Origin of the sequence: Lacinutrix algicola, assembly GCF_001418085.1 — a bacterium.
GTDB lineage: Bacteria > Bacteroidota > Bacteroidia > Flavobacteriales > Flavobacteriaceae > Lacinutrix > Lacinutrix algicola.
The window spans coordinates 1-57,671 of sequence record NZ_LIQH01000032.1 but is presented as its reverse complement, the minus strand read 5'-3'; the positions used below and the strand labels follow the sequence as shown (position 1 = coordinate 57,671).

Below are 57,671 nucleotides of genomic sequence, written 5' to 3'. Positions count from 1 at the left end.
TAAAACCAAATCCATACGGTAACAATAAAAAGAACATTAATAAACCTAGAAATACAAAAAAGAGCAACGATTAAGTTGCTCTTTTTTTGCTTAAAATAGATAGTACTATACCATACTAATCTTTACAGGAATTTTATAAGTTTTTGTTGTAGAAACTAGTCCTTCTTTTAATTTAGAATAGTTTAATCTGGTTTTAATATAACTTTCAAGCTGTTCACTTTCTGTATCTACACTTATTACAACTATCTCATTATTTTTATTGAGCATAAAAGTTACGTTTGCTTTTAAATCTTCAGCAACTTGAAATTCAGGTTTTTTTAATAATGCTGTAATTTCATTTGCTAATACATTTGGCTCTAAACCATCTGGGTTTGTTGTTGCGCTTAAAGCACCAGTAAAAGTAATTGCTAATACTAGTAATACCATTTTAATTGATTTCATAATTTTTGTTTTAATTGTTTTATAGCTTATAGACTCAAGTAATCAAGAAAAGTAACATTGAAAAACGTGGTTTAACTAATGCTTAACACAATTTTTAGTTCTTGTTAAGAAACTAATCTCTAGTATGTTAAAATATTAAGACAAAAAAAAGAGCAACCATATAGGTTGCTCTTAATAAATATATTTAAAAAGTACTATGCTAATACAGCTTGTACTTTATCTGCTGCTTCTTGGAATTCTGTAGCACTCATTACATCTAATCCAGAATCGTCAATTAATTTTTTAGCGATATCTGCATTAGTACCTTGTAAACGTACAATAATTGGCACACTAATGTTACCCATGTTTTTGTAAGCATCAATTACACCTTGAGCAACACGATCGCAACGAACGATACCACCAAAAATGTTAATTAAAATAGCTTTTACAGCTGGATCTCTTAAAATAAGTTCGAAAGCAATCTCTACTCTTGCAGCATCTGCAGTACCACCAACATCTAAAAAGTTAGCTGGCTCACCACCTGCTTGCTTAATTAAATCCATAGTAGCCATTGCTAAACCAGCACCATTTACCATACAACCAACGTTTCCGTCAAGGTCTACATAGTTAAGTCCTTGCTCACCTGCTTCAACTTCAATTGCGTTTTCTTCACGTAAATCGCGCATTGCTGCTAAATCTTTATGCCTGTATAATGCACTAGCATCTAAAGTTACCTTAGCATCTACAGCCATTATTTTATCATCACTAGTTTTTAAAACAGGATTGATTTCAAATAAAGCAGAATCAGATTTTACGTAAGCTGTATATAAAGACGTTACAAATTTTGTCATGTCTTTAAAAGCTGCTCCAGATAAACCTAAGTTAAAAGCAATTTTACGTGCTTGAAAAGGTAAAATTCCTGTTGCAGGATCTATTTCTTCATTAAAAATTAAATGTGGAGTCTCTTCTGCAACTGTTTCAATATCCATTCCACCTTCTGTAGAATACATAATCATGTTACGTCCAGTTCCTCTGTTTAATAAAACAGACATGTAATATTCTTCTGGCTCAGAATCTCCAGGATAATATACATCTTCACATACTAAAACTTGGTGCACACGCTTTCCTTCAGCAGAAGTTTGAGGTGTTACCAAATCCATTCCTATAATATCTCCAGCAATAGATTTAACTTCGTCTAAGTTTTTAGCCAACTTAACACCACCACCTTTACCACGACCACCTGCGTGAACCTGTGCTTTAATAACGTGCCAACCTGTTCCAGTATCTTCCGTTAATTGTTTTGCTGCTACTACTGCTTCGTCAGCATTTTGAGCAACAATACCACGTTGAATACGTACGCCAAAGCTGCTTAATAATTCTTTTCCTTGATATTCGTGTAAATTCATCTTTATTAATGGATTTATTTTAATTTCCGCGTATGCGAAAGTCTATAAAATTTTAGAGTTACAAAAGTAAATAATCACAATAACTTACCCTAATATTTAATTATGAAAATACAATATGAAGAAGTATTCTTAATTTCTATTTGTTAAATAGTTAACAAACTGTTTAAATATGTAATATTTTGACGTAAATATTTATTAATTTAACCAAACAAATATCTTTGATGAAAAAATAAATTCATGACCAATACACAATTACTTAAAATAGCAAAAGACTTTGAAAGTCCTGTTTATGTATATAATTCTGAAATTATTACACAACAATATAAACGTTTAACATCTGCTTTTAATAAAGTAAAAAAGGTAAAAGTTAATTATGCTGTTAAGGCACTTTCTAATATTTCTATTTTAAAGTTAATGAAAACTCTTGGTGCAGGATTGGATACAGTCTCCATTCAAGAGGTGCAATTAGGCATCGCCGCTGGTTATAAAGCTGAGCAAATTATCTTTACTCCTAATGGCGTATCGCTAGAAGAAATAGAAAATGCAGCAAAATTAGGTTGTCAAATTAATATCGATAATCTTTCCATATTAGAACAATTTGGCACAAAACATCCTAACATTCCCGTGTGTATTCGTATAAATCCACATGTTATGGCCGGTGGTAATACTAATATTTCAGTAGGACACATAGACAGTAAATTTGGTATTTCAATACATCAAATTCCGCATATTCTGCGTATTGTAGAAAATACAAATATGAATATTAACGGAATACACATGCATACTGGAAGTGATATTTTAGATATTGATGTTTTTCTTTATGCTAGTGAAATATTATTTGAAACTGCAAAAAACTTTAAAAATTTAGATTTTATAGATTTTGGATCTGGATTTAAAGTACCATATAAGCCTGGAGATATTGAAACTAATATTGAAGAGTTTGGAGAAAAATTATCTGTTCGTTTTAATGAGTTTTGTAAAGATTATGGCAAAGAATTAATCTTAGCTTTCGAACCTGGAAAGTTTTTAGTAAGCGAAGCAGGACAGTTTTTAGCCAAAGTTAATGTTGTAAAACAAACCACTTCTACCGTTTTTGCACAAATAGATTCTGGTTTTAACCATTTAATTAGACCTATGCTATACGGTTCTCAACATGAAATTGAAAATATTTCGAACCCTAAAGGAAGAGAACGTTTTTATAGTGTGGTTGGTTATATTTGCGAGACAGATACATTCGCAAATAACAGACGTATTTCTGAAATTAATGAAGGTGATATTTTAACCTTTAAAAATGCGGGTGCATATTGCTACTCTATGGCTAGTAACTATAATTCTAGATATCGTCCTGCAGAAGTACTATGGCATAACGGCGAAGCGCACTTAATTAGAAAACGAGAAACTTTTGATGATATACTGAATAATCAAATTCAAATAGATTTAGAACCAAAAAAAGTGAAAGCTTAATTTATTTATAAGACAAAAACATAAATAGAGATTCAATAAAACAATCTTAAAAAAACAAAAAAGCCACTTCTATTTAAGGTGGCTTTTTTATGATATACTTTAATTGAGCTTTTTTTAAAGCTTACAACAACAGAATAAAACACAATAATCTGTAGGGCAAAACCTTCTTTAAGACACTTAAAAAACATTTAAACGTATTTTTTAGCTGTTTAATCGTTATTTTTAGTAAATTTGACTTCATATAAGTATATGTTTTTTTTGTTAACTATTTTAGTTACAGAAATCCCCAAATCTTTTCTTTTATGTTTAATATTACATCTAACACAATCCTTTCCGAAGAAATTCATGACAAAATTTTTTTGAATACAATTGAAAACTCTTTAGCCATAGGATACTGGGAACTAGACATTAAATCTAATATTTTAAAATGGAGTTCTGTTACAAGAAAAATTCACGAAGTAGAAGAAAGTTATATTCCTAATGTAGATACAGCTATTAATTTTTATAAAGCAGGAGCCAACAGAGATTTAATTAATAAACATTTTACAGAATGTTTAACCAATGGAAAAAGTTTTGATAACGAATTCATATTAGTCACAGGAAAGGGAAATGAAAAATGGGTAAGATCTATTGGTCACCCAAAACTAGAAGAAGGAATATGCGTTGCCATAAGAGGTGTGTTTCAAGATATTACAGAAAAAACAATAGAGGCTAAAAACACTGCACTTAAGGAAAAGCAATTTAGGTCTATCTTTGAATCCTCTTTAATAGGAATGGCAATTGTTAGTTTAACTGGTAAATGGTTAAATGTTAATGATAGTACTTGCAATATGTTAGGCTATACTCAAAAAGAGTTTTTAAAGCTAGAGTTTGAAAGCTTTACGCATCCTAAGGATAAGCATATTGGAAAAAAAGAAATTAAACTTATGCTGTCTGGAAAAATAGATAACTTCCGTACAGAGAAAAGGTACATTCATAAAAATGGTTCTTGTGTTTATTGTATTTTGTCTTCTACCATAGTAAGAGATAGCAATGGAATACCGCAACATTTTGTTGCTAGTATTAGTGATGTTACCGAAATAAAACTTGCAAAAAATGAAATAACAAATTTACTAACAGTAAGCTCTAAACAGAATGATAGATTATTAAATTTTGCGCATATTGTTTCTCATAATTTAAGATCTCATGGTGGGAATTTAGAAATGCTTTTAAAATTAAATAAAGATGAAAATCCCGAAATTGCTAACGATGAATATTTTCCTTTATATGAAAAAGCAGTAGATAATTTAAATGAAACTATTCTTAACTTAAATGAAATTGCTATTCATAATTCTTTAGATATTGAAAATTTAGAATCATTAAATCTTTTACAGTATACAAATAATGCAATTAGTAATATTTATGGTTTAACACTATCTAATACTGTAGATATAGAAGTTTTAATTGAAAATCAAATTACCATTAAAGGTGTACCTGCTTATATTGATAGTATAATTATTAACTTTTTAACGAATGCTATTAAATATAAAAGGCCCGATGTTAAAACAAAAATTATACTTGAAGCTAAACAAAATAATGATAATGTTATCCTATCTATTTCTGATAATGGTCTTGGAATAGATTTAGAAAAACATGGAGACAAGCTATTCGGTATGTATAATGTGTTTCACAAAAATAAAGATGCGAGAGGTCTTGGATTATTTATTGTAAAAAACCAAATAGATGCTATTGGTGCAAAAATAGAAGTTGAGAGCACAGTTGGAAAAGGCACTAATTTTAAGATTTATTTTGATTACAAATAATAATTAACTGAAGGATTCAATATTTAAATCCACCTATAAAACAATTTATTTAATTTCTTACCTCCCTACTTTTCCAGAAAAATGATTAATCTTCGAGTTTATTGGATTTCCTGTAATACGCCTGTATGTTGCTAACTGCCCACAGTGCCAAATAGAATCACTAATTGGTCCGTTTATGTTATTCCAATACGGAATTTCTTTTGTCCCAAAAATAATTTTGTATTGAGAAATATCATCACTTGCTCTTAAAATATCTGCTGCTTGTTTTAAGTTTAATAATGTTTGTGCTCTTAATTTAGTATGAGACATTTCTTCTTTCTCGTTTATATTTTCCTTTTTTAAAGTTGAATTTAAAATAATTAAAGATAAACTGTAAATATGCTCTATTGTTTCTAAAGACGTCCTTACAGAGTCACTTGGTTTATATGCTAAATCTTTCTCTGTTAAACTCTCACTTGCCCAATAAAATCTAAAACCCAAAGCATCTACTTGTCTTGCTGCTACAGTACCTGCTGTATATTTATTTGACGCTTCTGGAAGTTCGTAATATGGAAGCTCTATTTCGTTTTCTTGAGCAGAAAGTATTGTTGTCATTAATAATATAAAAGTTAGGATTGCGCTTTTCATTTATTTGTAATTTTAATATCGTCTTCAGTGTTAAGGATACCATCTTTTCCTTTTGATATTAAGGAATAACTTAACCCTTTATTAAAGGTTTTATATAGGAAATTATTTTTCCAATGGTCTACTGTTATATTTTTAAGAGTTGGGTTGTTTCTAATAATAACAGAAAGAGAGTCTGGATACCTATTAAAAGCTTTTTTTTCGTCTTTTAATAGCGATTCAATTTTAGATATTTTATTTACTGTTTCCTTTTGCGCTGTATTTAGGAAAAACAAATAATTAAAAAATATGAATAGAGGTATTATCAGTAATATTAAAATCATGTATCTTTTATTAGAAGGATTTACCATTTCTTGTTTTGGTAATCCGTTCTTTTTTTCAAAATTTCTTCTTGCTCTCTTCTTTTTCCAAAATTTTAAATCATCGAAAAGCATTAGTAGTTCTGCAAGAAGCTCTGCAAAATGCATATTAGTTCTTTATCTCTTTTACATCGCTAATAGTAACTGTTCCATATTTATCGAAAAGATAAATTAAGCTAGTCATAGTTGCAGCACCAAGTTCTAATTCTCTTTTATTAACAGCATCAAACGTATCGTTAGCTGCATGATGATGATCGAAATAACGCTGAGAATCTGGACGTAATCCGGCTAAAACGATATTATCGTTTTTTAATGGTCCAATGTCTGCTCCACTATATCCTTTTTCGAAATAATGAATTAAATAAGGCTTAAACAATGGCTCCCAGCTTAATACTTTATTAAGGTTAGCATCGCTACAATCGAAACTAAAACCTCTTGGAGTAAATCCGCCAGAGTCACTTTCTAACGCAAACACATGATTTTCGTTTTTACGCTTCGCTTCTTCCGCGTATTTTTTTCCGCCTCTTAATCCATTTTCTTCATTCATAAAAAGAACAACACGAATAGTCCTTTTTGGTTTAATACCGCTTTCTTTTAATAAACGTACTACCTCCATGGATTGCACTACTCCTGCTCCATCATCGTGAGAACCATCACCAAGATCCCAAGAATCTAAATGCCCACCAACTATCATATATTCGTCTGGAAATTCGTTTCCTGTTATTTCTCCTATTACATTATAAGATAAAACATCTTCGAATTGTTTACAGCTTTGCTTGAAATAGAACTCTAAATTTTTATCTTTTTTTAAAGCTTCTGAAAGCAAATTAGAATCATTTGTACTTATTGCAGCAGATGGTATGCGCTGGTTATTAGGTAAATCTAAATATCCCATACTTCCTGTGTGTGGCAAATTATCTTGACGTAAATTTAAAGAACGTACAATTACACCAACTGCTCCTAGTTTACCTGCTTCGTATGCACCTGCATAACGTTGTTTTGAGCAACCACCATAAGCTTCGAATGTGTGTATTAATTCGGGATTTAGAGCTCCATTAAAAAACACTATTCTCCCTTTTACTTTTGTACCGAGTGCTTCTAATTCTTCGAAACTTTTAACCTCGATAACTTGAGCTTTTAATCCTGCCGCTGGTGTTGCTATAGAACCTCCAAGCGCACAGATATTTACATTTAATTTTTCTCCTGAAGTTTCAAAATAACCAACTTCTTTTTCGCCTCGTTCCCATTTTGGAACCATTACTTCTTGCAACCACACTTTATCTAAACCTAGTTTCTCTAGTTCTAATTTTGTGTATCGCACCGCTTTTTCTGCGCTTACAGAACCCGATAATCTACCTCCTATTTGGTTTGATAAATAATCTAACCATTGGTAAGATTGCCCATTGGTTAGCGATTGGCTGTAAATGGTTTTCACCGTTTCTTTATCGTTTTGTGCAAATACATTTGCTGATAATAGAAGTGTTGCAATTATGATTTTTAGTTTCATGGTTGGTGCGTTAGCGATTGAAATGGCATCCTTTTTTTGCTGCCATATATGGCAAAAAAAGATATAATGGAAAGCGCGCCCCTTGCGGTAACGCCCTAATTACTATTAATTTTGAGGTTCCTATATAAGTATATATTGGTTACTCATTATTTAATTGTTCTTTATATAAATGCAAATTAGCTTTTGTTTTATCGTCTAATTCTGGTTCTTTAATGTCTCCGTATTTTTTTAAAGTATTGTACAAAATTGTTGCTACTGCTAATCGTGCTGCTGGTTTATTGTCTGCTGGAATATTAAACCATGGTGCGTGTGTTTTACTAGTTCTATTGATGGCGTCTTGATAACAATCCATATAATTATCCCAAAGTTTACGCTCTTTTAAATCGCCTGCAGAAAATTTCCAATTTTTATGTTTTAATTCCAAACGACGTAATAATCTGTGTTTTTGCTCTTCTTTTGAGAGGTTCATGAAGAACTTAAAGATTATTGTTCCGTTGTCTGCAAGATGTTTTTCGAAATTATTAATCTGATTGAAACGCGTGTTCCAAAACTCTTCGTTTACATCTTCTACGGTATTTACATTTGGTAGTTTTTCTCCTAAAATGTAATTAGGATGTACGCGAGTTACCAATACGTTTTCGTAGTGTGTTCTGTTATGAACGCCAAACTTACCTCTTGCTGGCAAGGCTAAATAATGTCTCCATAAATAGTCGTGCTTTAGCTCTAACTCGGTTGGCACTTTAAAGCTCATAACCTCAACACCACGTGCGTTGAAATCTTTAAAAACTTCACGTATTAAACTGTCCTTCCCAGAGGTATCCATACCTTGTAAACAAACCAGAACGGAGTACTTGCCGTGGGCATAAAGCGTGTCCTGAAGTTTACCTAATTTTCTTCTTACCTTTTCTAACTCATCTTTTACTTCGTCATCAGTTTCATCTAAATCTAAGTGAGACGGTAAGTTAGACAACTTAATTGGTGATGTTATTTGATGGTCTTCTATCTTTATTTCTTTCATTGAAAATTATGTTTTCATTTCCGCGAAAGCGGTAATTTTACTTATTTACTTGCAAACAATTTAACATCTTTTTCGCTTACTTCTACTCCTCCAAGAATTAATAATCTTTCGATTACATTACGTAATTCTCTAATGTTTCCTGTCCAATCGTACTCTTGTAGTAACTTAATGGCTTTAGTAGTAAAGCTTTTTTCTGCTGTGCCTTGCTCGTTAGAAATTTTCTTTGCAAAATGTTTTATTAATAAAGGAATATCGTCTCTTCTATCGTTAAGTGCTGGAACTTTAACTAAGATTACTGCTAATCTATGGTATAAATCTTCACGAAATCTACCGTCTGCAATTTCCTTTTTTAGATTTTTATTTGTTGCTGCTACAATACGAACATCTACTTTTATATCCTTATCGCTACCAACACGTTGTATACGGCTTTCTTGTAATGCTCTTAATACTTTTGCTTGCGCAGATAGGCTCATGTCTCCAATTTCATCTAAAAAAATGGTTCCGCCATTAGCAGCTTCAAATTTACCTGCTCTATCTTTTGCTGCACTTGTAAAAGCACCTTTTACGTGACCGAATAATTCGCTTTCAATAAGCTCGCTTGGTATTGCTGCGCAGTTAACTTCTATCATTGGTCCTTTTGCACGTGCACTTTTTTCGTGTAACCAATGTGCTACTAGTTCTTTTCCTGTTCCGTTTGGACCAGTAATTAGAACACGAGCATCTGTTGGTGCTACTTTGTCTATTATATCTTTAATTTGAGAAATAGCCTCGCTTTCTCCAATCATTTCGTACTTTTTACTAACCTTTCTTTTAAGAATTTTGTTTTCGATAACCAATTCTTTTCGGTCTAGTGCATTACGTACTGTATTTAATAAACGGTTTAAATCTGGCGGCTTAGATATATAATCGAATGCCCCTAAGCGCATTGTATTTACTGCTGTATCTAAATCTCCATGTCCAGAGATCATTACCATTGGTATTTCTGGTTTTATTTTTTTTGCAGCCTCAAGCACTTCTACACCATCCATTTTAGGCATTTTAATATCGCAAAGTACAAGATCGAAATCTTCTTTTTTAATTCTTTCTATTCCTGCCAAACCGTCTTCTGCTTCGAAGACTTCGTATTTATCATTTTCTTCAGAAAGAATTTTTATTAAAACTCTTCTAATTGCTGCTTCGTCTTCTATTACTAATATTTTTGGCATTATATTTTAAATTTAAATCCTGTTCTTAAATAAAATGTATTTACGTTGTCTAGTTTATAGACTTCATCTCTATTTTCATCGCGTAATTTGTTACTCATACTTATGGTGTAGCCTGAATATGCGTACCATACTAAGTGATCTGTAAAACAATACTCATATCCCAAACCTGACAGAATAACCGATAAAGAAATATTATCGACTTCTTTTCCTCCAATGGCAATAGAATCTTGAACGTTGGCAGAATATCCATCGATACCTACAAATGTTTGTATAATACTTTGTTCATTAAAAAAATATTTAACATTTGTTTTTGGTACTCCTAAATTAAAAGACCACTTCTCATTTACACGTCTATAATAACTTACAAATGGTAATGGCAATGGTATACCTGTAGTACTATTATAGGTTAGACCTAAAATTAAACGGTATGGTTTATTTTTAGACTCGTCTTTTGTTCTATCGTTTATTGCATAAACACCTCCATTTAAAAAGAAGTCGTCTCCGGATAACTTGTGTGTTAATGTAGATGCTATTCTTGGAGAAATTTTAGCTCCTAAACGCCAACCGCTTTTTAGCTTAAAAGTATATGCTACATTAAAATCCATTACATGTAAGCGCCTTAAATTAGAGGTGCTAAACGGATAATTATCTTCTATATTAAGTGCTATTCTGCTATACTCGCCTCCAATTACTAAATAGCAATCTTCTTTAGTTTTTATAGGGTAATTAACTAAACCTCTAAATCTAGTAAAGCTATCTTCTGAATTACCTTTAGGTATATAAGAATACTCTAAACGTGCTAAATCCGTGAGCTGAGCAAACGTAATTTGAAACGCCATAATAAAAAAAGCGACTATAATAAATTTAACCGTTTGGTTTTTCATAAATTTTATTAATATTATTGTTTTGAGTTCATTTTTAATTTAATATTTTCTTCGCCATTTTGAATAACATGAACATCGCGTTGTGGAAATGGGATGCTAATATTATGCTCATTAAATAATTTATATATAGCAAAGCGCACTTCACTTTTTGGTATTCTAGCATTAAAGCTATCTTCTATTGTAAAAGCAATTCTAAAATCTAAAGAGCTTTCTCCAAAGTCCATAAAAGTAACACCTGGCGGAGGATTTTTAAAGACTAATTTTGAAGATTTAGCGGCTTCTAGCAACAACTTTTTAACTAATTCTACATCACTACCATAAGCTACTCCAATATCTACAGACTCTCTGGTGGAAGATCCATTTTGTGTCCAGTTGTATAAACTGTTAGCTAAGTATAAATGATTTGGTATTATTAATACTTTATTGTCTATAGTAACTGCTCTAGTAGTACGAAGTTTAATCTCTTCAACACGGCCTACTTTTCCTTCAATTTCTATAATATCTCCAACATGAACAGATTGATCTACCAATATAAAAACTCCAGAAATTATATCTTGAAATAAGGTTTGTAAAGCTAAACCAATACCAATAAGTAATGCTGCTGATGCTGCAAAAACAGCAGTAATATCAATACCTAAAGAGCTTATTGATACCAAAAAGACAATCATATAAATTATCCATCTACCAAAAGAAAATACTGTTACAAACTTAGCTTTATCTGCTTCTGGCATATGTTGTGTTAGCAACACTCTAACCCAACGTAAAACATAAGTGGTTAAAAATAATACAGCTATTAAAATTAAGACATATTTTACTTTTAATATACCTGTACTTTCTCCTGCAGCATCTGTAAATGTATATATCTTAATATTCAAAAAGTTAATAAAACTTTCCCAAATAGAACTTTTGGTAATAGCATCGCTTACCTCTTCTACAGTCCCTTCTATTTTATCTGAAACTTTTTCTTGCATCGTTAATATTTAATCCATTTTAAAAGTTCTTTGTAGGTTGGTTTTTTACCATACATTAATATACCAACTCTATATATTTTTGAAGCCATCCAAATGGTAAACATAAATGTACCAATTAATATTAACAAAGAAAGCACTTGTTGCCAAATTGGTACTCCAAAAGGAATACGCATAAGCATTACAACAGGAGATGTAAATGGTATAAAAGAAAACACTGTTGCAACCGTTCCATGCGGTTCTTCTATAACCGTAAATCCACCAACATATACTGCCAAAATTAAAGGCATAATTATAGGTAGCATAAACTGTTGCGTATCTGTCTCATTATCTACAGCAGCACCAATAGCGGCGTATAACGAACTATATAATAGATAACCACTAACAAAAAATAAGATAAAAGCTATTATTAAATTTGCCAATGGCATATTAAAAAAGGCATTTATAAATATTTGGATATCAGCATTTGTTTCTGGATTTTGCATTGCCTGAGTCATAAGCTCTTGTTGTGGTGTATTAACTTGAGAAAAATCAATATCGAAAATTAAGGATGCAACAACCATAAGAACACTTCCTAGAATTAGCCAAATGCCAAACTGTGTAATCCCTGCAAGTGTAGTACCAATAATTTTTCCCAACATTAGTTGTATTGGTTTAACCGAAGAGATAATAACCTCAATTATTCTACTCGTTTTTTCTTCGATTACAGAGCGCATAATCATGTTTCCATAAATTATTATAAACATAAAAAGTAAGTAACCTGCTGCTCCACCAAAAATAAGCTTTACAACACTACCTTCTTTAGATGTTTTCTCTCCAGTAAAATTCTCTTGATTTATATTTATATCGACTTCAGCATTTTTTATAGTAGCTTGGTTAACTCCTTTGTCCTGAAGATTCATCTCTTTAAGACGGTCTTCTACCTTAGTTTCTAATCCAGAAATAATACTTAGCGAAGGTGTTTCAGAAGAATAAAACTCTACATCTACATTCCTTTTTTTAACCTCATCTATTGCACCTGTATTGATTTTAAAGTCTGAAATATAAAGCAACCCATAACTCTCTTGTTCCTCTACTATAACCTTAGCATTCTCTAAAGTTACACCTTTTAAAACAGTGTATTTTACTGTTTCTTTGTCTGTAAAAACAGATTCTATCTGTCCAGATTCGTCTAAAACAGTAATATTTTTTTGTTTTGTATTATTTAATTGTGATAAATACGCAACTAAAGAAAAGAGAGCAATCATAATTAATGGACTCATAAAAGTCATAATTATAAAAGCTTTATTTCTCACTTTAGTAATGTACTCTCTCTTTATTATAAGTGGTAAATGGTTCATAGTTTTTTAATTATTCTTTACTGCTTGAATAAAAATATCGCTAGCACTTGGTATTACTTCTAAAAAATGAGAAACCTCTCCTTTTGTTGTTAGATAATTTAATAATTGATTTGCTGATTCTTTTTCTGAAAGCTTAACATTAAGTTTCAACTCGTTATTTAACGTCTTAAATTCTGCTGGAGATACTATAAATTTTTCTGAAAGCGAACGTTGTAATTCTGAAGCATTATCGGTAGTAATACCAACTTCGAAAGTATTAGACTTATACTGTCTCTTTATAGCGTTAAGATTGCCATCTAAAATTTTATTAGATTTATGTATTAATGCAATATGATCGCACAACTCTTCTACAGATTCCATTCTATGTGTAGAAAAAATAACCGTTGCGCCGTCCTCTCTAAGTCTTAGGATTTCGTTTTTTATAATATCAGCATTAATAGGATCGAAGCCTGAAAAAGGCTCATCGAAAATTAATAGTTTTGGTTGGTGCAATACCGTAACTACAAATTGAATTTTTTGAGCCATCCCTTTAGACAACTCTTGAATTTTTTTATTCCACCAATCTCCAATTTCTAATCTCTCGAACCATTCGTGTAAACGCTTTTTAGCTTCAGCTTTATCCAAGCCTTTAAGTTGTGCTAAATACAAAGCTTGCTCACCAACTTTCATTGTTTTATACAAACCACGCTCCTCTGGTAAATAGCCAATGTTTTGTATATGATGCCTTTGTAAAGGTTCTCCATCCAGAAGCACTTGCCCTTTGTCTGGCATTGTGATTTGATTTATAATACGAATTAAAGTGGTTTTTCCTGCTCCGTTTGGACCAAGTAATCCAAATATACTTCCTTTTTCTACCGAAATAGAAACATTGTTTAATGCTGTAAAGTCGCCAAAGTTTTTAGAAACCGATTGTGCTTCTAATAAGTTACTCATAAAGATAAAGTTGTTAGTTGTGTAAATATAAAAAATGTAAGTTGGTATGCTTTATTGTTTAAAATTATTTTAACGCTGTAAGGAATAAAATAAATTGCAGACTACAACTTTATTACATTTTGTTTTAAGATAAGAAATATTTAAAAGATATACTTGCTAAAAAACAAAACCCACCCTTTACGCAAATAAAGGATGGGAAAAAATTGCTATGAAAAAGAAAAATTACCATTGGCGCAAACCAATGATATACCAAATATACTATTTTTTGTTCAACAATCCCTTTTTAGATTAAATAAGTTCGTTTATTAACAAAAAAATCTGCAATAGTATTGCAGATTTTTTTTTAATATATATGTTTTTCTTTTATGAGAACATATCTTTTACCTTTTCAAAAAACGATTTATCGCTTCCTTCTGGTTTAGGTGAAAAATGTTCGTCGTCTTTCATCTTCTCGAAAAAAGCAGACTGCTCTTTATTTAACGTTTTTGGTGTCCATACATTTACATGTACTAACAAGTCTCCTTTACCATAACCGTTAATACTTGGAATCCCTTTTCCGCGTAAGCGTAAAATTTTTCCAGACTGTAAACCTGCTTCTACTTTAATACGTACTTTTCCTGTAACAGTATCAATTTCTTTAGAAGCACCTAAAATTGCATCTGGTAAACTTACATATAAATCGTAATGTAAATTATCGCCTTCACGTTGTAATGTTTCGTGATCTTGCTCTTCTATTGCTACTAATAAATCTCCTGCAATACCGTTTCCTGGCGCATCGTTTCCTTTACCAGATACTTTAAGTTGCATACCGTCTACAACTCCTGCTGGAATTTTAACAGAGATTGTTTCTTCTTTTACAATTAAACCTTGAGCATCTGCTCCTGCTGGTTTTTTGTCTATAGTTTGTCCTGCTCCTCCACAAGTAGGGCATGGACTTGCAGTTTGCATACGTCCTAAAATGGTATTTGTAACTCTGGTAACTTGACCAGCTCCATTACAAGTTCCACAGGTTTGGTATGTAGTACCTTCTGCTTGAATTTTACGTTTTACTTTTATTTTTTTCTCAACACCATTAGCTATTTCTTCTAGTGTTAATTTAACGCGAATACGTAGGTTACTTCCTTTTACGCGACGTTGTTGACCTCCGCCAAAACCGCCACCTCCAAAACCAGAGAAGCCTCCGCCACCTCCACCAAAGATATCTCCAAATTGGCTAAATATGTCATCCATATTCATGCCGCCTCTTCCGCCGCCTCCAAAACCACCGCCACCTTCGAAGGCTTGGTGACCATATTGGTCGTAACGTGCTTTTTTATTCTCGTCACTTAAAACCTCGTATGCTTCTGCAGCTTCTTTAAATTTAGCTTCGGCAGTTGCATCATCCGGATTTTTATCTGGATGAAATTCTATAGCTTTTTTTCTATAACCCTTTTTTATCTCGGCAGCTGTAGCACCTTTACTAATGCCTAATGTTTCGTAATAATCTTTCTTTGCCATATCTTAAATTTGACTTCTAGCTATTTGCTGTTGCCTTTTAATTAAAAATTATTTTATTATTGTCCGATAACTACTTTTGGAAAACGAATTACTGTTTCACCAAGTGTGTATCCTTTTTCAACAACATCTATAATTTTTCCTTTTAAATTCTTACTTGGTGCTGGTACCTGTGTAATAGCTTGATGAATTTCAGAATCGAAAACATCTCCTTTTTTCACTTCCATTGCAGCTAAACCTTTTTGATTTAAAGTATTTAACAGTTTTTGATATATTAACACCACACCTTTTCTTAATTCTTCGGCTTCTTTATCGTCTTCGATATGCAATAAAGCACGTTCGAAATCGTCTAAAACTGGTAACATTGAAACCATGACATCTTTACCTGCTGTTTTAAATAACTCAACACGTTCTTTAGATGTTCTTTTTTTATAATTTTCGAATTCAGCAAACAATCTTAAAAACTTGTCTTTTTCCTGACCTAGTTCCTTATTAAGCCTGTCTTCAGTAGATAATTCTTCAACCTCAACAGTTTCCTCGTTTGTTGTTCCTTCTACTTGCTCTTCGATTATATCTTCTTTTATATCTTTTGCTTTGCTCATTTCTGTATTTATTTTAATACCAATTAAGATTGGCAAAAGTACTGCCATTATTATAAAAATGCCAAAATGTCATTATCTTTTTTTTACACGGTATAAAAGCTTAAAAATTGCCTATATGTCTGCTAGCTATAATCAATTTAAACCAAATTTTGACACTATAACAAACTTCAAGATTTATGAGAAAATTAAGTATATTCCATGGAATGTTTTTTATTTTTGCTAGATAACCAATAATAACATTTAAAATGAAAAAACAAGTACTAAATATTTTTACAGTTTTAGCTTTAGGTCTAGCTGTTGTGGGATGTAAAAAAGGAACGGAAGCAAATACAAGTGAAGCAAAAGAAGCAGCAACTAGCGAAAGTAGCTCTTCAAAATATGCTGTAAACACATCTGAATCTACTATTGAGTGGAAAGGTTTTAAACCTGCAGGATCTCATAATGGGACTATAAATATAGATAGTGGTACTTTTTCTGTAACAGATAACACATTAGAAAGTGGAACATTTATTATAGATATGACTTCTATTAACACTACCGATTTAGAAGGTGATCAAAAAGCAAATCTTGATGCACATTTAAAAGGTACTGTTGAAGGTAAAGAAGGTGACTTTTTTAACGTTGCAAAATTTCCAAACGCTGCTTTTGAAATTACTGGAACTACTGTTGAGAATGGAAAAACTATGGTTTCTGGTAATTTAGCATTAAAAGGTACTAAAAACAATATCACTTTTCCTGCTACTATTACTAATACAGGCGATGTAATGACAATTACTAGTGATGCATTTACTATCGATAGAACAAAATGGTCTATAAACTATGGTTCTAAAAGTATTTTTGATAATCTTGGAGACAAGTTTATTAATGATGATATGGAGTTAAAAATTTCTATTACTGCTAAAAAATCTTAATTAGATTTTTATAAATTATTAAAAAGCTACATCGAAAGATGTAGCTTTTTTTTTTATTCAATAGCAATTTTGATTTGTAAATTAGCAACCTAAAACGATTAAGTTCTAAAAAAGTATTTTAATGAGAAGACACAAGGTCATTAGGTTTTTTTTGATTAAAATAATATTGATAATTCAAATTATATTGTTAGTTATAACTATCAAAGAAAAGTATGAGACAAATAGTTTTATTACAATAGTTTCACTAATTATAATCTCCTTAATAATGTTTTACGGTTACAGATATCTTAACCTACATCATGAAGAATATGCCTACGAAAAAACATCTGTAGCTTTATGGGTTCCTATAGGTGCTTTAATTTGTTATTCATTAAATGTCTATAGTGGATTAGGAAGTATTTTAGCTGCAGGAATTACTGGAACTATTGCTTCTTTTATACCATTAATAAACAAACAATCTTCGTATTTAAAAAAGTTACCTGCAGCTATTTATTGTGGTGCATTTGTAGGTATGTCTAGTACAGAAATATCTCCGTCAATAGAATTTGCACTTGCGGCAGGATTTATAACTGGTATACTTTATATGTTATCGAAAAACCTCTTTCTAGGTTTAGGCGGAAAACTAGGAACCATAGCATTTATTGGAGTTGCAGTTGTTTACTTAATAAATTCTTTCTATTAATGGATTTACTAATTATTATAATAACAAGCATTTTAGGTACAACATTAACCTTTTATGTAAGCCACGAACTAAAACAAGGCGCAGTAAGAGCATCGGCCATATTATCGTTATGTGTTGGATTGTTTTTTTACTTTTTCCCTGAAGTATTTAATGCTTACTTAACAAAAAATATTCAAATAGTATTTATAGGATCTTCCTTTATAGGAATGGTTTCTCCTAAAGTAAAAAGCAGTTACATTCGCCTATCTATAGCTTCCATCCTATTTAGCATTATCTATATTAACAAAGGAGATTTTTTTAATGGTTATGGAGGACTACTAGGTGCTTTAGCTTTTATATCTCTACTCACAACTTTAGCTTTTTATGATGCAATAGCTAAAAATGCAAAAACAAAAAAAATGCTTTTTGCTCTAAAAAAATATTTAATAAAAAAAAGTAATGTACTCTAACCACAAACTATCTAGGCCTAAATTAATTCTTTTAAAGCTGAATTTAAATTAAGATATTCAAACTTAAAACCTGTATCCTCAATCTTTTTAGAACTTACACGTTGGCTTTCGAATAAAAGAATATGCATATCGCCAAGCATTAATTTCATTAGAAACTTTGGAATATTTGGCAAAAACAATGGCATCTTTAATTGCTTTGCAATCGCTTTTGTAATGGCTTTATTTGTTGCTGGATTTGGAGCAACGCCATTATAAACACCTTCCAACTTATTTTCTAAAACGTGTAGAAAAATGTTTGTTAAATCGTCTAAATGAATCCAAGACATCCATTGCTTCCCATTTCCCATTGCAGCACCAGCTCCATACCTAATTGGCATAGCTAATTGTGGAAAAGCGCCACCTTTATCTGAAAACACAATACCAATTCTTACTTTGGAAACGGTAATATTTAAGGTGTTAAAAGTATCTACTACTTGTTCCCATTCTTGCACCACTTTGCCTAGAAAAGAATCATTGATTTGTTTTTCTTCTTCAGTATAATAATTAGTTAAAGAATCTGGATAGTACCCAATAGCACTTGCTGAGATAATTTGTTTTATGTTGTTAGGATTATTTTTAACCGTTTCATGTAACAAAGCTGTAGTTTCCAACCTACTACTTAGCATAACTTGCTTGTTAGCTTCTGTCCAACGTTTAGAAATACTAGATCCTACTAAATGAATAATAACATCTACATCTTTTACGCAATTAACATCTATTTCAGCTTTACTAGGATTCCAATAAAAACCTTGATAATTAGAAGTGTTTTCTATTTTAGATTTGCTTGTTGTTAAGTAATTAACCGCAATGCCATTATTATTACATTTTTTCACAATTTCAGTTCCAATTAAACCTGTTGCTCCTGTTATAAGTACACGCATCTCTTTTTTATAAAAATACAATTTTAGTTTGTAGTGATAAGCACCTAAACCACTAATGTTTCGTTAAATATTAAGGTGTTAAAAATTATGTTTTCGAATGAAAGCACTCTTTAAACTAAACCAAAATAACAACTATAACTTAACGGCTCTTAACATGTGCCGTTTTCCTGGAGGCCCTTTTACTTTTTCTACAGTAAAACCAACCGAAATCATAGCACGTCTAGCATGACCTTGAGCGCAATAAGTAACCAATACACCATTTGGTTTCATGGCTTCGTACATGTTTTTAAAAATAGCCTCTGTCCATAACTCTGGTTGTACTCTTGGCCCAAAAGCATCAAAATAAATAACATCGAACTTGTTTTTATCTGTTATTTCAGAAAATTGCTTCTGTTGTTTTTTAAGACTGAAATTTTTAGAAACTGCACACTCTTTTTCCCAATCGCAATCATGAATAGCATCAAAAACAACATCGTCTTTTAATGCTTCAGAATAGTTCAAAGCTTTTAGTTCTTCTTTAGAAATAGGAAAACCTTCCACTCCAACATAATTACAATTTAAGTTTAATGCTTCGGCCTTAATTGCTGTTAAAAAAGCATTTAATCCTGTACCAAAACCTATTTCTAAAATAGAGATTTCAGAGTCTTTAGCATAACCTTCCGAAGTACAAAAAAAGGCTAAGCCATGTTCTAAATAAACATGCTCAGCCTCTTGTATTGCTCCGTGTGTAGAATGATATTGCTCGTTCCACTCTGGTATGTGGATGGTTGTAGAACCATCGTCTGTTATTATTATTTTGCGTTCCAAATAAACTATTTAATTAGTAGTTTTTTAATTCTTGGTATTGGTCCTGTACATTCTGTTTGGTGACAAGAAATACAAACACCAACGGCATTATTAAATCGTTCCTCTACCGGCAAACTAGACTCGGTATTAAAAACTTCTTTTTCTGCTTGAATGTATATATTTGAAAAAGCTTCAAATTTTGCATTTCTTTTTTTGAAATCTGAAAGCTCAGCTGTATGAATTTCTAAAAATGCTGAAGGAAACTCTTCCAAAGTATTTCCTGCTAGAATGTCTGCTTTAATTTTTGCATTTATAGCATACATTTCGTTCATAAGATTCGCCATTTCAGACGGCTCATACATATCGTAAACTTTCTTTTCAGATGTCTCTTCTTGTTTAACATTTTCTTTAAGCTTAGAATTACAATTTAAAACAAAAGCAAAACTTATAATGCAAAGTAGGTATTTCATTTCTATTTTTCAACTAATAAAACACCATCAGCCTCAAAAGAATATGTTTTTTTAGACTCTTTAATTAATGCAATTTCTTCGGTAGATTTACCTGCATCTTCAGCATAATGACGTAACTCTTCTACAGGCACTTCATTTACGTAAGCTTTACCATTTATAATCACTTCTTGTCCTGAAATATTTTTAGGCATAAAGAATCCGTAGTCTTTAAACTTGACCATAACCTGCTCTCCATTATCTAAATCTAATTTCATCCAACACCCTTTAGCTTGGCATACCTCATCCACTTTTGCAATCATTTTAGTGTTTATACTATCACCAACTTTCATTGCTTTATAATGTTCTGCCATAGATTTTGCTGCAATAGCATCGTCTGCAATAATTTCTTCTCCAAACGACTTGTAATTAACAGCCATTTCTTTAGCCACCTCAACAGCTTCTTCTTTTTTCGCTTCCTTACATGCTACAATACTAAAAACAACAGCTAGTGCCAATACTACTTTTCTCATATTACTATATTTTATTAAATTGGTTTTTACTACTTCAAAGATAGTATTTTAAGATGAAAAACTCGATTTCTTAATTCTTAATTCTGTACTTTTGCAATAGTAAAGACACACAATATTTTCATGGAAAACATAACTAAAGATCAAGTAGAAATTACAAAAGCTAAAAACTCTAAAATTGATAGTATCGATTTTAATAATCTTGCTTTTGGTCAAGTATTTTCAGATCACATGCTAACATGCGATTATAAGGATGGTAAATGGCAACAACCAAAAATCGAGCCTTTTGCACCTATTACATTAATGCCTTCTGCTAAGATTTTTCATTACGGACAATCTATTTTTGAAGGTATGAAAGCCTATAAAGATGCTAATGACGATGTACTTTTATTTCGCCCAACGGATAACGTAAAACGTTTAAACATTTCGGCAAAACGTTTATGTATTCCAGAAATTCCTGAAAACTATTTTATGGAAGGTTTAAAAGCGCTTTTAGATTTAGAAAAAGATTGGATTCCTACAAAAGAAGGAAGCTCTTTATATCTTAGACCTTTTATTTTTGCAACTGGAGAAGGTTTCCACGCGTCTCCTGCAGACGAGTATAAATTTATTATTGCTTGTGCGCCTTCTGGACCTTATTTTTCTGGAAAAGTAAAAGTTTTAATCGAAGAAACGTATTCACGTTCTGCAAATGGTGGTGTTGGTTTTGCTAAAGCTGGTGGTAATTACGCCGGACAGTTTTACCCGACACAATTAGCTAAAGACAAAGGTTACCAGCAAGTAATCTGGACAGACGATACATCTCACGAATATATTGAAGAAGCTGGTGCAATGAATGTTTTTGTACGTATTAACGATACATTAATTACTTCTCCTGTAAGTGATAGAATTCTTGATGGAATTACTAGAAAAAGTATTTTAGATATCGCTAAAGCGGAAGGCATAAACACCGAAGTAAGGAAAATAAAAGTTAGCGAGCTTGTTGAAGCCGCTAAAGACGGTAGTTTAAAAGAAATTTTTGGTGCTGGAACAGCAGCTGTAATTTCTCCTATTTCTGGTTTTGGTTTTAGAGATTCAGATTTCGATTTACCAGAATTAGAAAATACTTACGCTAGTAAATTAAAAGCACGTATTGTAGCAATACAAACTAATAAAACTGAAGATCCTTTTGGATGGAGAGTTAAAATCTAGTCAATAAGCAATACTTATTAGAACATAAATAACAAAAAAAGCAGCCAATTGGCTGCTTTTTTAATATAACTAAACCATAGAAATTACTTATCCAAAATAGCCTTAATGTTTGGCTTGAAATAGTTTGGGCCTTTTAAAACCTTACCATCTTCTCTGTAAATAGGTTCACCGTCTTCACCCAATTTACTCATATTACTACGTTGTATCTCGTTAAAGACTTCTTCAATTTTATGTTGCATACCATGCTCTATAATAGTACCACATAAAATGTAAAGCATATCTCCTAAAGCATCTGCAACCTCAACTAAATCATTATTATTTGCTGCTTCTAAATACTCTTCGTTTTCTTCTTTCATTAAATCGAAACGCAACTTATTTTTAGCGTTTCCTAAATCGGCTTTTGGAGCTTCTAAATGACCAATTTTAAATGCGGTATGAAATGCCTTTACAGCTTCTATTTTATTTTTCATTGAAATGATTTTTTACTACTTCTATTCGTTATTTTTGCATAAAAATAACGATATGTTTAGTACAGGACAATTAATCTTTGCCATTTGTTTTGCTGTTGTATTTATTGCAGCCTTAGTTTATACCTACAGAAAGGACTTAAAATTACATAAACAACACTACAAAGGTACTATTTGGGTATTGGTCGCCTTTATCTCTTTTATTGGACTTATTGCAGCTATAAAGTTTGTTTTTAAGTAGTTTTTGGTTACATTCTTCTATAAACAACTAATTATTCTACAAATTTTGTAAATTTAATTTTTTACTAAAAGCCACAAAACCATTTATGAAAGCCATAAAATACATTTTCTTTCTTGTTCTTATTGCTATTATTGCTTTAGCCATATATATTGCTGTACAACCAAATGAGTATTCTGTAACAAGAACACGTACAATTAATGCACCGGCAGCTGTAATTTACAAGAATGTTAATGATTTTAAAAATTGGAAATCATGGTCTTCTTGGGTAGAAAAAAATCCAGATATAAAAATTACTTTATCAGAAACAACTCAAGGCGAAGGCTCTATTTATACTTGGGAAGATAAAGATGGTATTGGTACCATGAAAACTATAGAAACCAATACTAATAAATCTATTAGTCAAGTTATGCAATATGGAGATTTTCCATCGTCTAACGTATTTTGGAAATTTAAACCAAATGCAGATGGCTCTACCGATGTAACATGGAACATAGAAGGAAAAGATTTGCCTTTTGCTTTTAAAGCTTTTTCTGCTTTTATGGGAGGCATGGAAAAACAGATAGGTCCAGAATACGAGCGTAGTCTTGAAAAACTAGACAATCTTATTCTTATAGACATGAAAAAACACAGTATTGTTGTCGATAACGAAACGACACAACATAGCGGAGGCTACTATATTTATAATACAGCAGCTACAACTTTAGAGGATTTTAAAAGCAAAATGGCTACAATGTTACCTGCTGTAATAACGTATGCACAGAAAAACAATATTACAATGGCAGGAGCTCCTTATATATTATATCATAAATATGACGAAGAGAATAACGCTGTTATGTTTTCATGTTGTGTACCAACAACTGCTCGTGTAATTACTACTGGAGGCGAAATACTAACAGGTCAATTAGCTCCTTTTAAAGCTGTAAGAACAACACTAAATGGTGATTATAGCAACCTTGAAGAAGCTTGGAAAAAAGCTATGGCTGCCATTACAAAAAGTGGTCTAGAACAAGAAGAGAATGGACCAAATTTAGAAGCTTATCTAAACAATCCATCTAGCACGCCAAATCCAGCAGATTTAAAAACTGAAATTTATATAGCAGTAAAATAACAATGAAAAATATTTTACTCGTATTCGTTGGTGGTGGTTTTGGTAGTGTCTTACGCTACCTGCTAGGAAAGTATTTAAACAATACCGAAAACGGAATCCCTTACGGTACGTTTGCTGCCAATATTTTAGGAAGTTTACTTATTGGTATTATATTAGGTTTAGCGCTTAAAAACAATACACTTTCACAAAATCACACATTATTATTAGCAACAGGATTTTGTGGTGGTTTTACCACATTTTCAAGCTTTGCTTACGAAAACCATGTGTTTTTAAAAGCCGGAGATTTTACAAGTTTTGCTATCTATACTATTGCAAGTTTTGTAATTGGTTTTTTAGCCGTTTTTGGCGGCATGTATTTAGCTAAAAGCTTTTAGTGCTTTGCATAAGCTTTAACTCCTGCTTTAATCTCTTCATCTATATAATTTACTCTTGGTACAATTGGGCAAGAATACTTTGCGTTGTAAGCACAAAACGGATTGTAAGCTTTATTAAAATCTATAATTATTTCATCACCTTCAGGTATACGCAGTTCGATATAACGTCCGCCGCCATAACTAGTTTCGCCATTGGTGTTATCTAAAAAAGGAAGGAATAAATAATCCTCAAAACCTTCTTTCGTCATTAAATCTTCACCTTGATAAACATTTAATTGATACTCTTTTTTATTCAATTTAAAAGATAAAACCCCAAAAACACGTTCTTTAGACAGGCGGTTAGTAGTCGTTTTCATTTTAAACCATTTAGAACCTGGTGTTCTTTTTAATGTAGCTACTACAGTGTAAGTCGAATCAAATTCAAAAAAATCTAGAGCCCTAAATGTCTTTCTGTCTTTATCTTTTAATGGCGATTCTGAAGCGTCTTTAAAATCTGAATTCATTTTGCGTTGCCATTCTGTATCTCCTAAAAGTGGCTCTTTTTTTTGTGCACAACTTAAAGCTGAAACGAATAAAATAAAAAGTAATATATTTTTTGTCATTGGTACTTATATTATAATGCTATTAATTATTTGGATTGAAAGATGTAATTAAACTTAAAATTATACTAAATAGAGAAGCTTGTGTAAAGCCTAAAACCCTAGTGGTAAATAACATGATTTTTCATCTTTAATTATATTTATCTTTTCAAAAATACGACATATAAAAAATTTGCGTAGCTTTGAAGCATCAAAATATAGAAAATGAATTTAGTCATTACATATTATATAAAACAAACCTCTTGTAGAGATACAGATTGGGCTTGCTATATTTTGTAATGATATAAATATCAATTAATACAATATTAAAAGTCCAACTTCGTAGTTGGACTTTTTTACTTTAGGTCTATTACGAATTAAACTTTTTGTAAATGAAATAAACCAAAAACCAACCAAACCAATGAAAAAAATTTACGCAAATTACATCGACTCTTTTAGCGGTCTCTCTAAAGAAATCTGGTGGCTCGCACTTATTACTTTAATAAATCGAGCAGGCACAATGGTAATTCCTTTTCTTTCGATTTACTTAACCGAAGATTTAGATATTTCTATTGGTAATGTAGGCTGGATAATGACCTGTTTTGGACTTGGATCCCTAATAGGCATTTGGGTTGGCGGCAAATTAACTGATGTTATTGGTTATTACAAAATAATGGTATTTAGTCTTCTTGCTACTGGTTTTCTATTTATTGGTCTACAATATTTAACAACGTTTAAAACACTCTGTTTAGGCATATTTTTAACCATGTGTGTGGCAGATATGTTCAGACCTGCGTCTTTTGTTGCCATGAGTGCATACAGTAAACCTGAAAACAAAACAAGAAGTGTAACACTTATTCGCTTAGCAATAAACTTAGGTTTTTCAGCTGGATGAAAGATTGGTGGACTAATAATTACACACCTTAACTACTCCGGGTTATTTTGGGTAGATGGTATTACTTGTATTCTGGCAACTCTTGTTTTATTTATTGTTTTAAATCCGAAAAAGGCAAAAATACAAGACGATTTTAAAAATGAAAGTCCGCAATCAGCTTATAAGGACACACCATTTTTAATCTTTTTTGTCGCTATGGTACTATTTGCCATTGTGTTTTTTCAGTATTTCTCAGCAATGCCTATTTACTACAGAGAAACACACCATTTAAGCGAATTACAAGTTGGTTTAATTTTAGGGGCTAATGGTTTATTTATATTCCTCTTTGAAATGCCATTAATAAAATGGTTAGAAAAAACACAAAATACCAAAATTGGATTAATATTATTTGGATGCTTTTTAACAGGATTAAGCTTAATCGTCTTAAATATTACAAGCTGGTCTGGAATTTTAATTATCGGTATGTTTTTAATGACGGCTGGAGAAATGATAGCATTTCCTTTTGCTAATGGTTTTGCATTAGACCGTGCAAGAAATGGTAATCAAGGCGAATATATGGCAATGTATGCTATGGCTTTTTCTGTAGGAAGTATATTTGGTCATAATACAGGTCTGCATCTTATAGAAGGCTTAGGCTTTAATAATACTTGGTATATTATGACGGCACTTGCCATGCTAGGTGTTTTATTATTATTTATTTTAAAACTAAATGTGAAAAAAAATAATTAAAATGAACTTAAACCAAGTCACCATAAGCTCTAACAGAACAAATGCTTTAGTCTCTTTTTACAAAAAACTAGGTCTTAAGTTAATAGTAGATGCGTTGCCTCGTTATGCGCGTTTGGAATGTCCGGACGGTGAAGCGACGTTATCTATTCATTTTACAGAAACTATTTCAATTTGTAAAAAAAGCAATTTTATGAGTGAATGTAATGTAGAGAAACTCTCTTATATCACTATTACTAATTAATTATTTAGTATCAACAATCAAGCGACTATCAATATCTAAATCTGCGACCTTAATTACTTTTAGTTTAGCAAAATCTTTATGCTTCGGATTTATTAAAATATTACTTGCCATTGGCAAAATAGCACAAGGTACTTTTAATGCTAATTTTTTATTAGCCTTTAAAAATGCAGTTCCAAGATTTGTAGTGATACTTTTTGGCGGATTGTCTCTCCAATTATCATCTAAATCTTTCAATTTTAATTTAGTGTCTATTAAATTGTCGGGAATATCAATTTCAATATAACCAAAGTCCTTGGTCAGATATTTAAAATCTAAATGTACTAAAACCTCAAGTAAACTAGTAGATAAGCTATCCGAAAAATAAAGCATCGGCAATCCTTTTTTATTCCAACGCCCACCGAATAAACGAGAACCTTCTCCAGATAAATCTTCTAAATATTGCTTTTTAGCAATCCTAAATACACGCATATTTTAAGAATATACACCAAATTCTATACGACCTAAAACATCTAGAATTAAGCCTGTACCAAAACTAGTATCTAGTAAACTTATAGGTTTATTATAGTTTAACACTCTAATATCGCTATGCAACCAAGAAGTAAAATTATCTAGCGTACCCAAAACTTCAATACCACGAGAAACCACTTGAGCAATTTCTAAAATTTGTTCTGTACTGTATACATTTAATAAATCGCTATCGCTTTTACGCTGTATTGTACGGTGCGAAATATGAATTAAATCGCTCATGCGTTCCATAGAAATACCTAACAATTTACTAAGCGTTAAAACTGCCGATTTTGGTAAACCATTTCTTGTAATTTGAATAAGATCGAAATCGCTGCTTATAGAATGAGAAATATTTGTACTACCTCCTAAAACACTTATAATTCTATCATACTTATTATCTAAGCCGTAGAATGCTTCTGGCTCGTTTGCTAAGTTTTGAATACTATGATCTTGCTTATATTGTTTCATGATTGCGACACTTTACACGAATATACAACTTTTTGTCGTTATTAAAAAGTATTAAGCATATTAATAGTTACAAACTTTGCAATCTTTTTTCTCTTGTAGTTCGCCAACTAAAATGCCTTTTTCATTCTCGACAAAACCACAACAGTCTTTAAAACCTTGTGCTACCATTTTTCTAGCACGTTGTATTTGAGATTTTGCAGTTGATAGTTCTATTTTTAATTGCTTAGCAACCTCAGCTTGTTTTAAACCTTTTATATCCGAAAGAAATAATGGGTCTCTATACTTTTTTGGTAAGCTTTTAATAATACCATGTAAGCAATCTATTTCGGTATGTTCCTGCTTTTCTTCTTCTACAAAATCATTATCAGTGCTTTCATAGCCAATATTTTGCTTTTTAAAATAATCTAAAACAGTATATCTTGCTATAGAAAACAACCATGGCTTTATTTTAGAGTCATCTTTTAAAGTGTTTAACTTAGTGTGTACTTTAATAAATGTTTCTTGTAATAAATCGTCTGTTATTGTTGCATCCTTTACCATACTTAAAATAAAGTATTTAATATCTTCTGCATGTAACTTCCAAACCTCTTGAGTTTTCATAATGATAGCTTATAAATAACGCTAATTCTAGTATAAATTTACTAAAATTAGCGCTATAATACTGTAGGTTTAATTATACCTTAACAGTTACAGTTAGTACATGTACAATTATCGCAAGTACAATTAGTACAGTTTCCTTTAGAGCAACCTTCGCAGTTGCAAGTACATTCTATATTTTTCATGATCTCTAATGTTTAAGTTCATATAATAGACGTATTATGTTTTAAAAAGATGCATTTATATGCACTTTTATTTAAAAGGACTTAAAATAAAATACTAACTCACCAAAACTAAGGCATCATGGGAGATTGGAAAATTACAGGAGTTCGCTATAAAACATAAACTATTTGCTTTTTCATGTAAACTAAGCGCTAAAGTTTTTTGTGCAGCATCTTTTATAGTAACTATTGGCTTTAATCTTACCTTTTTAAAGCTTCCGCTTCCTGTTGCTTCAACTTCTAAATCACCTTCAGCAGTATCTGTATAACTTAAAACCTCTATATTATTTTGAGCACAAACATATAAGTAAGACATCATGTGGCAAGACGCTAAAGCAGATAATAATAAATCTTCAGGATTGTATAATGTATCGTCTCCTCTAAATAGCTTCGCTGCAGACACCTCTAATCGTGATGTTTTGTTAGCAATTATAACGTCGTGATTTCGGCTAAAGGTTCTTGGATTTTGAGTGCTATCTCCTTCGTTTATTGTCCAGTTTACTTTTGCTTTAAAGGTGTGATTTATAGACATCTTATTTTAGTTTTTTGATGTAAAAAAAGCGTTTCAAAGTAGAAACGCTTTTTTATTTAATTTATTAAAATTCTTCGCTTTGCTCTGAATGACAAAGCTTCAGAGAGATCTAAAAATAGATTTAAGATAAGCGATACATTCATCATTTCATAAAAACGAAAAATGATTATTTACTTACATGTTACGTCTATACTGTCCTCCAACTTCAAATAACGAAGCTGTAATTTCACCTAAACTACATACTTTACAAACTTCCATTAATTCTTCAAATATATTTTCGTTGTTAATTGCTTTTACTTGAAGCTCTTTTAACATTGCTTTTGTATCGTTAGCTTTATGTAAATTCTCTAGTGTTTTAATCTGGAATTGCTTTTCCTCTTCTGTTGCTCTAATAACTTCTTTTGGCACAACTGTTGGCGAACCTTTAGAACTTAAAAAAGTATTTACACCAATAATTGGGAACTCTCCATTATGTTTTAAAGTCTCATAATACAAGCTTTCTTCTTGTATTTTAGAACGCTGGTACATTGTTTCCATTGCACCTAAAACACCTCCTCTTTCTGTAATACGATCGAATTCTTTTAATACAGCATCTTCTACTAAATCGGTTAACTCTTCAATAATAAAAGAACCTTGTATAGGGTTTTCGTTTTTAGCTAATCCTAATTCTTTATTTATAATTAACTGAATTGCCATTGCACGACGTACAGATTCTTCCGTAGGAGTAGTAATAGCTTCGTCATAAGCATTTGTATGTAACGAGTTACAGTTATCGTAAATAGCGTATAATGCTTGAAGCGTTGTACGTATATCGTTAAAGTCAATTTCCTGAGCATGTAAACTTCTTCCAGAGGTTTGAATGTGGTATTTCAACATTTGCGCTCTTGAGTTCGCTCCGTATTTATGTTTTAATGCTTTAGACCAAATTTTTCTAGCCACACGACCAATTACAGAATATTCTGGATCGATACCATTAGAGAAAAAGAACGATAAATTTGGACCAAATTTATTAATGTCCATTCCACGACTTAAATAATATTCCACGTAAGTGAAACCATTAGATAAAGTTAACGCTAACTGTGTAATTGGGTTTGCTCCTGCTTCTGCAATATGATATCCAGAAATAGATACCGAGTAAAAGTTACGCACATTGTTGTCGATAAAATACTCTTGAACATCTCCCATTAAACGCAATGCAAATTCTGTAGAGAAAATACATGTATTTTGCGCTTGATCTTCTTTTAAAATATCAGCTTGTACAGTTCCTCTAACTTGAGCAATTGTGTTTGTCTTTATTTCGGCATAAACATCTGCTGGTAATACTAGATCTCCAGTAACACCTAATAACATTAAACCTAAACCATTGTTTCCTTCTGGTAACTCTCCGTTATAAGACGGACGTTCTTTGTCTTTATAGAGTTTAGCAATTTTTGCTTCTACTTCTTTTTCTAAGCCATTTTCTTTAATGTAAAACTCACATTGTTGATCAATGGCAGCATTCATAAAGAAACCTAATAACATAGGAGCAGGACCATTTATGGTCATACTTACAGAGGTCATTACATTTGCTAAATCGAAACCAGAATACAGTTTTTTAGCATCGTCTAAACAACAAATACTAACACCTGCATTACCAATTTTACCGTAAATATCCGGACGCAAATCTGGATCGTTACCATAAAGTGTTACACTATCGAAAGCAGTAGATAAACGTTTTGCCGGTAAACCTGCACTTACATAGTGAAAACGTCTGTTTGTACGTTCTGGTCCACCTTCTCCTGCAAACATACGTGCTGGATCTTCACCTGTACGTTTAAAAGGATATAATCCTGATGTGTATGGAAATTCTCCTGGTACATTTTCTTGTAAACACCATTTTAAAATATCTCCCCAAGCTTTGTACTTTGGTAAAGCTACTTTTGGAATATCACTTTGCGATAATGATTTTGTATGCGTTTCTATTTTTATTTCCTTGTCTCTTACTTTAAAAGTATAAATAGGATTTTTGTATTTATTTACTTTCTCATCCCAACCAGTAATAACTTCCCAATTGTAAGGATCTAAGTTTAATTTTACACGATCGAATTCTGAAACTAATAATCTAACAAAGTCTTTATTATCTTCTGTTGCTGTAACAGATTCTGAAGCTATACCAGCTTTATCTAATTCTGGTTTTGCATCTAAAACAGATTCTAATGTTTTATAGATACCGTATAATTTCTGTGCAACCTCAACTTGTGTATTTGCCGTTTTATCGTAAGCACGATTACTCTCTGCAATTTCAGATAAGTAGCGTGTTCTACTTGGTGGAATAACAAAAATCTTCTCGCTCATTTCTTCAGAAATTTCGAAAGTCGATTTTAAAACACTATCAGTTTTCTCAACCAACTTATCCATTATCGCTTTGTAAAGCGTATTCATTCCTGGGTCGTTAAATTGAGACGCTATCGTTCCAAAAACAGGTAAATCATCTTGATGCACATCCCAAAGATGATTATTACGCATGTATTGTTTTTTAACATCTCGTAAAGCATCTAAAGAACCACGTTTATCGAATTTATTAATGGCAACTAAATCTGCAAAATCAAGCATATCGATTTTTTCAAGTTGTGTTGCTGCACCAAATTCTGGAGTCATAACATATAAAGCAACATCACTGTGCTCCATAATCTCAGTATCCGATTGCCCAATACCAGAAGTTTCAAGTATAATTAAATCGTATTCTGCAGCTTTTAAAACCTGTACCGCTTCGTTTACATATTTAGATAATGCTAAATTACTTTGACGTGTAGCCAAACTACGCATATAGACTCTTGGTGAGTTAATAGCGTTCATTCTAATTCTATCTCCTAAAAGTGCTCCTCCTGTTTTACGTTTAGATGGATCTACAGATACTAAACCAACCGTTTTTTCTGGAAAATCTATAAGAAAACGTCTTACTAATTCATCTACTAGAGACGATTTTCCTGATCCTCCAGTACCTGTAATACCTAAAACTGGTGTTTTAGATTTTTTATTTTTAGCATGTATTTTATCTAAAGCATCTTTGGCAACTTCTGGAAAGTTTTCTGCCGAAGAAATAACTCTAGCTATTGCCTTTGGGTTTTTAGTAGGAAGCATTTCTACTTCGTTACTTAACTTATCTCCAATTGCAAAATCTGATTGTTGAACCAAATCGTTAATCATACCTTGTAATCCCATTTCACGACCATCGTCTGGTGAGTAAATACGAGAAATACCGTAATCCATTAATTCTTTAATTTCTGAAGGTAAAATTACACCTCCTCCTCCACCGAAGATTTTAATATGTTCTGCACCTCTTTCTTTTAAAAGATCGTACATGTATTTAAAATACTCATTATGTCCACCTTGATAAGACGTTAAACAAATAGCATTTGCATCTTCTTGAATGGCAGTATTTACCACTTCGTCCACACTTCTATCGTGTCCTAAGTGAATAACCTCAACTCCAGTAGATTGGATAATACGTCGCATAATATTTATGGATGCATCGTGCCCATCGAACAAGGCTGCTGCTGTTACAATTCTAACTTTATATTTTGGTTTGTATGGTGTTGCTTGTATCATTCGGAAAAAATAATCTGATTTAAGCGTGCAATTTACGGAATAATCAAAAAATTTGCTCTAAAAACTACAATTATCTAAAAGTTTTAGTGAATAAAATTACTCAGCCCAATTTATAGTACATTAGTAATGCTATTAACACTCAGTTTTTCGCTTTCGCGGAATTATATACAGGTGAAAATTTAACGCTTTCGCGGAAAGAAAAATGAAAAAAATTACATTACAAATACATTGCAAAGACCAATCTGGAATTATTGCTACAGTTACTAACTTTATCGCCAACAATAATGGAAACATTGTTTACATAGACCAACATGTAGATAGAGAACAAGATATTTTCTTTATGCGTCTAGAAAGTGAATTTACTTCTTTTTCTATGGAAGGCTTTAAACTTAACTTTAAAACGGAGTTAGCCGAAAGGTTTAACATGAAGTGGCGTATTTATAATGATGACGAAAAACCTAAAATGGCACTATTTGTTTCTAAATACGACCATTGTTTGTACGACCTTTTAGGTCGCTATAACTCTGGTGAACTTAATTTAGAAATTCCGTTTATTATTAGTAATCACAATACATTAAAACCTATTGCAGATAGTTTTAATATTCCGTTTTATCATATTCCCGTAACAAAAGACACTAAAGCTGAAGCCGAAGCACAGCAATTAAAATTATGCAATGCTCATGGTATCGATTTTATTGTTTTAGCACGTTACATGCAAATTGTGTCTAGCAAAATTATTAATAAGTTTCCTAATAAGGTTATCAATATTCACCATTCGTTTTTACCAGCTTTTGTTGGTGCAAAGCCTTACCACTCGGCTTATAAACGTGGTGTAAAAATTATTGGAGCAACTAGCCACTATGTAACCGAGGAATTGGATGCAGGACCAATTATAGAACAAGATGTAGAGCGTATTTCTCACACTTATACTATTGAAGATTTAATAGCAAAAGGTCGAGACTTAGAGCGTGTTGTTTTAGCTAATGCTATTAAATTACATATAAAACGAAAAGTAATGGTGTTTAATAATAAAACCGTTATTTTCTCATAACAGTGGTTTTGCGAAAGCGGTTGTAGTGGCATCCTTTTTTTTGCTGCCATATATGGCAAAAAAAAGATATAACGGAAAACGCGGTGTTTTTTAAAGCTGTGGAGCTTGCGGAACAGTTTTAACAAAATATTTGCTCTAATAATTATTACCTTTACCACTTAAAATAAAAAAAGATGAAAAAATTTATTGCCCTTTTATTAGTATTAAATTTATCTGCTTGTGCAGAATTACAACAGGTTGTTAGTCAACTACCTCAAGGTACTGGCGCTATTTCTCAATTAGATATTGGTAACGGATTACGCGAAGCTCTTGATCTTGGAATAGATAAACAAGTAAGTAAATTAACGTCTACGGATGGTTTTTTTAAGAACGATTTAGTAAAAATATTATTACCTGCAGAGTTACAAAAAGTAGATAAAGCATTACGTGATATTGGACTTAGCAGCTTGGCAGACGAAGGTTTAAAAGTATTAAACCGTGCAGCAGAAGATGCTGTTGGAGAGGCAACACCTATATTTGTTGACGCAGTTAAAGACATCACTTTTAACGATGCTAAAAACATTTTATTAGGAGATAAAGATGCAGCAACACAGTACTTAAACGGAAAAACACAAACAGCTTTATATGCTAAATTTAATCCTGTAATTAAAAATAGTTTTGCTAAGGTTGGTGCAGATCAAATTTGGTCTAACTTAATAAATAAGTATAACACAATACCTTTTACTAGTAATGTAAATCCTGATTTAACAGATTACGTTACTACTGAAGCTTTAAAAGGTGTTTATAAAATGATTGCTGTTGAAGAACTAGAAATTAGAGAAAAAGCATCGTCTAGAACTACTGCATTATTACAGAAAGTTTTTGCTCTACAGGATTAATTAAAAAAATATACAAATTAATAATACTAAGCTAAAGTTTTGGTAACATAAGCGCAAAGGGATTTCTATACTTTTGTACTTCAAGTTATATTCTCCATAATTTACTTGAGTTAGTTAGTTTAGTAAAAAATATTTAAAGCCAATCTAAAAATTTAGATTGGCTTTTTTTTATAATCTAATTAGCTCACAAACAACACAAGTTGCTTATTACCAATATTTAACGTATTTTTATAAGACTAAGCTCTAATTATTATGAAAAAAGTAAATCTATTAGAATCTCATCATCAAAAACTAAATAGCCGGTATCTGCAGCTAATAGAACAAGCCTATAATTTAAGAGAAACAGACCATGCACTTAGTGATGACTCTGAGTTTAAGGCACTGAAATTATTACACAAATTAAACAAGATTAAATTTCTGTTTCGTGATAACCCAAAGGCTACAATATAAAGTTTTATGTTTTTTACTTTGAACGAGATCTAAGTAAGAAAACTACTCGTATTTATATAAAAAGAAAGATATGAATACACATTTTTGTAAAGTTGGAAAAATAAGGCCTAATTTAAATAAGTCCTATAAAATAAATGCATTAAAACAAAAAGCTACACAACAGTCTTTTAGTACTGTCCTGGATAATAAAAAACTCCCTAAAGGTTTTGACGTAGCATTTTAAAGTAACTAAATGCTTTTATAAGTCTAGAACCATACCACGAAAACATTTCTCCATCTACAAGAACTGTTTTTGCGTGAGGAGATGCGTTATTTATTTCTATGGCATGTTCGTTTTTAAATGGGTAAGGTTCGCTAGACAGTAATATAATTTCAGGACCTCTGTTTAACTTTAATTTTTCTAATTCTATTTCGGGATAGCGTTCTAAGTTATTATAAACATTTTCGAATTTATTTAATTCTAACAAATGATTTATAAACGTATTATTACCAGCTACCATCCATGGTTTTCTCCATATAAAATAAGCTACTTTTAGAATTGGCTCCTCTTTTACAAAGGCTTTAAAATCTTTTAAATTAGCATTAATTTGATTTGATATTTTTATCGCGTTTGCTTCTTTATTAAAAATTTCGCCATATTGTTTTATAAGCTCTAAACTATCTTCTACTGTGAAAATATCTGACACGTGAGTTATGCAAATACTTTCGCAAGCTTCTACTATCTCTTTTGTGTTTTCTTCTTTATTACAAAGTATAATATCTGGCTTAAGTGCCTTTATTTTATCGAGATTAATTTGCTTTGTGCCTCCAACTACTTTTTCTGTAGTTTTTAATTGAATGGGATGTATGCAGAATTTTGTTAGACCAACTATAGAATCTTCAAGACCTAAATCGACAAGCAGCTCGGTTTGTGATGGTACGAGTGAGATTATTCGTTTTGGAATAGTATCTATGTTTAATTGTCTACCTATTTGATCTTTCATTTTATTTAAAATAGCGAATAACTTATATCTGTAAAGATATAAGAATTGTTTCTACTTAAGAGATTACTTAACTCCTTGTAATGAAACAATAAAAAACCATTGCAGTAAAAAAACTGCAATGGCTGAAAAAATAACTAACTAAAACTATTTTTAATCTTTTAAAATCTTCTCTACTTTTATTCCTTTCTCTGTTGTTATTTTTACAAAATACACACCACTTGCTCTACTAGACAAATCTAGTTTCAATTCCTTACTAGTAGTTATTTTGGTTTGTAATACACGACCAGAAACATCGAATAATGCAACAGATTTTATATTATCCTTAGCTGAGATTATAACCACATCCTTAACTGGATTTGGATATACCGAAACCGAATGGTCTATTTCAAATTCTGTAGTACTTAATACTGCATAGGTTGTATTTGCGTTATTAGTTTCTATTGGAAAATTATAATCAAAAAAGATTTCTGCATTTTTTGTAACAGTATCGTTTGTTTGCAAAGTATCTTGAGATTGTACTTTTAATAGAATGTTTCCATGTCCTCCTGTATCTAAATAAATTGCTTCGAAAACAATTTCTACTATACCTCCTTTTACTTTTACATATGCATCGTGAGAACTACTTAAAACACGCAAAGTATTAATATCGAACATTGCAGGATCTATTTCTGTGGCTACTACAATATTTTGTGCTGGAAAATTACCTGTGTTTTCAAAATTGATAATATAATGCAAGTATTCTCCAATTTGAGTTGGCTCTACTATATCGCCTTCAAGACAAGTTATATCGTTTGGATCGTAACTTCCAACTACTGTTTGCTTATATCCAAAAGTATTATCGTCAGGTATTTCATCTCCTACAACTGGATTTATTGTTAGAAAGAAATCCAATAGATCGTCTATATTAACTTCAGGTGTTTCTTGTGGACTGTTTACGTTTAGGGTTACGTAAACGCTTCTGCTTTCGAAAGGAAATAAATTGGTATAATTCCAACTTAGTAGTCCTGTGGTTTGTGTTAATGGAGCTTCTGTTGCGCTTATATAATCTAAAACAGTATCATCATAATTAAAAACAAAATCACCTGATAGCGTTTGGTTTCCTTTGTTTTTGTAGGTAATAATGTATTCTGCATCAAAACCTGGTCTTGCAGGTATTGTTGGTGCCATTACAATTTCTACGTCGTTATGTACTCCATTTGCAGTAATGCAGAAATCTTGTGTTGTTATGTTGTTATTTGCATCCGTAAAATTAATTATTGCGTCTATTGGTGTTGCATTAAAGAAGGTTGGGTTCTCAAATTCTGGTGTTATTGTGAAATTACCGTCTTGTGTGTAGAAGTTGTATTCTCCTGAGTTGGTTGTAAAGGATGAACCTGTATCTGTACCATCATCTATATTTAGTTTTAAATGTGGGAATACCAAATTGCTTGCATCGCAACCATTGTTATCTAAATCGAAAGTTGTATTTCCTGTTATTGTGTTATAATCTCCTCCTGGAGTGAATGAGCAATAGGAATTTATGTTTGGAGTAATACCTTGACCTGAAAAATAGTTAGTTAAAAAATCAACTTCATCATCATCTGCACAAACAAATTGAATATTATCAGATCCAGATGTATTAATTGTGGTTAACGAACTACCATTCTTTAAGTAGATTGACTCTAAAGCACTCGCTTCTGAAAACACAAGTGTATTTATTAATGGATTTAGACTTAAATCTATTTCAGTTTGAACATTATTAGCTCCTAAATTTAATATTTCAAGATTAACGTTACTACTTAAATCTACACCAGAAAATTGAGTGTTCTGTCTTAAATAAAGCTCTCTTAAATTAACATTTGAACTAACATTTAAAGTTGTAAGTTGATTTGATTGGGCATCAATATATTCTAATTGCGAGCTATTTGGTAGATTAAGAGTATTAATATTTCCAGTAGGACAATAAAGATACTCTAATTGTAAATTGTTTGACAAATCTAATGATGTTATTAATTCTAAGCTTTCACCATAAAGCTCTTTCAATTCTATATTATTTGATAAATCAAGAGTATTAAGGTTAATATTTTGATTAACGTTTAAATACTCTAATTGCAAATTGTTAGATAAATCTAAATTTTGTAAAGAAAAATTACCTTCACAATTAAGGTATTTTAATTGTGAATTATTTGACAAATCAATTGTACTAAAACCATCACTATAATTAAAATCAAGATGTTCTAATTGCAAATTAGAAGATACATCAAGATTATTAAGAGCTACACAACCACTAACATTTAAATACTCTAATTCTATATTACTTGACAAATCAAGATTATTTAAGCTAGTTTCCTGTTCAAGGTCTAAATACTCTAAGTTTATACACGCGTCTATTCCTTGTAAAGAAATAATACCAAAACCACCCAAGCTCAAACCTGTAATCAACAGAGCTTCGGACTCTTGTATTTCTCCATCTCCATTAACATCTATACTCCCTGTTCCCTGTGTATAAGTTTGTGTTGAAGTACCAGATACATAAACAAAATCTGAGGTGGAAAAATACGAACTTGGCAAATTCAATAATCCTGCCTTAAAATTAGCATCTGGAATATTTACTATTTGCCCAAAAGCAAAACTAGAAACAAACAGTAAAATTAGATGGATTATGGTTTTTATATTTTTCATAGCAATTGTTTTTTTTTATATAAATTTAATATAGAAACTTCTATTTTTTTTATACCAAATTAGTATTCTATGGGTTTGACTTAGAATTCGATTTTTAAATGGTGTTTAACAGTTGTTTTAAACGTTCGCGTTTACGTTGCGATATTGGTAAATGACTATCGTCTTGCATTAACACATAACCACCATCACTTTTTATATAGGCTTTTAAATACGCTATATTTATTAAGTGACTTTGATGAATGCGCTCAAAACCATGTTCGCTTAACAACTCGTCATACTCTTTTAAGGTTTTTGAAATTAAAATGGATTTTTGGTTTTTAATGTAAAACTTGGTGTAATTATCTTGGCTTTCGCAGCGTATAATATCTCCAATTTCGAAAAGGTGAATACCTTCGCTTGTTGATAAAGCAATACGCTTAAAGGTATCTACTTTTTTACTAATGTTTTCTAATAACAAATCTATATTAGAATAACTGGCTTTACTTTCTAAATTATTTTTAATTTTTGCAATTACTTGTTGTAACTCGTCTGGATCTACAGGTTTTAATAAAAAATCTAAAGCAGAAAAGCGAAATGCTTTTATAGCATATTTTTCATGAGCTGTTATAAAAACAATATTTGTATTTATTTTACCTTCAGTTTCTGTAATTTTTTCTAAAATATCGAAACCAGTTCCATCGGTTAATTGAATATCTAAAAACACCACTTGTGGTTTTTTATTTACAATTTCGGTAACGCCATTTTGTACATTATCGGCTTCGCCAATAATACTGATTTCTGGTGCATAAAGTTTTAACAAACCTTTCATACCGTTACGTAAATTTATATCGTCGTCTATTATAACTGCTGTAATCATAATTAATCTATGTATTGAATTGGTAACGTAATAATTACTTTTGTGCCTTCACTATTTCCGTTTGCATCATAAAGCTGAAAACTTTTTATACTTGCTTTTTTATTAGAGACTTCGGTAATCATACCTAATCGTTTTTTAATAATATCTAAAGCCATCGATTTATGGATTTGCACCGATTGTTCTTTTTTCTTAATTGAATTATCTATCCCAACACCATCATCTATAATTTCGCAAACAATCATATCGTTATTTGCAGTAAAATTAATTGTTAAATTTCCTTCTGCTTTTTTAGGTATAATGCCATGAATAATTGCATTTTCTACAATAGGTTGGATTAATAATGGCGGAATTGCCACAGCATCTTCAATAGTTTCGCTTTTTGTTATTGTAAAATTGAAGGTATTATTAAAACGTAGTTTTTCTAATTCTAAATAGTTTTGAAGGCTTTCAATTTCCTTTCCTATTGGTATTAAAGATTCTTTAGAATACTCTAAAGTTAAGCGCATTAGTTTTGAAAACTTAGACAGGTATTTAATAGCGTGATCTGTACCATTGTTAATTATAAACCCAGAAATTGCACCTAAACAGTTAAAAATAAAATGAGGATTCATTTGAAGGTGTAATGCTTTTTGCTCGTATTCAGCCAACTCTTTTTCTAAAGTTAATCGTGTTTTAAGTTGTTTACGGTTGTAGTACAAAAAACCTAATCCTGACAATAGCAATACACTAAAGGCTGCAAAACCATATTTAATAGTTTTTATTTTAGCTTCTTCGGCTTCTAACAATTGTTGTTTTTCTTGTTCTAAACGTTGAGTGTTTTTTTCTTTTTCATATTCAAAACTCATTTGCGCTTGCACACTTTTTTTTACACTTTTAATATTTACTAAAGAGTCTTTAAATATTGAATATTGCTTTTGATGTTTTAGTGCTTCAACAAAGTTATTCTGCTTTTCGTAAGCCTCACTTAGCACTTTTTCGGACAATGTTTGCTGTTCTAAAACATTGGTTTGGTTAGCTAAAATTAATGCTTTTTTAGAGTTTTCAATAGCTTTAGTATATTGTTTTTGCTCTAAAAGCAATCCACTTTTAAAAATATAAGTGTCTGTAATTCCAAACTTATCATCAATACTACTAAATGTAATTATTGCTTTTTCCCAATGTTTCATGGCTTTTTCTGGAGCATTCACTTTATGGTAATATGAACCAATACTATTATGCCATTCGCCTAATGCTCTAGGGTTATCTTTTACAGATTGTTCTGCCTCGTTAAAAACTGAAAGCGCTTTGGGTAATGCTTTCAATTTTAAATGACAATTTGCAATGTTGGTTAGGGTGATCCCAATATTAGGATCTTGTAACTGCTTTTGGGTTTGTTTTGCTTTATTATAATACTCTAATGCTTTGCTATAATCTTCTTGTGCTTGATAAGCGACTCCAACATTATTATTTAATATAGAAAGCATTTTGAAGTCTTTAAGTTCTTCGTAAATAGTTATTGATTTAATTAAATATTGAAATGCTCTAGAATAGTTACTTTGTTGTGAGAATACAATACCAATACTACCATATGTTCTCGCTATACTCTTCTTTAAATCTTGGGTTGGTTGTTTTTTAAATTCAATTTCAAAAATACTTTTTGCTTTTTTAAAATAATCGATAGCCTTGTCATGGTTTCCTATAATAATGTTTCCGTTCCCTAAGTTTACGTATGCATTACCAAGTGCTGTGTTAGAATTTAGCTTTTTAGCAAGTGCTACAGCTTTATTAGCATAACTAATTACTTCTGTTCCACTACTCGTTTTGTGTGCATTAGAAATAGTGTTTAACAACGTTAGTTTATGGGTTTCTATTTTAGTTTCTTTTAATACAGAAACCAAACTATCTATGTGTTCGTTTTGAGATTGACTGCTTAACGAAATAAGCAATACTATAAGTATAAGTAGTTTTGTTTTCAATATTCTATAATTTGATATTCAAATATAGTATATGATAGTTTTATAAAAAGGGATGAATTAGAATTTGATAGTTTTGAATTAGAATTCGATTTTAAAGATTTTTTCTTTTTAGGTTCTTCGCTACGCTCTGAATGACAGAATTACTCTAAATAACAAGTTCAGTGCAAAAAGTACTAACTAAATTATTTTAAGAGATTCTTCGCTGTGCTCTGAATGACAAACTCTCTGTATTACAGCAGCTACCATAGCACTATGAGATTGCTTCGTCTACCTCCTCGCAATGACTTTAGCTATTTAAAACAACTTCCATTTGCTGCTGTAAATCTGCTGCCTTTGTAGCCGCTGCTTGTGCAAAATCTTTATTATTTGAAGCATAAATAATCCCTCTTGAAGAATTTATAAGCAGCCCAACATTGTCACTCATTCCGTATTTACAAACGTCTTGAAGGTTTCCGCCTTGTGCTCCAACACCAGGAACTAGTAAAAAACTATTTGGTATTATTTTTCTAATGTCTGCGAAGTATTCTGCTTTTGTTGCACCAACTACGTACATTAAATTCTCTGAGTTCTCCCAATTTTTAGAAGTTTCTAAAACTTGTTTATAAAGTTCTTTACCATCTACTTGCTTTGTTTGAAAATCGAAAGCACCTTGATTAGATGTTAACGCTAGCATTATAGTATGCTTATTTTTAAAGGCTAAGAACGGCTCTACAGAATCTTTTCCCATATAAGGAGCAACTGTAACACTATCGAACGCTAAGTCTTCGAAAAAGGCTTTTGCGTACATGGTACTTGTATTCCCAATATCTCCACGTTTTGCATCTGCAATTGTAAAAATTTCAGGATGATTTTTATTTAAATATTTTATTGTTTTTTCTAATGCTTGCCAACCTTTAATCCCATAGGCTTCATAAAACGCTGTATTGGGTTTGTAAGCTACACACAAATGATGTGTTGCATCTATAATTGCTTTATTAAATTCGAAAATTGGATCTTCTAATTCTAATAAATGTTTTGGGATTTTATTTAAATCAACGTCTAACCCAATACATAAGAAAGAGTTCTTTTTTTTAATTTGCGCCGTTAGTTGCTGTGTTGTCATGCTTTAAAATTGTGAGTTCCACATCACACCACTACAAATGTTGCTCTTGTGTGTGGTGTAACAAAATAATTTAATTTTTATATAATAAAAAAGCCTCTAAAAAAGAGGCTTTAAATTTAAAGTAAATCGTTATTAGCCTTTAACTTCTCAGTATTATCGGCTAGCATTAATTCGTCTAATATTTTTTGAATATCTCCGTTTACAATATTTTGCAAATCGTAAAGTGTTAATCCAATTCTGTGATCTGTTACACGTCCTTGAGAATAATTATAAGTTCTAATTTTAGCACTTCTATCTCCAGAAGTTACCATAGTACCTCTTAAGGCAGCATCTTCTTCGTTTTTCTTAGCTAATTCTAAATCATATAAACGCGAACGTAAAACCTTAAAGGCTTTCTCTTTATTCTTATGCTGCGATTTTTGATCTTGACATTGTGCCACTAATCCTGTTGGAATGTGCGTTAAACGTACTGCTGAATACGTTGTGTTTACCGATTGACCTCCTGGACCTGAAGAACAAAAGAAATCTACTCTTACGTCTTTTGCTTCAACAACTACATCAAACTCTTCGGCTTCTGGAAAGACCATTACTGTAGCAGCACTTGTATGTACACGACCTTGAGTTTCTGTTTGTGGAACACGTTGTACACGGTGTACTCCTGCTTCAAATTTTAAAGTTCCATAAACATCGTCTCCAGAAACTTCAAATTGAATTTCTTTAAAACCTCCATTTGTTCCTTCACTATAATCTACAGTATCTACTTTCCATCCTCTGTTTTCGCAGTACTTACTATACATTCTAAACAAGTCTCCAGCAAAAATACTTGCTTCGTCTCCACCTGCTCCTGCTCTTAATTCTACAACAGCATTTTTAGCATCTTGAGGGTCTTTAGGAATTAGCAGTAATTTTATTTCTTCTTCTAATAATGGAATTTGAGTTTTAGCATCATCGTATTGCATTTTAGCCATGTCTACCATTTCGGCATCACTACCGTCTGATATTATTTCTTCAGCTTCAGCTAAATTATTAGTCTGCTCTATATATAATTCACGTTTATCCATTAACAAACGTAAACTTTTGTATTCTCTAGTTAGCTCAACATAAGTTTTTTGATCTGAAATAATATCTGGTTGAATGATTAAATCACTCACCTCATCAAAACGTTGTTTTACTATTTGTAATTTATCTAACATAAATATTTTGCGTTATTGAGCAAAAATACGATAAAAAATCAATAATAATAAACGGTTTTCCCTTCTGAATTTTGTGCTCTTTTTTTGTTCTCTAACATAACGTAGTTTACAAAAGTTAAAAATGCAGAAACTGTAAAAAAACGTTCTAAATAAAACATGTATTTAAATTCTAAGAAATAGGCGCAAAACATTGAAATATCTGCAAATGCTACGCAAAACGTTGCTAATAAAAAGAGTGTTGAACGCAAGTGGAATCTATTAAAATTATAATTTGCAGAAAAGACACACATTATAATCATTATAATACTTGGGATTATAAAAAAGGATCTATCTACAAATCCAAATTTATTAATGTCTGCGGAAGAAATTAATAAATAAACTAAGTATCCATTTAAAAATGCTATTGAAGAAAAAATTAAAATCATGGAATAGCTTCGTGCTTTAATATTAATTTTCTTTATTATTAAACTAGATAACAATAAAAATATCACTGCCCGTACTATTATAGATAACTTGATTACTACTGGCGTTTGCACAAAAAAAATAAGCATATCGAAAAGAACAAACAGAAGCATAATAGCTGTTGCCGTTTTGTGCTTATAACAACCTATATAAAAATATACAGTAGTAAATACCAAAGATGTAATCATGGTTTGAACATCATAATCGTCTAATGACAGTTCTGATATTGTATAAATACCAGTTGAAAATAAAATAACTGCTACAGAATATAATAGCTTTTGATGATACAAAATAAATAGGTTATAATTTGGTCTTACGAAGATAGGAATTATTGCTATGCTTAAAAACAATATTTTAAACTTAAAAAGTGTTGATTTTAGTTTAAAATATTTTTCTAGAACTTACGTTATAAATGAGCTATGCTAAACCAATTTAGAGCCATATTATTTTATTATAGACCAATTGCTGTGTGGTCTTTTGCTGTTACTATATTAGTAACTATCTATAATCCTGGAATAGTTTGTGCGCTATTGACAAAATTATTTTTAATCCTCTTATTTTGGTTAATGATTAACGATAGTAGTATGCGAAGAAAATTAAAATTCTATAAAATGGTAGGTGTTTCTAACTTTAAATTAGTTCTCACTCTTTATGTAATTGACTCTTTAGTAACTTGTACTTTTTTATTTTTGATAAAAGGTTTTATTTAAAACAATTCTATTGCATCATCTTTCTTTTTCTTTTGTAGAATATAAATAAAAGGACAAGTACATAAATCCTAAGAAGTATAAAATACGTTCTAAATACAGAAATGCATGCATTCCAAAGGAATTAGATGCAAAGCCACATAAATCTGTAAAAATAAATAGAAAAGTAAAGCATAGAAAGTAAAAAGCGCTTTTCGTTTCGGAATCAAAATAATACTTAGAAGTAATTGCTGCTACAGAAATGCTAACAGTCCAATTTGCAAACATAGCTATTCTTTCTATGTTATTATACAATAAATTAGATGTCTCACTAACCAATTTGTATGCAATTAATAAGTTAATCCCGACAACTATTAAAAATAATAGTGCTACTTTATATTCTAACTTTTGGGTTTTTATCTTTTTTAAAATACTTACAGCTAATAGAGAAAACGCAAATATTTTTATTAGAGAATAAAGCTCGGTTATATACGGATTAGTATAATACAGATCTACAACATCTGCAATAACCATAATCATCAAAAAAACTAAATATAATTTATCTCTAGTTTTTAGAAATAAAAAAAGAAAAAGAAGAAACAAAGCACTTGAAGCTAATCTAACAAGCTGACTAATGAAAAATTCTAAAAATAAAACTGAAGCTATATTTATTATAACAACAACTAACGTTATTAGTTTTATTATTAGTTTATGTCTCAACTATAATACTTTATAAGTCCATGGTAACACCTACTCCTAGAACTTGTTTCCATTGTAGTTTAGCTCCTCGTTCTACAAATACATCTGCAACAGCTGTTTCTTGTTGCGTTTTAATATCATTATCGTATTTAATATGTGAACCTAAAGTTGCCTTTACATAATCGTTAACCTTAAAATCAAAAACAACTTCCCAATCGACATCAACGTTACCAAAAGTATTAAGATAGTCTGTATAAAGACTTAATTGATTTCTAACATAAATATTTTCAAAAACTTCGGTTTCATAGGTGTTTGTAATTAAAACACCCATTTCTGTTCTTGCATTTTCTCCTTTTATAATTCTATTTCCGAAATCATCATATACAGCTGCTTCAACACCAAAAGAACCTGCATCTGCTAGTTCTTGATCTAAAACAAAAGTTCCTTTAAAAGTTAAAGGAGAGAAATAAAAGGATAGTTTTTCCAGATTTTTACCATATTCTACACCTCCACCTATAAATAAATACCCTGGAGCCATAAAACGTGAAATAGGATTTTCTCTATTAGGATAATTATAACCGTTAGAGTACTGCGTTTTAAAATTAAAACGACCCGAATAATACCAGTTGGTTAAAGTATCTTTTCTATAACCTATAGAAGAGATTAATTCTAACTCGTCTTCCGTTTTTCTTAATTTCTGATTTTCTTGTTTATTGACTCCATAACGTGATCTTATTGAACTTTTCCAAATAAGGTTTTCTTTTTTATAAGTTAAACTAGAAACGATATTAAAAAGTGCCGAAACGGAATTACTTCCACCTGCATTCCAATTCACAAAAGTAACTTCATTAATATCTAAACCTGCTCTGTTTGTTTGAACCCAAGTTACAGTATCTAAAACTTTTACAACTGAATCTTGTTTTTTCACAATAGAATCTTGTGCTTTAGATATTTGAAAAGAAAGTACGGCAAGAATTATAAGACAAAATCTCATATTATTTTAATTTAAAACTTAGGAAATGATTAATAATTAAACGTTCCGAAAGGACTATTTATTGTCAGTTTTTTAGTCTCAGAAGCTTCAACTCTACCAACTATTTGAGCATTAACATTATAAGATTTAGAAATAGAAATAATATCTTCTGCAATTTCTGGAGAAACATACAATTCCATTCTATGTCCACAATTAAATACTTGATACATTTCTTTCCAATCTGTTTTAGATTGCTCTTGTATTAATTTAAATAAAGGTGGAACTGGAAATAAGTTATCTTTTACAATATGTAAATTATCTACAAAATGAAGGATTTTAGTTTGTGCTCCACCAGAACAATGTACCATTCCGTGTAGCGTTTCAGAATTAAACTTTGATAAAATCTCCTTTATAATTGGAGCATAAGTTCTTGTTGGAGACAATACTAATTTTCCTGCATCTATAGGACTATCTTCAACCTCATCTGTTAACTTTACTTGTCCAGAATACACTAAATCCTCAGGTACAGCTGCATCAAAACTTTCTGGGTATTTTTTTGCTAAATAGTTATTAAAAACATCATGTCTAGCAGATGTTAAACCATTACTTCCCATTCCACCATTATATTCTTTCTCGTAAGTGGCTTGGCCAAAACTTTCTAAACCAACAATTACATCTCCTGCTTTTATGTTTGCATTATCCACTACATCACTACGTTTCATTCTAGCAGTAACTGTAGAGTCTACAATTATAGTTCTTACTAAATCCCCAACATCTGCTGTTTCTCCTCCTGTAGAATGAATGGTTACTCCAAAGGTTTTTAAATCTTGAATAAGTTCTTCGGTTCCATTAATAATTGCAGATAACACTTCGCCTGTAATTAAGTTTTTATTTCTACCAATGGTAGATGATAACATAATATTATCTGTCGCACCAACACAAAGTAAATCGTCGATATTCATAATCAAAGCATCTTGAGCAATACCTTTCCAAACTGAAACATCTCCAGTTTCTTTCCAATACATATATGCTAAAGCACTTTTTGTTCCTGCTCCATCTGCATGCATGATTAAACAATAATCATCATCATTTGTTAGATAATCTGGTACAATTTTGCAAAACGCTTTAGGAAACAAGCCTTTATCTATGTTTTTTATAGCATTATGCACATCTTCTTTTGATGCCGACACACCTCTTTGACTATAACGTTTACTTATTTCTGAGCTCATAATATTGTATTAAAACACAAAGATAGTTTTATTAGTAGTTATACCAAATGAACTTTAATATAACCTATAAATAAAAAAGCACACAAATAATTTTTGTGTGCTTTTAGAACTTAAGTTTATTGATGTAAAAGTAATATTGTTAATCCCAATCTGGCATTGAAGCAGCAGTAAATTGGACGCTTTCTTCTATAGCTACTAAAAATTGATAAGTTAATATTTCAGGAATTGCTGATGTATTGTTTGATACTCTCGTAAAAATCAAAGAACCTTCATCTGGAGAATATTTTACATCCAAATCGTTTTGTCCTAAAAGAACATCTGATGGTAATTGTGTAGCACTTAAAGTTGCAATATCAAATATAAAAATTCTACTTTGAAATTGACGATAATTAACATTTTCTGAACCAGATATATCTCTTGTGTACAAAATTTGAGTTGCGTTTGCATTAATATCTATTCCTCCTAATGCACCAGATAAATTTTCAACGACTACAGTTTCTTCTAAACCTGTTGACAATCTATAAGTGAAAATTCTTGCATTATAACCATTAGAATTATTTGTTTTGATTAGTAATAAATCACTATCAAATGTGTTTTCAACTACTTCGGATACAAAAGAACCATCTGTTGTTTGATAAATTTGAGAAACACCACTTCCATTTGCATTAATTTGATATAGTTTATCAAAATTAGGATAGTATAATTTACTTCCGTTTTGAGCCCAACAGAAATCTAAATGATCTACTCTAAATCCTGAAACTGGAATTGAAGATGTTACTTGTGTTTTATTTGAGCCGTCACTATTCATTGTAAAAACATGAGTATTACCTCCTACTGTTCTTAAATAGGCGACTTTGTTTATTAAACTATTAGCTCTAGGTCTAAAGCTATTATTATTTTCACTTGTAAGTTTCAAAAGATCTACATCTGTAATTAGACCTAAGCCATCATCAAAACTTTGCTTTCCAGAATATATTATATTATTTCCGTTTTCTTCTTTAACTAATAATATTGGATTATTAGGCAATGTAATTGTAGTGAATTGACTAACAGAAGATACTACTTCATCATTTACACCATCAGTTACTTTTACCTGCCAATAATAGGAAGTAGATAATTCTAAATTGGTAGCTAAATAAAATGTGTCTTGAGCTGTTTCATATATCTCTATATTATTAGTGTTTCCATTTCTTAATTCTAAACTGTATGATAATTCATCGTTAGAATCTGGATCTGATCCTTCCCATGTAAATTGGATATTTAAAGGTACTTCTGTAGCAGAATCCTCTGGAAAAACGATATTAGGTATTAATGGAGATTGATTATTTGCATTAGAAGTAATAAGTTCGAAAGCAACAGTAGATGCGACATCTTCCAAAACAGTAGACGACTCAAAAGAAGTTACATAACCACCTAACTCTGCTTGAACAGAATAAGTTTGTGCTTCTACATCATTTAAAACAAAATTACCATCTTCATCTGAAAACACAGTGCTAGACGATGGGTTAGTAGATATTTTTACATTTTCTAATGGTGAGTTTGTTCCTTGACTAACCACTTTACCATTAATAGAGCCTACTTTCACACCATCTATTTGATTTTCGCTACACATAGTGAAAAGTAATATAACAGTAGAAAACAACAGTATAATTTTAATCTTTTTCATTTTCAGGGTTTTAATATTAATTCTGGCTATTGTCTTGAGGTTTTATTTCTTCTTCTTTGCCTCTATTATTATTTAGAGCCTTCTCCATATTGTTCCTTTTTATTCTTTTAAGTTCTTTTCTTCTTTCTCTTTCTTTTGTTTTTTCTAAGTCTTTTTTGGTATTGTAATTGCCTAAATAAAAATTTAATCCAACACCTACTCTAAAATACATATCGTCTCTTTCTCCTTGTTCTAAATCGTCTACTAGATCGCTAAAAACCATATTATTTTCAGCATGTAATGTAATACCTATTCTATCGGATAATAAATATTCTAAACCTCCACCAAATTGAATTTTTGGATTAATATTATTAAAATCGTTAGAGATATTAGTTCCTCCACCTGCATAAATAAAAGGAGATAATTTATCAAAAGGTAGAATGTTATATTCCAAATTGACATCTATTGACATAAAGTTTTTATCAAATAGGTTTTCGTTTGCTAGGCTAAATTGATTTGCGTTAAGATTTAAATTAAAGTGCTTATTAATGTATCTTTTATAGCCTAATCGTGTATTTAATTTAAATTCTGAATTAACATAATCTCCATTTATTTTAGCTAATCCTAAAGAAGCATTTACAACGTTATCTGTTCTTCTTTTAAATGTAAATCTATCGTATAATTGAGTAGAATTTGCTTCTAATAATTCTTGATTGTATTCATTAACTATTTCATCATCAACTTGTTTTCCGGCTTTAGTTGACCAATACCCATCTTTTATACCTTCAACAACCAAATCATGAACAGCTTTTTCTATAGCATCTTTTACAGCTAATTGTACAGGTTCATTTTGAGTAAAACCAGTTTCTGCTTCAAGTAATTTTTGAAATTTAACAAAACGGAACAAACTAACATCTACTGCTTGTGATAATATTGTTTTAGAGACATAGATTGTTTTTAAAATTTCACCACTACTTGTTGATACTGCTCTTAAATATACTGTTATTCTATCCTGTCTATATTTAGCAGAACCACCAACACCAAAATATCTTGCTCCTGCTCCTCCTGTTACAATATTTGTATCGTATGAAATAATGCCACCTTCTAACATTAAACCTGCATATAACAAAGGTGGTAAAGGTGGTTCGTTTGGATTTAAACCTTTTACATATTGCTGTTTTGTATTTCTTATTATATTTCTTTCTGTAGATAGGTTATTAAAATTTTCTCTTTCAACAGGAATAAACCATCCTGAATCTCCTAATGCTTTAATAAGTATTGTTGTTGCTCCTTGCGTTACTGCAGTACTAAAAGTACTTCCAGATTCTACTGCTTTATATTGACCAGTTTGATCACTAAAGTTATATACAGCAATTTCTACTGGGTCTTTTGCTGGAGGCAAGTCTAAAAGAATATTTGTAGACTTTGAATGCTCTCCAATTCTGGAAGCTTCTTGAGTAAATGGCTGATTAAAATATGTTCCACACGAATTTAAAAACAAACAAATAATCAAGTAAATAGTAGGTTTAATGTAATTACACATAAAAATTTAATTAAGGATTTGGGACAATAACTTGTGTTTCTTCACCATTAGATGTATCAAGTATATTAATAACTAATCCTTCATATGAGTCAAATATTTCGACATTTAAAGTTCCAAAAGTAAATGTTCCTTCTTGACTAAAATCTCCAATACCATCTAATTGTTGAGACAATAAAGATCTTGAGATTTGACTTAACACTTGCTGATTAAGACTTGCTCCAAATTGATCAAGAGCAGATTGAGAAGTACTTACAGCGGTTTCTTCTTTATGCCCATTTTGAGATGTTGCCGAACTTAAAAGCCAGTTATAGTTAAATGTATCACCACCAAAAGCTGGATTTACAGGTTTGTAACTAAATTGTTGAGCAAAAGCACAAGCAGACATTAAAAATGTTATTATAAATAATTTAAATTTCATTATTAGTATTGAGTTAAGGTTTGTTTTCTTTTATTCAATTCTTGTATTTGTTTTATACACCTTTGCAAACTAGTTTGCGCCATTTCTACTAAAAAATCTTTTTTTGGCTTAGAAAAGAATTGCCATACTAGTTGATCTTCAACTTTTACTGTTATTCTAGTACTTCTTCTTTGTCCTGGGACTTCTTCTATTAAAATATTTTTTTGAGTTTTTATTTCTCTAAGATAATACTCTGAATAAAAGTACTTATAAAAATCCCTACCTGATTTTGTTAGTACTTTATGTATTACTAAGCCTTCTATATAAACGCCATCTTTTGATGAAGTATCTTGATCTTGATCTTTAGCGTTTTTTTTAAACTCAATTTCTTTTTCTCTTTCTTTACTTAATTTTATATTAAGTATAGATTCATTTTCCTTTGCAGTTACTACTATACGATCTTTACCAATAGCACCTTGTTTCTCAACTCCATTATCTGGATATATTAATAATAAAACTATTATTTTTTCTTTTGAGTTTGTACTAATGTTAACTGAAGATAACACTTTTTTATCATTTCCATTCAAAAAAAAACGATTGCTTTGATTTGAATTAGAAGAATTTCCATTAATATCTGTTTTGTATACAGTAAATTCATATCTTAAACTAAGATCTGAAGGTGTTAAGTTTTCTGCTGTAGCAGAAAAAGTTACAAACTCACTCGTTTTATCAATTTTAATTAAAGCTTTAACTTCTTTGTTAAAATACTTTTGAGCTGAAACATTTATAGTTCCAACTAAAAATACCAAAATAATAAAAGCGTATTTATATTTCATTTTAATTAAAACTTCTAATTATTATTGTTGGTGATGCTGCAGTTTGTTTAAATTTAATGTTTTTAGACAACTCATTTGTACCAAACCTTTCAAAATTTAAGTTATCTCCATTCTGTTGTAAATCCAAAGAGATATCTTGATTAACATTAATAGAATAGTCTAAGATATAGTTATTATCTCCATTCTGCTGCAAATCTGCATATACAGATTTAACTTTATATGTTAAATTTACATCATTATCATTTCCATTTTGTTCAATATTGATATCTGAAGCTTGTGCAGACACTCTCACTTTTGCTAAATTATCGTCACCTATTTGCGATAAAAACACAGAACTTCCTTGTACAGGAATATTTTGGTTGGGAGTAGTGTTAAAGAAAGAATTAAATACAACTTCTGAAACATCCGTATTATTTAAAGTTACTGTTTCACTATTACTAGTATCGTTATCTGCTGCATAAGTTTGACTAAAGCTTTCCTGAATAACTAGAAAGCAAAGAACAAAAAAGCATACTAGTGTATTTTTTAACTTATTCATAATTTGTTATTTTAAACGAAAACTAACTCGTTATTAAACTTAAAAAAAAAGGAGAGTGCTTGCTATATAGTCACTCTCCTTTTTAAGATATTTATTTAGATTTATTTAAAAATCTTCATCCTAATATTAACATCCTGATCCTGAACTTGATGATGTACAAGGAGCACCTATAGAAATCTCAGGTAAAGGAGTTGGGCAATTTAATATCTCTGGAGCTTGGAAATCACATTGTTCTCCATCTGCAGAGAAATCTCCACCTGGTCCTAATTGTAATACATCTGCCATATTACGATCTCCATTTTGAATAATAGAAGCCATATGACCAAGACCACCTTGAGATTTTTGTACTAATAACGCTTGGTTATCATTCCCTGTTTGACTAGTAGAACCCATGTTAAGATCATCTTGATAAGTACTTGCTAAGTTACCAGCACCTCCAAACTGACCAGAAGTAATTGTATTATTACTACCCATCTGTCTTTGGTAAACAGCATTACCTGCACCTGCAGCATATTGATTAACTGTAGCATTGTTATCATTACCTGTTTGGTCTTGACGAACTCTTCCACCATCACCATCTTGGTCAGAATAAGCTGTGTTATCATTACCTATTTGGTTTTGCTCTACATAATTATTTACTCCAGGACCTGTAACTGCATGTTGAACAGCATTAGCACTGTTACCACCACCCACTTGAACTTGTTTAGCTTTGTTACCTGAAGAAGATTGAGTTACAGTAGCATTGTTACCAGCTGCTGCACCAATAGAGTTCTGACTTTGATCAGATTTGTTCCCCATACCACTTTGAGTTGAACTTAATGTGTTACCATTACCATTTTGAACAGCATAACTGTTGTTACTTGTACCAGATTGATCCATAGTAGCAGCGTTACCAGTTGCAGTATAGTCTCCAAAGTTTTGCCATACAGCAGAAGCATTAGTACTACCGTTTTGTGTAATGTCTACATTACCCATAACACCATCTTGGTGAGAGTATGCTTCATTTGCATCACCATCTTGTGTAATTGTAGTTTGGCTGTTGTTACCACCATGCTGCTCCACATAAGCTTTGTTGTCTAAACTAGCATCATTATTAGTTCCTTGGTTTACTGTAACAGTATTGTTATTAGGTTCTGGAAAAGTAATACCTTGTAAAACAGATGCTTGATTATTAGTACCTAGTTGAGTAACACCTGATGTGTTTTGATCACCACGTTGCCAAATTTTAGCTAAATTATAACCATCTCCGCTTCCGTTAGATTGATCTACAGTAGACATTAAAGCTGTCCCTGCTTGCCTTACATAAACTCTTTGGTCTTCACCTGACTGAGTTGAATTTGATGTGTTTTGCGCCATTAGTGCGCCCGAGAATAATAGTGCCGCAGCACCGAAAATTACTTTTTTCATGTTAAATATATATTGATTAATAGCATTGTAAATATAAAGAAATATTTCAATACAAATTTCAACATACATGTAAAAAAAGACCTAATTAACTGGTTTTTCGATTAGTACTTGATTTACTTCGATGAAATGCAATAATAAGTAGGAAAAAAACTACCACACCTTCTCAACTCCTTGTTTTTTAACTACGTAGAACTACGCATACAAAGCTACGTACAACTACGTAGTAAACAACAACTCTCTATATTTGGTAAGCGGCCAAAGCTCATCATCCACCAATAACTCCAACTTATCACAATGGTATCTTATCTCTTCGAACAACGGTTTTACCTTATTACAATAAACTATAGATTTATCTTCAAGTGACTTTATTAAGTTAGACTTCCTTCTAATATCTGTCATATTAGTTACTAGTTTATTTATTGACTCTATATGCTTAGAAATCTCTTCAATTAATTCTAACTGCGCTTTAGAAACCTTTTTAAAGTCTTTTTCATAAATCTCCTTTAAGCCTTTCACATTTTCAATTAGTATATTTTGGTACTTAACTGCAGTTGGCACAACATGATTCCTTGCCAAGTCTCCAAGTACACGCCCTTCTATCTGAATACGCATAATATAATCTTCTAACTCTATTTCGTAGCGCGCCACTACCTCTGTTTCATTCATTACACCTAAGTCCTTATATAAAGACAATGCTTTTTTAGACACCTTAACCTTTAATGCCTCTGGCGTAGACTTATTATTACTTAATCCTCTTTTTTTAGCCTCTTTCTCCCAAGCCTCACCATAACCATTACCTTCAAACAAAACTGCTTTACTCTTTTTAATATATTCTCTTAATATATTAAAGACGGCTTCATCTTTTTTAAGATCCTTTTTAGCTATTAAGGCATCAACCTCAACTTTAAAATCGATTAATTGCTTTGCAACAATAGAGTTTAACAACGTCATTGGGTTTGCACAGTTAGCTTTAGAACCTACTGCCCTAAATTCAAACTTATTTCCTGTAAAGGCAAAAGGAGATGTTCTGTTTCTATCTGTATTATCTAATAATATCTCTGGAATTTTCCCAACAACGTTAAGTTTTAAGTCCGTTTTTTCTTGAGGTGATAATTTTCCGTTGGTTACGTTTTCTAATTCGTTTAAAACATGAGTTAATTGCTCACCAATAAATACGGAAATAATTGCTGGTGGTGCCTCATTCGCTCCTAATCTATGATCGTTACTTGCTGATGCTATAGCCGCACGAAGCAACTCTTCATTATCATTAACCGCTTTTATTGTATTAATAAAGAAGGTAAGAAACTGAAGATTACTCATTGGTGTTTTTCCAGGACTTAATAAGTTAACACCTGTATCTGTACTTAAGCTCCAGTTATTATGCTTACCGGAACCATTAATTCCTCTAAAAGGCTTTTCATGAAATAACACTTTAAAATTGTGACGCTCCGCCACCTTATCCATAACATCCATTAACAATGCATTATGGTCGACCGCTAAATTAGCTTCTTCATATATAGGAGCAAGCTCAAATTGGTTTGGAGCAACTTCGTTATGCCTTGTTTTAACAGGAATACCTAATAACATACATTCGGTTTCTAAATCTCGCATGTAAGACATTGCACGGTTTGGGATGGTACCAAAATAATGATCGTCTAATTGCTGACCTTTAGCAGAGGCATGACCTAATAGCGTTCTACCTGTTAATTGAATATCTGGACGAGAAGACACTAAAGCACTGTCTATCAAAAAATACTCCTGCTCCCAACCCAAAGACGCATTTACCTTTTTTACATTTTTATCGAAATATTTACAAACAGCAACTGCTGCATTATCCACAGCTTGCAATGCTCTTAACAAAGGCGTTTTATAATCTAAAGCCTCTCCTGTATAAGCAACAAACACTGTTGGTATACATAATGTTGTACCATATATAAAGGCAGGAGATGTTGGATCCCAAGCGGTATAACCTCTAGCTTCAAACGTATTACGAATACCTCCATTTGGAAAACTAGACGCATCTGGCTCTTGTTGCACCAATTGCGTACCACCAAACTTTTCTATCGCTCCATTATTTTCGATAGTTTCGAAAAAAGCATCATGTTTTTCTGCCGTTGCACCTGTTAATGGCTGAAACCAATGCGTATAATGTGTTACACCTTTAGACAAAGCCCAATCTTTCATTGCCGAAGCTATTTGATCTGCAATTGTTCTATCTATTTTACCTCCCTTTTCAATAGCATTTGTTAAACTTACAAATGCATCACTTGTAAGTGTTTGACGCATTTTTTTTGAATCGTAAACGTTTTGTCCAAAAATCTCTGAACGACGTTTCTCTTCTGTTATTACAACTGGTTTTCTGTTTAGCGTTTCCTTTATAGCGAAAAATCTTAGAGTAGACATATTTCTGACTTTTTTTTTACAAATATATTAATTTCAAGTCATTTTACTTACAAAAAAATCAATCACCCTTGAAAAAACAGGGCTCTTAGCATCAAATTGATAAAAATTAAAACTTTACCTCTATTTTTATATAGGTTATTTAAAATTCATTTTATATTTGCAGTCATATTATTAATATAATCTGTAAGTATTATGGCAAAAATAAAATTAGAATACATTTGGCTAGATGGTTATTACCCAACTCAAAATATGAGAAGTAAAACCAAAGTTGAAGAACATGAAAACTTTAAAGGAACAGTTGAAGAATTAGGCCTTTGGTCTTTTGATGGTTCTTCTACAAAACAAGCTTCTGGAGGAGCCTCTGACTGTATTTTAAAACCAGTTGCAATTTATCCAGACCCTACAAGAAGAAATGGTTATTTAGTAATGACTGAAGTAATGAATGCGGATGGAACTCCTCATATTTCTAATGCACGTGCTACCATTGAAGATGATGATAATGATTTCTGGTTTGGTTTCGAACAAGAATACTTTATAATGAATACAAGCACGGAGTTACCTCTAGGCTTTCCAAGAGGCGGCTACCCAGCTCCACAAGGAATGTATTACTGTTCAGTTGGTGGAAAACATACTCATGGACGTGATTTAGTTGAAGAACATGCCGATTTATGTATTGATGCTGGCTTAAACTTTGAAGGCATAAACCAAGAAGTTGCCTCTGGACAATGGGAATACCAATTATTTGCTAAAGGAGCTAAAAAAGCCGGAGATGAAATCTGGATATCAAGATACTTATTAGATCGCCTAACTGAAGGAAAAGGTATGTATATTGAATACCACCCAAAACCATTAGGAAATACTGATTGGAATGGATCTGGTATGCACGCTAATTTTTCTAACACAATCTTAAGAACTTGTGGTTCAAAAGAAAAATATGCAGAAATCTGTGAAGCTTTCCGCCCACTAGTAAAAGAACACATAGAGGTTTATGGTGAACATAACGAACAACGTTTAACTGGAGATCACGAAACGGCATCTATCAACGATTTCTCTTGGGGAGTTTCAGACAGAGGAGCTTCTATTCGTATTCCAATTATTGCTGTAGAAAAGGGATATAAAGGCTGGCTAGAAGATCGTCGTCCTTCTTCAAATGGAGACCCATATAAAATTGCAGCAAGAATTATAAAAACAGTTAAACCTGTTAAATAATCTCACTAAGATTCTAACATAAAAAAAA

General features: G+C 31.3%; 56 protein-coding genes and 1 pseudogene (1 of these 57 running past the window's edge). 16 read left to right on the top strand and 41 right to left on the bottom strand.

The genetic code is table 11. The features are described from left to right. Positions 1 to 74, top strand: the final stretch of a protein-coding gene (locus tag ASC41_RS06855; protein ID WP_055435894.1) for a DUF1456 family protein. Its footprint begins 259 nt before the window's first position; 74 of the gene's 333 nt are visible here — the last part of the coding sequence; its start codon lies off the left edge, out of view; the stop codon is at positions 72 to 74. Positions 75 to 105: 31 nt separating this feature from the next. On the opposite strand, the gene ASC41_RS06850 is transcribed toward ASC41_RS06855, so the two are convergent. Both ASC41_RS06850 and sucC read right to left on the bottom strand, forming a co-directional pair. Next, positions 106 to 441: a hypothetical protein gene (locus ASC41_RS06850; protein ID WP_055435893.1), complete on the bottom strand. Its 336-nt coding sequence runs from the start codon at positions 439 to 441 to the stop codon at positions 106 to 108. A gap of 194 nt (positions 442 to 635) precedes the next feature. Then, positions 636 to 1,826 (bottom strand): ADP-forming succinate--CoA ligase subunit beta, encoded by a 1,191-nt coding sequence (gene sucC, locus ASC41_RS06845; RefSeq protein WP_055435892.1) that lies wholly within the window; start codon positions 1,824 to 1,826, stop codon positions 636 to 638. 237 nt (positions 1,827 to 2,063) lie between these two features. Between sucC and lysA the strand changes: the two genes are divergently transcribed. Together lysA and ASC41_RS06835 are read left to right on the top strand one after the other, a co-directional pair. Next, complete coding sequence (gene lysA / locus ASC41_RS06840) at positions 2,064 to 3,290, top strand: diaminopimelate decarboxylase (RefSeq protein ID WP_055435891.1); 1,227 nt, start codon at positions 2,064 to 2,066, stop codon at positions 3,288 to 3,290. Positions 3,291 to 3,592: 302 nt separating this feature from the next. Then, positions 3,593 to 5,092 (top strand): sensor histidine kinase, encoded by a 1,500-nt coding sequence (locus ASC41_RS06835; protein ID WP_055435890.1) that lies wholly within the window; start codon positions 3,593 to 3,595, stop codon positions 5,090 to 5,092. 57 nt (positions 5,093 to 5,149) lie between these two features. Here ASC41_RS06835 and ASC41_RS06830 read toward each other — a convergent pair whose 3' ends face one another. The 11 genes from ASC41_RS06830 to ASC41_RS06780 form a co-directional block, all read right to left on the bottom strand. Then, the gene (locus ASC41_RS06830; RefSeq protein WP_055435889.1) at positions 5,150 to 5,719 is read right to left on the bottom strand and encodes a hypothetical protein; all 570 of its coding nucleotides are present in this window, start codon (positions 5,717 to 5,719) and stop codon (positions 5,150 to 5,152) included. Next, the gene (locus ASC41_RS06825) at positions 5,716 to 6,183 is read right to left on the bottom strand and encodes a type II secretion system protein GspG (protein WP_055435888.1); all 468 of its coding nucleotides are present in this window, start codon (positions 6,181 to 6,183) and stop codon (positions 5,716 to 5,718) included. Before ASC41_RS06825 ends, ASC41_RS06830 begins: the two co-directional genes overlap by 4 nt. A gap of 1 nt (position 6,184) precedes the next feature. Further along, the gene (locus ASC41_RS06820) at positions 6,185 to 7,582 is read right to left on the bottom strand and encodes a M20/M25/M40 family metallo-hydrolase (protein ID WP_055435887.1); all 1,398 of its coding nucleotides are present in this window, start codon (positions 7,580 to 7,582) and stop codon (positions 6,185 to 6,187) included. 139 nt (positions 7,583 to 7,721) lie between these two features. After that, a complete protein-coding gene (locus ASC41_RS06815; RefSeq protein ID WP_055435886.1) occupies positions 7,722 to 8,600 on the bottom strand; it encodes a PPK2 family polyphosphate kinase in 879 nt (292 codons plus the stop codon). Between the two features lie 41 nt (positions 8,601 to 8,641). Further along, entirely contained in the window at positions 8,642 to 9,805 is a 1,164-nt protein-coding gene (locus ASC41_RS06810) for a sigma-54-dependent transcriptional regulator (RefSeq protein ID WP_055435885.1), read from the bottom strand. Next, complete coding sequence (locus ASC41_RS06805; protein ID WP_083477156.1) at positions 9,805 to 10,689, bottom strand: DUF6268 family outer membrane beta-barrel protein; 885 nt, start codon at positions 10,687 to 10,689, stop codon at positions 9,805 to 9,807. Before ASC41_RS06805 ends, ASC41_RS06810 begins: the two co-directional genes overlap by 1 nt. Before the next feature lie 14 nt (positions 10,690 to 10,703). Then, entirely contained in the window at positions 10,704 to 11,660 is a 957-nt protein-coding gene (locus ASC41_RS06800; protein ID WP_055435884.1) for a mechanosensitive ion channel family protein, read from the bottom strand. Between the two features lie 2 nt (positions 11,661 to 11,662). Then, positions 11,663 to 12,997 carry an ABC transporter permease gene (locus tag ASC41_RS06795; protein WP_055435883.1) on the bottom strand — a complete coding sequence of 445 codons (1,335 nt, stop codon included), beginning with the start codon at positions 12,995 to 12,997 and terminating at the stop codon, positions 11,663 to 11,665. 6 nt (positions 12,998 to 13,003) lie between these two features. Further along, a complete protein-coding gene (locus tag ASC41_RS06790) occupies positions 13,004 to 13,930 on the bottom strand; it encodes an ABC transporter ATP-binding protein (protein ID WP_055435882.1) in 927 nt (308 codons plus the stop codon). 363 nt (positions 13,931 to 14,293) lie between these two features. Then, complete coding sequence (gene dnaJ / locus ASC41_RS06785) at positions 14,294 to 15,427, bottom strand: molecular chaperone DnaJ (RefSeq protein ID WP_055435881.1); 1,134 nt, start codon at positions 15,425 to 15,427, stop codon at positions 14,294 to 14,296. Between the two features lie 56 nt (positions 15,428 to 15,483). Continuing rightward, positions 15,484 to 16,026, bottom strand: coding sequence for a nucleotide exchange factor GrpE (locus ASC41_RS06780; RefSeq protein ID WP_055436002.1), 543 nt, complete (start codon positions 16,024 to 16,026; stop codon positions 15,484 to 15,486). Positions 16,027 to 16,271: 245 nt separating this feature from the next. On the opposite strand from ASC41_RS06780, the gene ASC41_RS06775 reads away from it, so the two are divergent. The 3 genes from ASC41_RS06775 to ASC41_RS06765 all read left to right on the top strand — a co-directional run bounded on the left by ASC41_RS06775 (position 16,272) and on the right by ASC41_RS06765 (position 18,068). Further along, entirely contained in the window at positions 16,272 to 16,937 is a 666-nt protein-coding gene (locus tag ASC41_RS06775; RefSeq protein WP_055435880.1) for a YceI family protein, read from the top strand. 265 nt (positions 16,938 to 17,202) lie between these two features. Next, positions 17,203 to 17,619 carry a hypothetical protein gene (locus ASC41_RS06770; RefSeq protein WP_241489638.1) on the top strand — a complete coding sequence of 139 codons (417 nt, stop codon included), beginning with the start codon at positions 17,203 to 17,205 and terminating at the stop codon, positions 17,617 to 17,619. After that, positions 17,619 to 18,068: a hypothetical protein gene (locus ASC41_RS06765; RefSeq protein WP_055435878.1), complete on the top strand. Its 450-nt coding sequence runs from the start codon at positions 17,619 to 17,621 to the stop codon at positions 18,066 to 18,068. The genes ASC41_RS06770 and ASC41_RS06765 overlap by 1 nt, the downstream gene beginning before the upstream one ends. Before the next feature lie 17 nt (positions 18,069 to 18,085). Here ASC41_RS06765 and ASC41_RS06760 read toward each other — a convergent pair whose 3' ends face one another. The 4 genes from ASC41_RS06760 to ASC41_RS06745 form a co-directional block, all read right to left on the bottom strand. After that, entirely contained in the window at positions 18,086 to 18,988 is a 903-nt protein-coding gene (locus ASC41_RS06760) for a TIGR01777 family oxidoreductase (protein WP_055436001.1), read from the bottom strand. A 132-nt stretch (positions 18,989 to 19,120) separates the two neighbouring features. Further along, entirely contained in the window at positions 19,121 to 19,795 is a 675-nt protein-coding gene (mnmC2, locus tag ASC41_RS06755; protein ID WP_055435877.1) for a tRNA (5-methylaminomethyl-2-thiouridine)(34)-methyltransferase MnmC2, read from the bottom strand. Positions 19,796 to 19,800: 5 nt separating this feature from the next. Continuing rightward, positions 19,801 to 20,244, bottom strand: a complete 444-nt coding sequence (locus tag ASC41_RS06750) for a hypothetical protein (protein WP_055435876.1) — start codon at positions 20,242 to 20,244, stop codon at positions 19,801 to 19,803. A 2-nt stretch (positions 20,245 to 20,246) separates the two neighbouring features. Continuing rightward, positions 20,247 to 20,753 carry a DUF4920 domain-containing protein gene (locus ASC41_RS06745; protein ID WP_055435875.1) on the bottom strand — a complete coding sequence of 169 codons (507 nt, stop codon included), beginning with the start codon at positions 20,751 to 20,753 and terminating at the stop codon, positions 20,247 to 20,249. Positions 20,754 to 20,873: 120 nt separating this feature from the next. Between ASC41_RS06745 and ASC41_RS06740 the strand changes: the two genes are divergently transcribed. Further along, complete coding sequence (locus tag ASC41_RS06740; RefSeq protein WP_055435874.1) at positions 20,874 to 21,941, top strand: branched-chain amino acid aminotransferase; 1,068 nt, start codon at positions 20,874 to 20,876, stop codon at positions 21,939 to 21,941. Between the two features lie 83 nt (positions 21,942 to 22,024). On the opposite strand, the gene ASC41_RS06735 is transcribed toward ASC41_RS06740, so the two are convergent. Further along, entirely contained in the window at positions 22,025 to 22,411 is a 387-nt protein-coding gene (locus ASC41_RS06735; protein WP_055435873.1) for a pyrophosphohydrolase domain-containing protein, read from the bottom strand. Between the two features lie 52 nt (positions 22,412 to 22,463). Here ASC41_RS06735 and ASC41_RS06730 point away from each other — a divergent pair, with 52 nt between their 5' ends. The 3 genes from ASC41_RS06730 (at position 22,464) to crcB (ending at position 24,131) form a co-directional block, all read left to right on the top strand. Then, positions 22,464 to 22,649, top strand: a complete 186-nt coding sequence (locus ASC41_RS06730; protein ID WP_055435872.1) for a hypothetical protein — start codon at positions 22,464 to 22,466, stop codon at positions 22,647 to 22,649. Between the two features lie 85 nt (positions 22,650 to 22,734). Beyond that, on the top strand, positions 22,735 to 23,757 hold the full coding sequence (locus ASC41_RS06725) for an SRPBCC family protein (protein ID WP_055435871.1): 1,023 nt from the start codon (positions 22,735 to 22,737) through the stop codon (positions 23,755 to 23,757). Between the two features lie 2 nt (positions 23,758 to 23,759). After that, positions 23,760 to 24,131: a fluoride efflux transporter CrcB gene (gene crcB / locus ASC41_RS06720; RefSeq protein WP_055435870.1), complete on the top strand. Its 372-nt coding sequence runs from the start codon at positions 23,760 to 23,762 to the stop codon at positions 24,129 to 24,131. On the opposite strand, the gene ASC41_RS06715 is transcribed toward crcB, so the two are convergent. After that, complete coding sequence (locus tag ASC41_RS06715) at positions 24,128 to 24,733, bottom strand: DUF1684 domain-containing protein (protein WP_055435869.1); 606 nt, start codon at positions 24,731 to 24,733, stop codon at positions 24,128 to 24,130. The two genes, crcB and ASC41_RS06715, sit on opposite strands and share 4 nt — an antisense overlap. A gap of 397 nt (positions 24,734 to 25,130) precedes the next feature. Here ASC41_RS06715 and ASC41_RS06710 point away from each other — a divergent pair. Both ASC41_RS06710 and ASC41_RS17290 read left to right on the top strand, forming a co-directional pair. Continuing rightward, positions 25,131 to 26,333 (top strand): annotated as a pseudogene (locus tag ASC41_RS06710) (MDR family MFS transporter). Between the two features lies 1 nt (position 26,334). Then, the gene (locus tag ASC41_RS17290) at positions 26,335 to 26,574 is read left to right on the top strand and encodes a hypothetical protein (RefSeq protein ID WP_338034462.1); all 240 of its coding nucleotides are present in this window, start codon (positions 26,335 to 26,337) and stop codon (positions 26,572 to 26,574) included. On the opposite strand, the gene ASC41_RS06700 is transcribed toward ASC41_RS17290, so the two are convergent. The 5 genes from ASC41_RS06700 to ASC41_RS06680 form a co-directional block, all read right to left on the bottom strand. Then, the gene (locus ASC41_RS06700) at positions 26,575 to 27,042 is read right to left on the bottom strand and encodes an RES family NAD+ phosphorylase (protein WP_055435868.1); all 468 of its coding nucleotides are present in this window, start codon (positions 27,040 to 27,042) and stop codon (positions 26,575 to 26,577) included. It lies immediately after the preceding gene. Between the two features lie 3 nt (positions 27,043 to 27,045). Next, positions 27,046 to 27,549: a type II RES/Xre toxin-antitoxin system antitoxin gene (gene parS, locus ASC41_RS06695; RefSeq protein WP_055435867.1), complete on the bottom strand. Its 504-nt coding sequence runs from the start codon at positions 27,547 to 27,549 to the stop codon at positions 27,046 to 27,048. A gap of 60 nt (positions 27,550 to 27,609) precedes the next feature. Beyond that, positions 27,610 to 28,149, bottom strand: coding sequence for a sigma-70 family RNA polymerase sigma factor (locus tag ASC41_RS06690; protein WP_055435866.1), 540 nt, complete (start codon positions 28,147 to 28,149; stop codon positions 27,610 to 27,612). A gap of 276 nt (positions 28,150 to 28,425) precedes the next feature. Further along, positions 28,426 to 28,899 (bottom strand): OsmC family protein, encoded by a 474-nt coding sequence (locus tag ASC41_RS06685; protein ID WP_055435865.1) that lies wholly within the window; start codon positions 28,897 to 28,899, stop codon positions 28,426 to 28,428. A gap of 174 nt (positions 28,900 to 29,073) precedes the next feature. Continuing rightward, on the bottom strand, positions 29,074 to 32,487 hold the full coding sequence (locus ASC41_RS06680) for a methylmalonyl-CoA mutase family protein (protein ID WP_055435864.1): 3,414 nt from the start codon (positions 32,485 to 32,487) through the stop codon (positions 29,074 to 29,076). 202 nt (positions 32,488 to 32,689) lie between these two features. Between ASC41_RS06680 and purU the strand changes: the two genes are divergently transcribed. The 3 genes from purU (at position 32,690) to ASC41_RS06665 (ending at position 34,866) form a co-directional block, all read left to right on the top strand. After that, entirely contained in the window at positions 32,690 to 33,538 is an 849-nt protein-coding gene (purU, locus tag ASC41_RS06675; protein ID WP_055435863.1) for a formyltetrahydrofolate deformylase, read from the top strand. A 173-nt stretch (positions 33,539 to 33,711) separates the two neighbouring features. After that, entirely contained in the window at positions 33,712 to 34,416 is a 705-nt protein-coding gene (locus ASC41_RS06670; RefSeq protein WP_055435862.1) for a DUF4197 domain-containing protein, read from the top strand. A 252-nt stretch (positions 34,417 to 34,668) separates the two neighbouring features. Next, entirely contained in the window at positions 34,669 to 34,866 is a 198-nt protein-coding gene (locus ASC41_RS06665) for a Lacal_2735 family protein (RefSeq protein WP_055435861.1), read from the top strand. Positions 34,867 to 35,063: 197 nt separating this feature from the next. Here the strand turns inward: ASC41_RS06665 and ASC41_RS06660 are convergent, their stop codons facing one another. The 17 genes from ASC41_RS06660 to ASC41_RS06575 all read right to left on the bottom strand — a co-directional run bounded on the left by ASC41_RS06660 (position 35,064) and on the right by ASC41_RS06575 (position 56,434). Beyond that, on the bottom strand, positions 35,064 to 35,849 hold the full coding sequence (locus ASC41_RS06660) for an ABC transporter substrate-binding protein (RefSeq protein WP_055435860.1): 786 nt from the start codon (positions 35,847 to 35,849) through the stop codon (positions 35,064 to 35,066). Positions 35,850 to 35,999: 150 nt separating this feature from the next. After that, positions 36,000 to 38,510, bottom strand: coding sequence for a DUF7619 domain-containing protein (locus ASC41_RS06655; protein ID WP_055435859.1), 2,511 nt, complete (start codon positions 38,508 to 38,510; stop codon positions 36,000 to 36,002). Between the two features lie 94 nt (positions 38,511 to 38,604). Continuing rightward, entirely contained in the window at positions 38,605 to 39,366 is a 762-nt protein-coding gene (locus ASC41_RS06650) for a LytR/AlgR family response regulator transcription factor (protein ID WP_055435858.1), read from the bottom strand. Between the two features lie 2 nt (positions 39,367 to 39,368). Next, positions 39,369 to 41,321: a tetratricopeptide repeat-containing sensor histidine kinase gene (locus ASC41_RS06645; RefSeq protein WP_055435857.1), complete on the bottom strand. Its 1,953-nt coding sequence runs from the start codon at positions 41,319 to 41,321 to the stop codon at positions 39,369 to 39,371. A 286-nt stretch (positions 41,322 to 41,607) separates the two neighbouring features. Beyond that, positions 41,608 to 42,423, bottom strand: coding sequence for an orotidine-5'-phosphate decarboxylase (pyrF, locus tag ASC41_RS06640; protein WP_055435856.1), 816 nt, complete (start codon positions 42,421 to 42,423; stop codon positions 41,608 to 41,610). Between the two features lie 116 nt (positions 42,424 to 42,539). Continuing rightward, on the bottom strand, positions 42,540 to 43,616 hold the full coding sequence (prfA, locus tag ASC41_RS06635; protein WP_055435855.1) for a peptide chain release factor 1: 1,077 nt from the start codon (positions 43,614 to 43,616) through the stop codon (positions 42,540 to 42,542). 38 nt (positions 43,617 to 43,654) lie between these two features. Further along, positions 43,655 to 44,368: a hypothetical protein gene (locus ASC41_RS06630; protein WP_055435854.1), complete on the bottom strand. Its 714-nt coding sequence runs from the start codon at positions 44,366 to 44,368 to the stop codon at positions 43,655 to 43,657. Positions 44,369 to 44,803: 435 nt separating this feature from the next. Beyond that, on the bottom strand, positions 44,804 to 45,298 hold the full coding sequence (locus ASC41_RS06620) for a hypothetical protein (protein WP_160318796.1): 495 nt from the start codon (positions 45,296 to 45,298) through the stop codon (positions 44,804 to 44,806). Between the two features lie 196 nt (positions 45,299 to 45,494). Beyond that, a complete protein-coding gene (locus ASC41_RS06615; protein WP_055435851.1) occupies positions 45,495 to 46,457 on the bottom strand; it encodes a DUF3078 domain-containing protein in 963 nt (320 codons plus the stop codon). 29 nt (positions 46,458 to 46,486) lie between these two features. Next, positions 46,487 to 47,665 carry an AIR synthase related protein gene (locus tag ASC41_RS06610; protein ID WP_055435850.1) on the bottom strand — a complete coding sequence of 393 codons (1,179 nt, stop codon included), beginning with the start codon at positions 47,663 to 47,665 and terminating at the stop codon, positions 46,487 to 46,489. A 139-nt stretch (positions 47,666 to 47,804) separates the two neighbouring features. Beyond that, on the bottom strand, positions 47,805 to 49,331 hold the full coding sequence (locus ASC41_RS06605; RefSeq protein ID WP_055435849.1) for a carboxypeptidase-like regulatory domain-containing protein: 1,527 nt from the start codon (positions 49,329 to 49,331) through the stop codon (positions 47,805 to 47,807). Positions 49,332 to 49,347: 16 nt separating this feature from the next. Further along, entirely contained in the window at positions 49,348 to 50,853 is a 1,506-nt protein-coding gene (locus ASC41_RS06600) for a CsgG/HfaB family protein (protein WP_055435848.1), read from the bottom strand. A 10-nt stretch (positions 50,854 to 50,863) separates the two neighbouring features. Then, positions 50,864 to 51,271: a curli production assembly/transport component CsgF gene (locus ASC41_RS06595; protein WP_055435847.1), complete on the bottom strand. Its 408-nt coding sequence runs from the start codon at positions 51,269 to 51,271 to the stop codon at positions 50,864 to 50,866. 2 nt (positions 51,272 to 51,273) lie between these two features. After that, positions 51,274 to 52,086: a CsgE family curli-type amyloid fiber assembly protein gene (locus ASC41_RS06590; RefSeq protein WP_055435846.1), complete on the bottom strand. Its 813-nt coding sequence runs from the start codon at positions 52,084 to 52,086 to the stop codon at positions 51,274 to 51,276. 1 nt (position 52,087) lies between these two features. Next, positions 52,088 to 52,624: a hypothetical protein gene (locus ASC41_RS06585; RefSeq protein ID WP_055435845.1), complete on the bottom strand. Its 537-nt coding sequence runs from the start codon at positions 52,622 to 52,624 to the stop codon at positions 52,088 to 52,090. A 126-nt stretch (positions 52,625 to 52,750) separates the two neighbouring features. Continuing rightward, a complete protein-coding gene (locus tag ASC41_RS06580; protein ID WP_055435844.1) occupies positions 52,751 to 54,031 on the bottom strand; it encodes a hypothetical protein in 1,281 nt (426 codons plus the stop codon). 216 nt (positions 54,032 to 54,247) lie between these two features. Continuing rightward, positions 54,248 to 56,434 carry a glutamine synthetase III family protein gene (locus ASC41_RS06575; protein ID WP_055435843.1) on the bottom strand — a complete coding sequence of 729 codons (2,187 nt, stop codon included), beginning with the start codon at positions 56,432 to 56,434 and terminating at the stop codon, positions 54,248 to 54,250. A 192-nt stretch (positions 56,435 to 56,626) separates the two neighbouring features. On the opposite strand from ASC41_RS06575, the gene ASC41_RS06570 reads away from it, so the two are divergent. Further along, positions 56,627 to 57,643, top strand: a complete 1,017-nt coding sequence (locus ASC41_RS06570; protein ID WP_055435842.1) for a glutamine synthetase beta-grasp domain-containing protein — start codon at positions 56,627 to 56,629, stop codon at positions 57,641 to 57,643. Positions 57,644 to 57,671 lie beyond the last annotated feature (28 nt).

Bases quoted from the DNA above. Each gene is read 5' to 3' on its own strand.
- ASC41_RS06730 (WP_055435872.1), top strand. From the start codon at position 22,464: ATGTTTAGTACAGGACAATTAATCTTTGCCATTTGTTTTGCTGTTGTA.
- ASC41_RS06830 (WP_055435889.1), bottom strand. From the start codon at position 5,719: ATGAAAAGCGCAATCCTAACTTTTATATTATTAATGACAACAATACTT.
- ASC41_RS06810 (WP_055435885.1), bottom strand. From the start codon at position 9,805: ATGCCAAAAATATTAGTAATAGAAGACGAAGCAGCAATTAGAAGAGTT.
- parS (WP_055435867.1), bottom strand. From the start codon at position 27,549: ATGAAACAATATAAGCAAGATCATAGTATTCAAAACTTAGCAAACGAG.
- sucC (WP_055435892.1), bottom strand. From the start codon at position 1,826: ATGAATTTACACGAATATCAAGGAAAAGAATTATTAAGCAGCTTTGGC.
- ASC41_RS06820 (WP_055435887.1), bottom strand. From the start codon at position 7,582: ATGAAACTAAAAATCATAATTGCAACACTTCTATTATCAGCAAATGTA.
- purU (WP_055435863.1), top strand. From the start codon at position 32,690: ATGAAAAAAATTACATTACAAATACATTGCAAAGACCAATCTGGAATT.
- ASC41_RS06765 (WP_055435878.1), top strand. From the start codon at position 17,619: ATGGATTTACTAATTATTATAATAACAAGCATTTTAGGTACAACATTA.
- lysA (WP_055435891.1), top strand. From the start codon at position 2,064: ATGACCAATACACAATTACTTAAAATAGCAAAAGACTTTGAAAGTCCT.
- ASC41_RS17290 (WP_338034462.1), top strand. From the start codon at position 26,335: ATGAACTTAAACCAAGTCACCATAAGCTCTAACAGAACAAATGCTTTA.
- ASC41_RS06665 (WP_055435861.1), top strand. From the start codon at position 34,669: ATGAAAAAAGTAAATCTATTAGAATCTCATCATCAAAAACTAAATAGC.
- ASC41_RS06700 (WP_055435868.1), bottom strand. From the start codon at position 27,042: ATGCGTGTATTTAGGATTGCTAAAAAGCAATATTTAGAAGATTTATCT.
- ASC41_RS06775 (WP_055435880.1), top strand. From the start codon at position 16,272: ATGAAAAAACAAGTACTAAATATTTTTACAGTTTTAGCTTTAGGTCTA.
- ASC41_RS06650 (WP_055435858.1), bottom strand. From the start codon at position 39,366: ATGATTACAGCAGTTATAATAGACGACGATATAAATTTACGTAACGGT.
- ASC41_RS06790 (WP_055435882.1), bottom strand. From the start codon at position 13,930: ATGAGTAACTTATTAGAAGCACAATCGGTTTCTAAAAACTTTGGCGAC.
- ASC41_RS06685 (WP_055435865.1), bottom strand. From the start codon at position 28,899: ATGTCTATAAATCACACCTTTAAAGCAAAAGTAAACTGGACAATAAAC.
- ASC41_RS06795 (WP_055435883.1), bottom strand. From the start codon at position 12,997: ATGAACCATTTACCACTTATAATAAAGAGAGAGTACATTACTAAAGTG.
- ASC41_RS06620 (WP_160318796.1), bottom strand. From the start codon at position 45,298: ATGGTTATTGCAGATGTTGTAGATCTGTATTATACTAATCCGTATATA.
- ASC41_RS06590 (WP_055435846.1), bottom strand. From the start codon at position 52,086: ATGAAATATAAATACGCTTTTATTATTTTGGTATTTTTAGTTGGAACT.
- ASC41_RS06575 (WP_055435843.1), bottom strand. From the start codon at position 56,434: ATGTCTACTCTAAGATTTTTCGCTATAAAGGAAACGCTAAACAGAAAA.
- prfA (WP_055435855.1), bottom strand. From the start codon at position 43,616: ATGTTAGATAAATTACAAATAGTAAAACAACGTTTTGATGAGGTGAGT.
- ASC41_RS06800 (WP_055435884.1), bottom strand. From the start codon at position 11,660: ATGCAAGAAAAAGTTTCAGATAAAATAGAAGGGACTGTAGAAGAGGTA.
- ASC41_RS06570 (WP_055435842.1), top strand. From the start codon at position 56,627: ATGGCAAAAATAAAATTAGAATACATTTGGCTAGATGGTTATTACCCA.
- ASC41_RS06670 (WP_055435862.1), top strand. From the start codon at position 33,712: ATGAAAAAATTTATTGCCCTTTTATTAGTATTAAATTTATCTGCTTGT.
- ASC41_RS06600 (WP_055435848.1), bottom strand. From the start codon at position 50,853: ATGTGTAATTACATTAAACCTACTATTTACTTGATTATTTGTTTGTTT.
- ASC41_RS06815 (WP_055435886.1), bottom strand. From the start codon at position 8,600: ATGAAAGAAATAAAGATAGAAGACCATCAAATAACATCACCAATTAAG.
- ASC41_RS06760 (WP_055436001.1), bottom strand. From the start codon at position 18,988: ATGCGTGTACTTATAACAGGAGCAACAGGTTTAATTGGAACTGAAATT.
- ASC41_RS06595 (WP_055435847.1), bottom strand. From the start codon at position 51,271: ATGAAATTTAAATTATTTATAATAACATTTTTAATGTCTGCTTGTGCT.
- ASC41_RS06805 (WP_083477156.1), bottom strand. From the start codon at position 10,689: ATGAAAAACCAAACGGTTAAATTTATTATAGTCGCTTTTTTTATTATG.
- ASC41_RS06725 (WP_055435871.1), top strand. From the start codon at position 22,735: ATGAAAGCCATAAAATACATTTTCTTTCTTGTTCTTATTGCTATTATT.
- ASC41_RS06825 (WP_055435888.1), bottom strand. From the start codon at position 6,183: ATGCATTTTGCAGAGCTTCTTGCAGAACTACTAATGCTTTTCGATGAT.
- crcB (WP_055435870.1), top strand. From the start codon at position 23,760: ATGAAAAATATTTTACTCGTATTCGTTGGTGGTGGTTTTGGTAGTGTC.
- ASC41_RS06745 (WP_055435875.1), bottom strand. From the start codon at position 20,753: ATGAGAAAAGTAGTATTGGCACTAGCTGTTGTTTTTAGTATTGTAGCA.
- ASC41_RS06750 (WP_055435876.1), bottom strand. From the start codon at position 20,244: ATGAAATACCTACTTTGCATTATAAGTTTTGCTTTTGTTTTAAATTGT.
- ASC41_RS06615 (WP_055435851.1), bottom strand. From the start codon at position 46,457: ATGAGATTTTGTCTTATAATTCTTGCCGTACTTTCTTTTCAAATATCT.
- ASC41_RS06780 (WP_055436002.1), bottom strand. From the start codon at position 16,026: ATGAGCAAAGCAAAAGATATAAAAGAAGATATAATCGAAGAGCAAGTA.
- ASC41_RS06585 (WP_055435845.1), bottom strand. From the start codon at position 52,624: ATGAATAAGTTAAAAAATACACTAGTATGCTTTTTTGTTCTTTGCTTT.
- ASC41_RS06655 (WP_055435859.1), bottom strand. From the start codon at position 38,510: ATGAAAAATATAAAAACCATAATCCATCTAATTTTACTGTTTGTTTCT.
- ASC41_RS06770 (WP_241489638.1), top strand. From the start codon at position 17,203: ATGTTTTACGGTTACAGATATCTTAACCTACATCATGAAGAATATGCC.
- ASC41_RS06835 (WP_055435890.1), top strand. From the start codon at position 3,593: ATGTTTAATATTACATCTAACACAATCCTTTCCGAAGAAATTCATGAC.
- ASC41_RS06610 (WP_055435850.1), bottom strand. From the start codon at position 47,665: ATGAGCTCAGAAATAAGTAAACGTTATAGTCAAAGAGGTGTGTCGGCA.
- ASC41_RS06735 (WP_055435873.1), bottom strand. From the start codon at position 22,411: ATGAAAAATAAAATAGAAGCTGTAAAGGCATTTCATACCGCATTTAAA.
- ASC41_RS06580 (WP_055435844.1), bottom strand. From the start codon at position 54,031: ATGAAAAAAGTAATTTTCGGTGCTGCGGCACTATTATTCTCGGGCGCA.
- ASC41_RS06740 (WP_055435874.1), top strand. From the start codon at position 20,874: ATGGAAAACATAACTAAAGATCAAGTAGAAATTACAAAAGCTAAAAAC.
- dnaJ (WP_055435881.1), bottom strand. From the start codon at position 15,427: ATGGCAAAGAAAGATTATTACGAAACATTAGGCATTAGTAAAGGTGCT.
- pyrF (WP_055435856.1), bottom strand. From the start codon at position 42,423: ATGACAACACAGCAACTAACGGCGCAAATTAAAAAAAAGAACTCTTTC.
- ASC41_RS06850 (WP_055435893.1), bottom strand. From the start codon at position 441: ATGAAATCAATTAAAATGGTATTACTAGTATTAGCAATTACTTTTACT.
- ASC41_RS06660 (WP_055435860.1), bottom strand. From the start codon at position 35,849: ATGAAAGATCAAATAGGTAGACAATTAAACATAGATACTATTCCAAAA.
- ASC41_RS06690 (WP_055435866.1), bottom strand. From the start codon at position 28,149: ATGAAAACTCAAGAGGTTTGGAAGTTACATGCAGAAGATATTAAATAC.
- ASC41_RS06715 (WP_055435869.1), bottom strand. From the start codon at position 24,733: ATGACAAAAAATATATTACTTTTTATTTTATTCGTTTCAGCTTTAAGT.
- ASC41_RS06605 (WP_055435849.1), bottom strand. From the start codon at position 49,331: ATGAAAAAGATTAAAATTATACTGTTGTTTTCTACTGTTATATTACTT.
- ASC41_RS06680 (WP_055435864.1), bottom strand. From the start codon at position 32,487: ATGATACAAGCAACACCATACAAACCAAAATATAAAGTTAGAATTGTA.